Source organism: Mycobacterium lentiflavum (assembly GCF_022374895.2).
GTDB lineage: Bacteria > Actinomycetota > Actinomycetes > Mycobacteriales > Mycobacteriaceae > Mycobacterium > Mycobacterium lentiflavum.
Genome location: NZ_CP092423.2, coordinates 4106572 through 4164242 on the forward strand (window position 1 = coordinate 4106572; position 57671 = coordinate 4164242).

The following is a 57671-nucleotide window of genomic DNA, read 5'->3' on the forward strand; positions in this document are numbered from 1 at the left end:
TTAGTCGACGGTCCAGGTGTCACGCCCGCGCAGGAGAGACTGCAGCGCGGCCGCGTCGTACGGCGTTGCGGCCCGGGCCGCGGCGACCTGAGCGCGGGCCGCGTCGTCGTAGGTGGGCCGGGAGACATCCCGGAAGATGCCCAGCACGGTGTGATCGAGGTTCTGATCCGACAGCCGCGACAGCGCGAATGCATAGGCCGGGTCGTCGGTGTGCGCGTCGTGCTTGACGATCTCCCCGACGGCCACGTCGGCGGTCTTGGCGGCCTCGAGGCTGAAGCCCGACTTCACCACGCAGTATTCGCCGTTGGCGCCGAACACAATTGGCTCACCGTGACGCACGTTGATCACGCGGTCCTCGGCACCCTCTTTGCGCAGCGCGTCGAACGAGCCGTCGTTGAAGATCGGGCAGTCCTGCAGGATCTCGACCACCGAGGCCCCGCGGTGCTCGGCGGCTCCGCGCAACACCTCGGTCAGCCCGGCGCGGTCGGAGTCCAGCGCGCGACCGACGAACGTCGCCTCGGCGCCCAGCGCCAGCGACACCGGGTTGAACGGATGGTCCAGCGAACCCATCGGGGTGGATTTGGTGATCTTGCCGACCTCGGAGGTCGGCGAGTACTGACCCTTGGTCAGCCCGTAGATCCGGTTGTTGAACAGCAGGATCGTGATGTTGACGTTGCGGCGCAGCGCGTGGATCAGGTGGTTGCCGCCGATCGACAGCGCGTCGCCGTCGCCGGTGACCACCCAGACCGACAGGTCCTCGCGAGAAAGCGCCAGGCCGGTCGCGATCGCCGGCGCGCGGCCGTGAATCGAGTGGAACCCGTAGGTCTCGAGGTAGTAGGGGAAGCGACTGGAGCAGCCGATGCCGCTGATGAACACGATGTTCTCGCGGCGCAGGCCGAGGTCCGGCAGGAAGTTGCGGATCGTGTTGAGGATGACGTAGTCACCGCAGCCCGGGCACCAGCGGACCTCCTGGTCACTGGTGAAGTCCTTGCCCTTCTGCGGCTGGTCTTCAACAGACAAAGTGGGCACACCATCGTTCTTTTTCAACCTCGGAGTCAAGCCGAGGTCCGTGCCCGCCAGGTCGCTGCCGATCGCGTTAGTCACGAGCGCCGCTCCTCCTCATCGCTTCGTCCCCCGCAAGCGGGCGGTGCCCCTACTGCATCATCGCCGACGTGCGTCATGCGTTAGCTCCAACCGTTGCCGCCGCCATTCTGGCGACCATCGCTTTGTCTTGCTCGATCTCGGCCAGTGACCCGGCCAGTGCCCCGCGGATGACCCGTACGACCTCGTCGGCGAGGAAGGCAACGCCGTGCACCTTGGTGACCGACTGCACGTCGACCAGGTACTTGGCGCGCAGCAGCATCGCCAGCTGACCCAGATTCATCTCCGGTGCCACCACCCTCGGGTACCGACGCAGCACGTCGCCGAGGTTGGCGGGGAACGGATTGAGATAACGCAGGTGGGCGTGGGCGACCTTGATGCCCTTGCGCCGGGCGCGCCGGCAGGCTTCACCGATCGGGCCATATGAGCTGCCCCAGCCGATCAGCAACAGCTCGGCGTCACCGGTCGGGTCGTCGACCTCCAGGTCGGGCACCGAGATGCCGTCGATCTTGGCCTGGCGCAACCGAACCATCAGGTCGTGGTTGACCGGCTCGTAAGAGATTGCGCCCGAACCGTTTGCGGCCTCCAGGCCACCGATCCGGTGTTCCAGACCAGGCGTGCCCGGAACGGCGAACTGGCGGGCCAGCGTCTCCGGGTCCCGCGCGTACGGCTGGAAGGGCTCGTCGGGCTTGGCGAAGGTGTGCGTGATCGGCGTCAGCGTCGAGACGTCCGGGATCTTCCACGGCTCCGAGCCGTTGGCGATCGCACCGTCGGACAGCAGGATCACCGGCGTGTGGTAGGACACCGCGATGCGTACCGCCTCCAGCGCGGTCTCAAAGCAGTCGGACGGCGACCGCGGCGCCAGCACCGCAACCGGCGACTCGCCATTGCGGCCAAAGAGCGCCTGCAGCAGGTCGGCCTGCTCGGTCTTGGTGGGCAGACCGGTCGACGGTCCGCCTCGCTGCACGTCGATGACCAGCAGCGGCAGTTCGGTCATCACGGCTAAGCCGAGCGCCTCGGACTTCAGCGAGATGCCCGGACCGGAGGTGCTGGTCACTCCCAGCGCGCCGCCATACGAGGCACCGATCGCGGCGCAGATACCGCCGATCTCGTCCTCGGCCTGGAACGTGATGACGTTGAAGTTTTTGTGCTTGGACAGCTCGTGCAGGATGTCCGACGCCGGAGTGATCGGGTAGCTGCCGAGCATGACCTGAATGCCGGACAGCTGGCCCGCCGCCACGATGCCGTAGGCCAGCGCGGTGTTGCCGGAGATCTGGCGGTATTCGCCGGTGGGCAAGGTCGCCCGGGACACCTCATAGGTGGTGCCGAAGGCCTCGGTGGTTTCGCCGTAGTTCCAGCCCGCCTTCAGCGCGAGCACGTTGGCCTCGGCGACGTCGGGCTTACGGACGAACTTCTCCCTGATGAAGTTCTCGCTGGTCTGGATCGGTCGCCCGTACATCCACGACAGCAGGCCGAGGGCGAACATGTTCTTGGCGCGCTGCCCGTCTTTCTTGGACGCGCCGATCGTCTCGACGGCGCCGAGCGTCAGCGTGGTCATCGCGACGGAGTGCACCACGTAGTCGGACAGCTCGTCGGTCTCCAGCGGGTTTGCTACGTAACCGACCTTGGTCAGGTTGCGCTTGGTGAATTCGTCGGAGTTCGCGATCACCATTCCGCCGCGCGGCAGGTCGCCGATGTTTGCCTTCAGCGCGGCCGGGTTCATCGCGACGAGCACGTCAGGCCGGTCGCCGGCGGTCAGGATGTCATAGTCGGCGATTTGAATCTGGAATGACGAGACCCCGGGCAATGTGCCTGCGGGGGCTCGGATCTCGGCGGGATAGTTCGGCTGGGTCGCGAGGTCGTTGCCGAAGAGCGCGGCCTCCGAGGTGAACCGGTCACCGGTCAGCTGCATACCGTCGCCGGAGTCACCGGCGAATCGGATGACGACCTGTTCCAGGCGTTGGCGGTCCGACCCAACAGAAGGGGACCCGCCATGAGAATCTGACCCGGCTCCACTGCCGTTCGGATCCACGTCTCCGCCTTCCATTTGTTAACCGGACAGGCACTCTGCCGAAGTTTCAGGTTACGCGCCGTCAAAGGGAGTCCCGCGCTCACACGAGTGTATGAGACTGCTAGTACCAATTATTGCACTGGTTTTCGGGTCAAAAGGACGTCCTCGGCTACGCGTACTTACCAATATCTTAAGCAAAACACGTAGTCAGCGAGGGCTACCGACGAGTACGACACAAAACTGTGGTCTTGGTCACGTCGCTATCGAACCGTAATCGGACGTTGTCCGCACCGTCGTTCTTTGGACGCCAAACCAGGCACCCGAATAGAACCCGAAGGGGATTGGTCGGAACGACCCGACCGCAACAGACGTGTTGGCTAGGCGCTCTTGTCGCGACGCTCGGTACGCGACGGCTTGCGCGGCACGATGGTCGGCAAGACGTTGTCCTGCACGGTCTCCTTGGTAACCACCACTTTGGCGACGTCGTCGCGGCTCGGGATGTCATACATCACCGGCAGCAGGACTTCCTCCATGATGGCGCGCAGGCCACGGGCACCCGTGCCGCGGTGGATCGCCTGGTCGGCGATCGCCTCGAGCGCATCGTCACTGAACTCGAGCTCCACACCGTCCATCTCGAACAGGCGGGTGTACTGCTTGACCAGCGCGTTCTTGGGCTCGGACAGGATCTTGACCAGCGACTCCATGTCGAGGTTGGTGACCGAGGCGACGACCGGGAGGCGGCCGATGAACTCGGGGATCAGACCGAACTTGATCAGGTCCTCGGGCATCACGTCGGCGAAGTGGTCGGTGGTGTCGATCTCGGCCTTGGAACGAACCTCGGCACCGAAGCCCAGGCCGCGCTTGCCGACGCGCTCGTAGATGATCTTCTCCAGGCCGGCGAACGCACCCGCGACGATGAACAGCACGTTGGTGGTGTCGATCTGGATGAACTCCTGGTGCGGGTGCTTGCGGCCGCCCTGCGGGGGAACCGACGCCTGCGTGCCCTCCAGGATTTTCAGCAGGGCCTGCTGCACACCCTCGCCCGAGACATCACGAGTGATCGACGGGTTCTCGCTCTTGCGGGCGATCTTGTCCACCTCGTCGATGTAGATGATGCCGGTCTCGGCGCGCTTGACGTCGTAGTCGGCGGCCTGGATCAGTTTGAGCAGAATGTTCTCGACGTCCTCACCGACGTAACCGGCTTCGGTCAGCGCGGTGGCGTCCGCAATGGCGAACGGCACGTTGAGCATCTTGGCCAGGGTCTGGGCCAGGTAGGTCTTGCCGCAGCCGGTGGGGCCGAGCATCAAGATGTTGGATTTGGTCAGCTCGACCGGCTCGCACCGGGAGTCACGACCCTTTTCGCCGGCCTGAATCCGCTTGTAGTGGTTGTAGACCGCGACGGCCAGCGTGCGCTTAGCGGTGTCCTGCCCGATCACGTAGCCCTCGAGGAACTCCCGGATCTCCGCGGGCTTGGGGAGCTCGTCGAGCTTGACGTCGTCGGCGTCAGCCAGCTCCTCCTCGATGATCTCGTTACAAAGATCGATGCACTCATCGCAGATGTAGACCCCCGGGCCCGCAATGAGTTTCTTGACCTGCTTCTGACTCTTTCCGCAGAACGAGCACTTCAGCAGATCACCGCCGTCTCCGATGCGCGCCATGGTGCCTCAGTGCCTACTTCCTGTTGCCGTACGTCTTTTAACGTGCCGCATGTATTCCCCCGACGCTACCCGTTGGATCGGGCCCGCCGCGACCATTAGCGCCGAATCGCGTCGGTGGTATTCATGCCTGTCCGAAAACATATAGCCCGACAACCCCCGTCACTGCCGCAGACGCGCTTTCCGTGTCTTTGGCGTGTCGCGGTCGTTACCCCACCGAGGCTGCTAACACCAAGCTGGTTGCCAGGCCACCACCATACAGTGGCGAGGTGGGATTGGCCGGGGGAATTTTCAGGGCTGGCGAATCGATCCTGATCAGCGACGGCGGCCTGGCCACCGAGCTGGAAGCAAGCGGGCACGACCTGTCCGGCCCGCTGTGGTCTGCGCGGCTGCTGGCCGATGCCCCGGCCGAAATCGTCGCGGTGCAGCCGATTGATCGCCTACCCGAACAGCGGCCAACGACGATGTTCGACGAGTGTGCACTCAGCGCGAAAAATCAGCCGAAAATTCGCAGTGAGCGCACGTTCGGCGCAAACTCACGCGGTTTGAGCCGAAAGCTTGCGGTACTCGAGAACGGTGTCGATGATCCCGTAGTCCTTGGCCTCTTCGGCGGTCAGGATCTTGTCCCGGTCGGTGTCCTTGCGGATGACCGAGGGCTCCTTGTTGGTGTGCCGGGCCAGCGTGGTCTCCATCAAGGTGCGCATCCGCTCGATCTCGGCGGCCTGGATCTCCAGGTCGGAGAACTGCCCCTGGATCACACCCTGCAGCGACGGCTGGTGGATCAGCACCCGCGCGTTGGGCAGCGCCATCCGCTTACCCGGCGTACCGGCGGCCAGCAGCACCGCCGCGGCGGAGGCGGCCTGACCCAGGCACACCGTCTGGATGTCGGCGCGCACGTACTGCATGGTGTCGTAAATCGCCATCAGCGAGGTGAATCCGCCACCGGGCGAGTTGATGTACATGGTGATGTCGCGGTCGGGGTCCAGCGACTCCAACACCAGCAGCTGCGCCATGATGTCGTTGGCCGAGGCGTCGTCGACCTGCACACCGAGGAAGATGATGCGTTCCTCGAACAGCTTGTTGTACGGGTTGGACTCCTTGACGCCGAAGCTCGAGTGCTCGATGAACGACGGCAGGATGTAGCGCGCCTGGGGCTGGGTTTCGGGGTGCTGGAAACTCATCGGGCTTCTCCATTGGTGATGTGGGCGGCGCGAGTGATGATGTGGTCGACGAAGCCGTATTCCAGGGCCTCCTGCGCGGTGAACCACCGGTCGCGATCGGAGTCGGCCTCGATGCGTTCGATCGACTGGCCGGTGAACTCGGCGTTGAGCCGGAACATCTCCTTCTTGATGACGTGGAACTGCTCGGCCTGGATGGCGATGTCGGCCGCGCTACCGGTCACCCCACCCAGCGGCTGGTGCATCAGGATGCGGGCGTGCGGCAGCGCGTAGCGCTTGCCCTTGGTCCCCGCCGCCAACAGGAACTCGCCCATCGAGGCGGCCATGCCCATCGCATAAGTAGCGATGTCACAAGGCGCCAGCACCATCGTGTCGTAGATCGCCATCCCCGCGCTGATCGATCCGCCCGGGGAGTTGATGTAGAGGTTGATGTCCTTGTCGCTGTCCTCGGCGGCGAGCAGCAGAATCTGCGCGCACAGCCGGTTGGCGACCTCGTCGTTCACCTCCGAACCCAGGAAGATGATGCGCTCGGAGAGCAAGCGCTCATAGACCGAGTCCGTGAGGTTGAGACCCACCGAATTCGAACGCATATCAGTCACGACTGGGTTACCTGCTTTCTTTGCGATCTGTACTGACGACACTAACCAACCAAGCGCACCGTTTCGCGGCCACGCACCCCCGAAACGGGCGCGTTCGCTCACAGCGTCACGCTCGGGTCATTCCTCGCTGGACTCTTCGGCCGTGTCGTCAGCGTCCGTTGCAGCGTCCGTTGCGTCCTGCGCGTCAGCGTCGTTCTTGGTGCGGTCCGGGAAGAACTCGCTCGTGTCGATGGTGTTGCCGTCGGTGTCGGTGACCGTCGCCTTGGCGACCACCGCGGCGATCGCCAGACCGCGCCGCACATCGGCGAACATGGCCGGCAGCTGGTTGTTTTCCTGAAGGTAGGAGAACAACTGTTGCGGCTCGATGCCGTACTGCCGCGATGTGGCCACCAGTCGCTCGGTCAGGTCATCCTGGCCGACCTGGACTCCCAATTCATCGGCCAGCGCGTCGAACAGCAGCTGGCGCTGGACGTCCTTCTCTACCGCGGTGCGCGTCTCGGTTTCGAACTCCTCGCGCGTTTTGCCCTGTTCGGCAAGCACCTCGGCGAACTTGGCTTCGTCATGGTTGACGCTGTCGATGGCGCCGTGCATGGCGCTGTCGAACTGCTCGGCGACGATGCCCTCGGGCAGTGGCACGTCGACCTGCTCGAGCAGCGCGTCCATCGTGGCTTCCTGGATCTTGCCGGCCTGCTCGGCGCGCTTGAGGTTGGCCACTTGGTCGCGCAGGTTGCTGCGCAGCTCATCGATAGTGTCGAATTCGCTTGCCAATTGCGCAAATTCGTCATCGGGCTCGGGCAGTTCGCGTTGCTTGATCGTCTTGACGGTCACGGTCACCTGCGCGTCCTTGCCGGCGTGTTCGCCGGTGGCCAGCTTGGCGGTGAACTCCTTGGACTCGTCGACGGACAGGCCGACGATCGCGTCGTCGAGGCCTTCGATCAGCCGGCCGGAGCCAACCTCATGCGACAGGCCCTGCGCGGCGGCGCCCGGAATCTCTTCGCCGTCGATCGTCGCCGACAGGTCGATCGAGACAAAGTCGCCCTCGGCGGCCGGACGATCCACTCCGGTCAGGGTGCCGAACCGAGCCCGCAGCGACTGCAGCTCGGCATCGACGTCGTCGTCGCTGATCGCGATCGGATCCACCGACACCTTCAGCCCACTGAGGTCCGGGAGGGTGATCTTGGGGCGGACATCGACCTCGGCGGTGAAGGCGAGGTCCGCGCCGTACTCCTTCTTGGTCACCTCGATTTCGGGCCGGCCGATCGGATGCACCTCGGTCTCGGTGACCGCTTGTCCATACCGGGTGGGCAGCGCCTCGTTGACGACCTGGTCGAGCATCTCCTCGCGGCCGAAACGCGCCTCCAGCAACTTCATCGGCACCTTGCCGGGCCGGAACCCGGGTAGCCGGACCTGCCTGGCCAGCTCCTTGTACGCGCGCTGGAAGTCAGGCTCGAGTTCGGTGAACGGCACCTCAACGTTGATGCGCACCCGGGTGGGGCTCAACTGCTCGACGCTGCTTTTCACGGGTGTGCTCCTCGTTCTTTGTTCTCGGTGGTGCGGCGCGTGGTCGGGGTGACAGGATTTGAACCTGCGGCCTTCCGCTCCCAAAGCGGATGCGCTACCAAGCTGCGCTACACCCCGCGCTGACCTCGCGATCCTACGGCGCGACGGCGTCGGCCCACCAACGGCCTCGCAGACCTAACAAAGCGGTCACAAGGCCGCGTCGATTAGATTTGATGTTCGCCGCCAGATACAGTCACGCTCGACTAATACATGCGGGCGTAGCTCAATGGTAGAGCCCTAGTCTTCCAAACTAGCTACGCGGGTTCGATTCCCGTCGCCCGCTCCGGGTAAGTAGTGCTCCGCAGAAAGACGCCATGAGCGACCTGAAACTGGACGTGGACATCAAGGGCTCATGCGCGCCGGACTTCGCCGGTGTCCGCGATGCGTTCGAGCGCAACTTTGCGGAGCGTCTGGAGCAAGGCGCGGCCGTCGCCGTCTGGGTCGACGGCGACCTCGTCGTCAACCTCTGGGGCGGCTGGGCCGACGCGGCCGGCACCCGGCCCTGGGAGCAAGACACGCTGACCACCGTGCTGTCCGGCACCAAGGGACTGTCGGCCACCTGCATGCACCAGCTCATCGACCGCGGTGAACTGGACCTGTACGCGCCGGTAGCACGGTATTGGCCCGAGTTCGGCCAGGCAGGCAAGCAGGACATCACGCTGGCCATGGTGATGAGCCACCGGTCCGGCGTCATCGGACCGCGGACGCCGATGAGCTGGCAACAGGTCACCGACTGGGACTACGCGTGCGAACAGATCGCCGCCGCCGAACCATGGTGGGAGCCGGGCACCGCGCAGGGCTACCACATGACGACCTTCGGTTTCATCTGTGGCGAGGTCTTCCGCCGCACGACCGGCCGCACGATCGGTCATTACCTGCGCACCGAGATCGCCGAGCCGCTGGGCGCCGACGTCCACATCGGCCTGTCCGACGCCGAGCAACGGCGTTGCGCCGAGCGGGTGAACAAGCCGCATATGCGTGACCTGCTCACCCATATCCCCAGCGACCCGACCAGCCTCGCCGACCACCCCAAGGCGGGGCTCGCGGTCGCCATGGGCTTCGCGCCCGACGATGAGGTCAGCTCCTACGACCTCAACCTGTGGCGCCGGCTCGAATTCCCGGGCACCAACGGCCAGGTGTCGGCCCTGGGATTGGCCACGTTCTACAACGCGCTCGCCCAGGAGAAGCTGCTCAGCCGAGAACACATGGATCTGATCCGGGTGCCGCAGGGCGGCCTGGAGAACGACCTGGTGCTCGGCCCCCGCGTCGCCGACCACGGCTGGGGCCTGGGTTACATGCTCAACCAGCGTTGCGTCAACGGACCCAGCCCGCGCATCTTCGGCCACGGTGGGCTGGGCGGCTCGTTCGGCTTCGTCGACTTGGAGCACGGCATCGGCTACGCGTATGTGGCGAATCGCTTCGACGCGACCAAGGCCAACGCGGACCCACGCAGCCTCGCCCTGTCTAACGAGGTGTACGCCGCGCTGGGTGTCGACGTCTGCTGAGTCACCCGAGATAGCCGCGCCCTGCCGAACTTATGCCGGCAGGGCGCAGTTGTCGGTATGGACGCGATCAGGGGTGCCATCCAGGAGGCGGCGGCGGTCCCCACGGCGGCGGTGGCGGCGGTCCGGGCGGTCCCCACCCCGGCCCACGGTCCCACGGATTTCCAGGCGGCCCCGGCGGGCCTCCACGCCAGTCGTGGCAGTTGTTCCAGTCCCAGTTGTTGCCCCAGCCCGGGTCCCACCACTCCCCCGGGCACCATCGCGGGAACGGACCGGGCTGCGCGGCCGCCTCGGCGGCCACGCCCACAGCCGCCAGAGCCAACGCGGCCCCCGCGAAAATCGTTGCAGCTAAACGCGGTATCGGTTTCACAAGCGCAACTTCTACCCACGATAACGCGATGGAAAACTATAGACGCCAGCGTTTCTTCCTGTCAGTTTCCTGACAAATCCAAAGCATCACTTCTGGCAGTTCGGGCACCAGAACACGTTGCGGCCCTCGAGGACTGCGGTGCTGATCGGCCCGCCGCACACGCGACACGCCTCGCCGGCGCGCCGGTACACATACGTGCGGGGCCGGTCGGGTGCATAGGACGGCGGGCCGTGATCGTGAACGGGGCGCACCACGACGATCTTGCCGCCCCGCAAGCCGACCTTCATCAGCGCGACCAGATCGGTCCATGCGGCGTCGAACTCCGCTTCGCTGACCCCTCGACCGGGCCGGTACGGATCGATGCGATGACGGAACAACAACTCGCTTCGATACACATTGCCCACCCCGGCGATGACGCCCTGGTCCATCAACAACGCACCAATAGGCCTGCGGGACTTCATGATTCGGTTCCACGCCCACGCCGGGTCGGCGTCGCTGCGCAACGGATCGGGACCGAGCTTCGCGACGACGTCGCTGACCTGAGCCTCGTCGATCACCTCGCACACCGTCGGGCCGCGCAGGTCGGTTCCGTACTCGGCGCCAACCATCCGCATTCGGACCTGTCCAACCGGTTCGGGAAGCTCGTCGCCGCGTTTCCACTCGGTGAAGGTGCCGTAGAGACCCAGGTGCACGTGCACGATCGGTCCGCCGGCGTAGTGGTGGAACAGATGCTTGCCCCAGGCGTTGGACTTGCGCAACACGTGGCCGTCGACCGTTGCCGCCGCGTCGGCGAAGCGGCCCTGCGGACTGGACACCGCGACCGGCGCGCCGCCGAAGCGGCGTTGGTGCAACCGCGCCAAGCGGTGCAGCGTATGCCCTTCGGGCACCCTACGCCTGCGCGCCGGGCACCGGCGGGGCCTGGTGAGTGCGCTCGTACTCGTCGAGAATGTCGATACGCCGTTGGTGGCGTTCGGCTTTCGACCACGGCGTGGTGAGGAAGGCGTCGACGAACGTCAGCGCCTCGGTCACGGTGTGCATCCGACCGCCGATGCCGATCAGCTGCGCGTTGTTGTGCTGACGCGCCAGCGAGGCGGTCTCGACGCTCCACGCCAGCGCGCACCTGGCGCCCGGCACCTTATTGGCCGCGATCTGTTCACCGTTGCCCGATCCCCCGATCACGATGCCCAGGCTGTCGGGGTCGGCCACCGCGCGGCTTGCGGCGTCGATGCAAAACGCGGGGTAGTCATCCTCGGCGTCGTAGGTGAAGGCGCCGCAGTCGATCGGCTCGTGTCCGGTCTTCTTGAGGTGGTCGATGATCGCTTGCTTGAGCTCGAATCCAGCATGGTCTGAACCCAGGTAGACGCGCATGACCGTCATTGTGCACGAGGAGGCCCGAGGCAATCCCGCCACCGTCGACCGAGAGTGAACTGCGCGACGCGTATCCGGCGTGTCGCGTCGTGAAATTCACACTCGACACCCGCGGGATTAACCGGTTGTCAGTCGAACTCGGGCTTTTCGTGGCGCGACCGCTTGAGCTCGAAGAAGTGCGGGTAGGCGGCGAAGGTCACCGAGGCGTCCCACAGCTTGCCGGCTTCCTCGCCGCGCGGGATCCGCGACAGCACCGGCCCGAAGAACGCGACGTCGTTGACGTGGATGGTGGGCGTTCCGACGTCGTCGCCGACGGCGTCCATGCCGGCGTGGTGGCTCTTGCGCAGCGCCTCGTCGTAGGAATCGCTCTCGGCGGCGGCGGCGAGTTCGGCCGGCAGGCCGACCTCGTCCAGCGCCAGCTTGATGACGTCGTCGAGTTCCTTGTTGCCCTTGTTGTGAATCTGGGTGCCCATTGCGGTGTAGAGCGGGGCGAGCACCTCGGCGCCGTGAGCCTGCTCGGCGGCGATCGCCACCCGCACCGGGCCCCAGGCCCGCTTCATGTTCTCGCGGTACTGCTCGGGCAGGTCTTCGCGGTTCTCGTTGAGCACTGCCAGGCTCATCACGTGGAAGTTCACCTCGATGTCGCGAACCTTTTCGACTTCGAGGATCCAGCGCGACGTGATCCATGCCCATGGGCACAGCGGGTCGAACCAGAAATCGGCCTTGTTTTTCGCGGGGGCCTTCTCGGACATTGCGCAGTCCTCTCGGAGAGAGATCGGGAAACGGTTAGCACACCGTTGTGCACAACCGTAGTCGCCGCGCGCGTGTTCCCGTTCCGCGCTGGGAGCTCGTGACGCTACTAAGTTGGACGGGTGGCCCTTCCTAACCTCACCCGCGACCAAGCCGTCGAACGCGCGGCTCTGATCACCGTCGACAGCTACCAGATCAGCCTCGACGTCACCGACGGCTCGGGACCTGGAGGCGGGCCCGGCGAACGAACATTCCGCTCCACCACCACCGTCGTGTTCGACGCACTCGCGGGCGCCGACACGGTCATCGACCTGGCGGCCGAGACCGTTCGCAGTGCCACCCTCAACGGACGCGACGTGGACGTCTCCGGATACGACGAGTCGACCGGCATCCCGTTGCGGGGACTGGCCGACCGCAACGTCGTCGTCGTCGACGCCGACTGCCGCTACTCCAACACCGGCGAGGGACTGCATCGCTTCGTTGACCCGGTCGACAACGAGACCTACCTGTATTCGCAGTTCGAAACTGCGGACGCCAAGCGCATGTTCGCCTGCTTCGACCAACCCGACCTCAAGGCCACGTTCGACCTGCGGGTGGCCGCACCCGCGCACTGGAAGGTGATCTCCAACGCCCCCACCACCTCGGTCGAGGGCGGCGTGCACAGTTTCGCGATCACACCGCGGATGAGCACCTATCTGGTGGCGTTGATCGCGGGCCCGTATGCCGAGTGGAAGGACTCCTACCGCGACGAACACGGCGAGATCCCGCTGGGCATCTACTGCCGGACCTCACTGGCGCAGCATATGGACGCCGAGCGGTTGTTCACCGAGACCAAGCAGGGATTTGGCTTCTACCACAAGAACTTTGGCGTGCCATACGCGTTCGGCAAGTACGATCAGCTGTTCGTCCCTGAATTCAACGCCGGCGCAATGGAAAACGCCGGGGCGGTGACCTTCCTCGAGGATTACGTGTTCCGCAGCAAGGTCACCCGCGCGTCTTACGAGCGGCGCGCCGAGACGGTGCTACACGAGATGGCGCACATGTGGTTCGGCGATCTGGTCACCATGACCTGGTGGGATGACTTGTGGCTCAACGAATCCTTCGCCACGTTCGCCTCCGTGCTCTGCCAGGCCGAAGCGACTGAATACACCACGGCGTGGACAACCTTCGCCACCGTTGAGAAATCGTGGGCCTATCGCCAGGACCAGCTGCCCTCGACGCACCCGATCGCCGCCGACATCCCCGACCTGCACGCGGTGGAGGTGAATTTTGACGGCATCACCTACGCCAAGGGCGCCTCGGTGCTCAAGCAGCTGGTCGCCTATGTCGGGCTGGAGCACTTCCTGGCCGGGCTGCGCGACTACTTCCGCACGCACGCATTCGGCAACGCCACCTTCGACGATCTGCTGTCCGCGCTGGAGCAGGCATCAGGTCGTGACCTGTCGAATTGGGGACAGCAGTGGTTGAAAACCACCGGCCTGAACACGCTGCGCCCGGAATTCGACACCGATGGCGACGGGAAGTTCACTCGGTTCGTGCTGACGCAAAGCGGCGCGGCGCCGGGCGCCGGCGAGACCCGGGTGCATCGGCTGGCGGTCGGGGTCTATGACGACGACGGCGCGGGCAAGCTGGTGCGGGTGCACCGAGAGGAACTCGACGTCGACGGTCCGGAGACGGAAGTTCCTGGGCTGGTTGGTGTTTCGTCCGGCAAGCTGATTCTGGTCAACGATGACGACCTGACCTATTGCTCGTTGCGTCTGGATCCGCAGTCGTTGCGGACCGCGCTGGAGCGCATCGCCGACATCGCCGAGGCGCTGCCCCGCTCGCTGGTGTGGTCGGCGGCGTGGGAGATGACCCGCGACGCCGAACTGCGCGCCCGCGACTTCGTCGCCCTCGTCTCCGGTGGTGTGCAGGCAGAGACGGAAGTCGGTGTGGCACAACGGCTGCTGATGCAGGCACAGACGGCGCTGGGCTCCTACGCCGAGCCGGGCTGGGCACGCGAGCACGGCTGGCCGCAGTTCGCCGATCGGGTGCTGGCGCTGGCGCGGGCCGCCGAACCGGGATCGGATCACCAGCTCGCCTTCGTCAACACGCTGTGCTCGTCGGTGCTGTCCGACCGGCACATCGCGGCGCTCGCCGATCTGCTCGATCGGGATCCGTCCGAATTGGGGCTGGCGGGCCTCGAGATCGACACCGACCTACGCTGGCGCATCGTGACCGCGTTGGCCACCGCCGGTGACATCGACGCGGACGGCATCGAGACGCCGTTCATCGATGCCGAGGTGCGGCGCGACCCGACCGCGACCGGCAAGCGTCACGGCGCCCAGGCTGCCGCGGCCCGCCCGCAACTCGAGGTCAAGGAGCAGGCGTTCATCACGGTGGTTGAGGACGACACCGTGCCCAACACGGCGGCGCGCTCGATCGTCGGGGGATTCGGGGCGCCCGGCCAGGGTGAGTTGCTCAAGCCGTTCACCGCGCGCTATTTCCAGGCCATTCCCGGCGTCTGGGCGCGGCGCTCCAGCGAGGTCGCGCAAACCGTGGTGATCGGGCTCTACCCGTCCTGGAACATCAGCGAGGAGGGCATCGCCGCCGCCGACGAGTTCCTGTCCGCGCCCGACTCCGAGGTGCCTCCGGCCCTGCGCCGGCTGGTGCTGGAGGGCCAGGCCGGGGTGAAGCGGGCGTTGCGGGCCCGCACCTTCGACGCGGGTCAGCAATAACCGCGAGCGCCATTGCAGCGCTACTGGACGGTTGCTGAGGTCACCGTCATCTCGTCGGCGCTCCGAGCCGACATGCACTGCGAGATGGGCACCTGTAGGTCGCGGCCCCGTTCGGTGCCGCTGTCATTGAGACGCTCGGCGAGCGCCGGGCGTAGGCCGAGGCCACTGAGCAGGAGCAGCAGAACCAACGTCAGCGCGACGACCGCACGACCCGTGGTCGCAACCCGGACGTGAAGTGGCTCATGCCTCGCTAAGCCGGGGTGATACCGGAGCTGAGCACGCGGATCGCGCTGACCAGACCGTCGACCAAATGCCCCTGCTCGAACGCCGCCGAGGCAGCGGCCACGCCCAGCGGGGCAGCCGACTCGGCGCCGCGTCCGCGGACTTCGGAGCCGTAGACCACCTCGATGACGGCTTGGTCGGGCGAGACCGCCAGCAGCACTGCGTTGTTCGGCGTCGGCACGTCGGCCAGGATCTCGCGCGCCCGGGCCGCGGTGTCACTGCCCAGGTCGCCGATGTAGACGGCGAACCGCGTCATCGACTGGCGCGAGCCGTATTTCAGGGCGTCATCAATGGCGACCAGGTCCGCGATCGGGAACGGGTAGTGCACCGACAGCTCACCGGGCTCGGTGACGCCGGAAACCCGTCCGCTGCTGGTGACCGCGAAGCCGACGGGCAGTTCCGCCGGTGCTTTCGTCGCTACCTCACCATGTGCCACTGGCGCCACCTCCGACCGAGAACTCCGATGCGTGATGACCGTGCGAGTGGCCGACGAATTCGTCGGTGGCAGCCCACAGAATCGGCGGATGCGTCCACGGCTCGGACATCTTGTAGGTCGCCGGGTGCGGCCCCTTGCGCGACCAGATCAGCGCCGCCAGCACGATCACCAGCAACACCGGGATTCCAACCACGTACAGGTGAATCTCCATAGCGCTCACGACGGAAACCGTATCCCACCGAGTGATCCCACGGCGCGCTTGGACACAAGATTGGCGGTCAGGCCGCGCCCTCGCCGAGGTAACGGACCCACGACGGATCCATTTCCTTGACCGTGGAAAGCAGTCGCCAATGCTGCCCGGTGGGCGGCAGCGGAGCCCGGCGCAGTGACCAACCGAGTTCGGCGAGCAGCTTGTCGCCCTTGCGGTGATTGCAGGTCGAGCAGCAGGCGACGCAGTTCTCCCACGAGTGTCCGCCGCCGCGGCTGCGCGGCACGACGTGGTCGACGGTGTCGGCCTTCGCTCCGCAGTAGGCGCAGCAGAAGCGGTCGCGGTGCATCAGCGCGGCGCGGGTCATCGGGACCCGGGCCCGGTAGGGAACCCGGACGTAGGTCCGCAGCTGGATCACCGACGGCACCAGGATCGACTCGCTCGCCGAGTGGATGACCGGGCCGGACGGGTCGTGGTGCACCACATCGGCCTTGCCGCAGATCACCATCACGATCGCGCGCCGCATCGGCAGTGCGGTCAGCGGTTCGTAGGTGGAATTCAGCAGCAGAACCCGGCGGCGACTCCAGATCGAAGCGCTTTCGTGCCGGTTGGACGGATGGGTATCGGCGCCCGGGGCGGGACGGTGGGAAACGCTGTGCAGGGACGACGCGGTTGTGGGTCCGGTTAGCCCTGCCGCGGCCCCTGAACTTCGGTGGCTGCGGCGTCTCTTGCCCTGCGCCATAAATCCTCCGCGGATAGTCCACCATGATTCGTCGCCAATCGCACGCCTAATTGTTGCTGCACGCCGTGTCGAACCGGTGAACAGCAGGGCGACTCCCGCCCGTTTGACTGCGCCAGCATGCCGATGCACCACAATGGAGGGTGATGGATCAGGTACAACAGTCCTTCTACGACGCCGTCGGCGGTGCCGAGACCTTCAAAACGATCGTGGCGCGCTTTTACGCGCAGGTCCCCGAGGACGAAATCCTGCGTGAGCTGTATCCGCTGGACGACCTCAGCGGCGCCGAAGAGCGGCTGCGCATGTTCCTCGAGCAGTACTGGGGCGGTCCGCGCACCTACTCCGACCAGCGCGGACACCCGCGGCTGCGGATGCGTCATGTGCCGTTCCGGATCACCCCGATCGAGCGCGATGCGTGGCTGCGCTGCATGCACACCGCCGTCGCGTCGATCGATGCACAGACTCTCGACGACGAGCATCGCCGAGAGCTGCTCAACTATCTGGAAATGGCTGCACACTCACTCGTCAATTCACCCTTGTAGATACCTCGCAACCGAACGGAGCAATATGAGCCCCGCAGCATGGTGGTCGAACGCGGTCTTTTACCAGGTCTATCCACGGTCCTTCGCCGACAGCAACGGCGACGGCGTCGGCGACATCGACGGCATCGTTGCCCATCTCGATCACCTGGTGCGGCTGGGCATCGACGCGATCTGGCTCAGCCCAGTCACCGTCTCGCCAATGGCCGACCACGGCTACGACGTCGCCGATCCGCGCGACATCGACCCGCTGTTCGGCGGGATGCCCGCGATCGAACGGCTGATCACGGCAGCCCACGAGCGCAACATCAAGATCACCATGGACGTGGTGCCCAACCACACCAGCTCCCAGCACGCGTGGTTCCAGGCCGCGCTGGCCGCCGGTCCCGGCACCGATGCCCGGGAGCGTTACTACTTCCGCGACGGCAAGGGGCCCGACGGTGCGCTGCCCCCGAATAACTGGACGTCGGTCTTCGGCGGCCCGGCCTGGGAGCGGGTGGTCGAGCCCGACGGCAATCCCGGCCAGTACTACCTACACCTGTTCGACACCCACCAGCCGGACCTGAACTGGGACAACCCTGAAGTGTTCGACGACTTCGAGGCTTCGCTGCGGTTCTGGCTGGAGCGTGGCGTGGACGGCTTCCGCATCGACGTAGCGCACGGGATGGCCAAGCCGGCCGGCCTGCCCGACGCGAAGGAAGCCGTCAAGGTGTTGTCGCACAGCGACGACGACCCGCGCTTCAACAACGCGGCCGTGCACGACATCCATCGCAAGATCCGCAAGATCGTCGACGAGTACGACGGTGCGGTGACCATTGGCGAAGTGTGGGTGCTGGACAACATGCTCTGGGCCGAGTACCTCCGGCCCGACGAACTGCATCTCGGCTTCAACTTCCGGCTGACCAAGGTCGCCTTCGTCGCCCACCAAATTCACGACGCCGTCGAGAACTCGCTGAAGGCCACCGCCATCTATGACTCCGTTCCGACCTGGACGCTGTCCAACCACGACATTGACCGGGAGGTCACCCGCTACGGCGGCGGCGAAATCGGGCTGCGCCGGGCGCGAGCGATGGCGATGGTGATGCTGGCCCTGCCCGGCACTGTGTTCATCTACAACGGCGAGGAGCTCGGGCTGCCCGACGTGCTGGACCTGCCCGAAGAGGTGCTGCAGGACCCGACCTGGGAACGCTCCGGGCACACCGAGCGGGGCCGCGACAAGGTCCGGGTTCCGCTGCCGTGGTCGGGCGATACTCCCCCGTTCGGGTTCTCCAGTTCGCCCGACACCTGGTTGCCGATGCCGGCCGACTGGGCGTCGCTGACGGTCGAAAAGCAGGACGCCGATCCCGACTCGACGTTGACGTTTTTCCGCACGGTGCTCAAATTGCGCAGGGAGCGCGCTGAATTCGACGGCGTCGAGCTGGAGTGGCTGACCGCAACCGACGATGCGCTGGTATTCCGGCGACCCGGGGGCCTGGTGTGCGCGCTGAACACCGGAAAGCGTCCGATGGCACTGCCCGCCGGCGAACTCATTTTCGCCAGTGCGCCGTTGGTCGACGGTCAGTTGCCGACCGACGCCGCGGCCTGGTTGGTCTAACCTGCCCCGGGGACCAATTCGCGCCGCGGCCCGCGCTGGCCTATATGTGTTACATGGCAGCGTATGCGTGGGCAGTGATCGGAGCCGGCCCCGCCGGAATTGCTGCGGTGGGAAGGCTTTTAGATCGGGGCATCGCGGCGGAGTCGATCGCCTGGATCGATCCGGCTTTTGCGGCAGGCGATTTCGGCCAGAAGTGGCGGGCGGTATCGAGTAATACCATCGCCGAAACATTCCTGCACTTCCTGAATAGCTCTGCGGCATTTCGGTTCTCGGAAGCACCGCAGCTTCCGTTGCACGATGTCGAGCCGAGCGAGACGTGCGCCCTTGACCTGGTGGCCGATCCGTTGGTGTGGATTACTGCGCACCTGCGTGAGCGGGTACACGTCTTTCAGACCACAGCGACCGCCCTTTTTCTGGGCAATAGGCAATGGAGAATTGAAACCGAACAACAAGAAGTCGTCTCCGAAAATGTGATCCTGGCCGTCGGCGCGGTGCCCAAGAAGCTTGCTTATCCTGGCCTCGAGGAGATTGCCGTGGAGGTCGCGCTGGATCCCGACCGGTTGGCCGAGCAGTCGCTCGACGGCACGACGGTCGCCGTCTTCGGCTCGTCGCACTCCTCGATGATCGTGCTGCCGAATCTGTTGCGCCAACCCGTCAAACGGGTGATCAACTTCTACCAGAGCCCGCTGAAATACGCTGTGTATCTGGATAATTGGATTCTGTTCGACGACACCGGCCTCAAAGGCCGGGCGGCGGCGTGGGCGCGGGAGAACATCGACGGCGTCCATCCGGAGCGACTGGATAGGTGCTGGGTTTCAAGCCCGGAATTCGACGACACACTCGCACAATGCGATCGCGTGGTCTATACCGTCGGCTTCGAGCGCCGAAAGCTGCCCGAGACACCGCAGTGGGGCCCGCTGGATTACAACCGGAGAAACGGAATCCTTGCCCCGGGACTCTTCGGGCTGGGCATCGCGTTTCCGGAATATGCCGAAGATCCATACGGATTCGGGCAATACCGAGTGGGGCTCAAGAAGTTCATGGATTACCTGGATGCCGTCTTGCCGTTGTGGTTGTTATACCCGACCTGAGCCACCGCTCAGCGCAGCACCATCGCCGCTTCACCGCGCCGGCGGTACACCGAGCCGAAGCGGGCGTCCAGACGCAACCAGGCCGGAAGGGTGCGAACCCGGATGATTTCGCTCGCGTCGATTGCATCCCTTGACTGCGGCAGGAAACCCATTGCTGTCAACGCGAACACACAACGCATCGGTAGCCCGACGCTGGCGTCGGCCGAGCTGACCCGGATCACCTCCTGGTCGAGCAGCGAGGCCGGCGGGCCGTGCGAGCTGCTGTGCTCCTTGGCCAGCCGTGCGCCTTCGTGCGCCAGATCCAGCACCACCTGGGCCGGCACGTCGTCGAGGTGGGTGAAGCCGGACTCCGGCGGCAGTGCACTGCGCCACGACGAGTCCATCGCGAAACCCGGGTCGACGTAGCCGGTGTCGTCCATCGCCGACAGCCCGCGGGCCAACCCGTCCGCAGCGACCGTCATGTCGTCCGGGCTCACCCGGCCCAGCACTACCCGGCTGGCGAGCACGTCGAAACCCGTTGCCATCCAGGCTGTTAGCAAACCGGATGAGCGAGTACGCAACCGAATGACCGCGGCATCGTCGAGGTGCAGAGCACGATCGATGAACGCAGCCAGGTCGGCGCGATGGGCCGCCATCGATGCCGGGCCCAGCCACAACCCGCGATCAGCTAACGCAGCCACCGTTGCAAGTACTCCCGATGCTGTGGTCCCAGGCGCACCAGCCGCTGCTCCTGGATGTGAACCGCGGCCAGCTGCGACTCGGCGATGACGGCCGGTTTGGACTGCGGATCGGCGCCGACCGAACGCACCTCGTAACCGAGCGTGAAGTCGACAGTCCGCAGCTGTTTGGTCCAAACGGTCACCTGCAGGGGCGAATCGACCAACTTCAGCTGTGCCTTGTAGGTCACCCGTACGTCGGCGATCAGCAGCCCGATCTCCAAGATGTCGACCTCGAAAGCCGGTTTGAGGAACGGAACCCGCGCCTCTTCCAGCAGCGTGACCATCGTGGCGTGGTTGACGTGCTGGTACATGTCGATGTCCGACCAGCGCACCGGCACCTGGGCGACGAATCCGACGGTCACCCCGAAGTCCCCCGTCCACTGGTGCGGGTCATGCGGCGGATCTGTCGCGCGGCCACCGACAGCGTCGCGAGATCCTTGCCGCCGCTTGCATAGATTTCGGTGAGCGTTCGCCTGGCCCGCTCCACTCGGGACGCACTGATGTGCTCCCACTCCGCGATCTTCTCTTCCCCACTTTCGTCCGGCTCTCCCACCGCCAGCACGTCGAGACACAGCGACCGCAGCGACGCGTAGATATCGTCGCGAATTGCCAAGCGCGCCAAGGAATGCCAGCGGTCGTCTCGGGGCAGCGCGGATATCGCGGTGAGCAGGCCGTCGGTGCCCAGCCGGTCCATCAGCGCGAAATACGTGTCCGCGACGTCGGCGGTTTCGGTCTCGGTGATGTCGGCGATGTCGATGATGTCGAGCAGGCTGAAGCGGTAGAGACCGGCCGCTACCAGGTAGGCCAACTCTTTCGGCGCACCCTCGGCGGCGAACGCTGCGGCTTCCTGTTCGACGATGGCCTTGTCGTCACCGCGCAGCCATTCCGACATCCGGGGGGTTAGCGCTTTGACCTTGGCGGCGAAGCGGTTGATCTCGGCGCCGACGGCCAGCGGCTGCGGACGGTAGTTGAGCAGCCAGCGTCCGGCGCGGTCGATCAAACGTCTGGTGTCCAGGGTCATTTTGTCCGACAGCTCGACCGGGATATCCGCCGCGCGGATACCGCGCCAGATCTCGTCGATCCCGAAGATGGCGTCGGTGGCGACCCAGGTGCGTATCGCGTCGGTGTGCCCGACGCCGACGTCCTGGGTGAGCCGGTAGGCGTAGCTGATGCCGGCAGCGTCCACCATGTCGTTGATCAGCATCGTCGTGACGATTTCGCGGCGCAGCTGATGAGTGCGGATCTCCGGGGTGAACCGCTCCCGCAACGGTGTCGGGAAATAACGGGGCAACCTCGACGCGAAGACGTCCTGCTCCGGCAGTTCAGTGGTCAGCATTTCCGCTTTCAGGAGCAGCTTGACGTGAGCCATCAGCGTGCAGAGCTCGGGTGAGGTCAGCCCGAGACCGGCTTCGGTGCGCCGCGCGATTTCCTTCTCGGACGGCAACGCTTCCAGTTCGCGGTCGACGCCGTTTTCTTCGAGGAACTTGATCTGCAACGCGTGCACCGGCAGCAGGCTGGGGGCGTTGGCGCGGCTGGTGCCCATCAGGTCGTTCTGGTCCTCGTTGTCGGCGAGCACCAGTTTGGCGACCTCGTCGGTCATCGATTCCAGCAGCGCGCTGCGCTCGTCGGCCTTGACCTTGCCGGCGGTGACCAGCGAGTCGATCAGGATCTTGATGTTGACCTCGTGGTCGGAGCAATCCACCCCGGCGGAGTTGTCCATCGCGTCGGTGTTGACCCGCCCACCCGCGAGGTCGAACTCGACGCGGCCCAGCGCCGTCACGCCGAGGTTGCCGCCCTCACCGATCACCTTGGCGCGCAACTGGTTTCCGTTGACACGCACCGGGTCGTTGGCCCGGTCGCCGACGTCGGCGTCGGACTCGGATTCGGCTTTGACGTAGGTGCCGATGCCACCGTTGAACAGTAGGTCCACCGGCGCGAGCAGGATTGCCTTGATCAGGTTGGGCGGGGCCATCTCGGTGACCTCCTCGTCGATGCCGAGGGCCAGACGCACCTGCGGGGTGATCGGGATCGACTTCTGCTCGCGGCTGTACACCCCGCCGCCCTCGCTGATCAGCGACTTGTCGTAATCCTCCCAACTGGACCGTGGCAGGTCGAACATCCGCTGGCGCTCCGGCCATGTCCTCGCCGCGTCGGGGTCGGGGTCTAGGAAGATGTGCCGGTGATCGAACGCGGCAACCAGCCTGATGTGCTTGCTCAGCAGCATGCCGTTGCCGAACACGTCACCGCTCATGTCGCCGACGCCCACCACCGTGAAGTCCTCGGTCTGGGTGTCGACGCCCATCTCGCGGAAGTGTCGTTTGACGGCTTCCCAGGCGCCCTTGGCAGTGATTCCCATGGCCTTGTGGTCGTAGCCGACCGATCCGCCGGAAGCGAAGGCATCGCCCAGCCAGAACCCGTAGGCGTGGGCGACGTCGTTGGCGATGTCCGAGAAGGTCGCGGTACCCTTGTCCGCGGCGACCACCAGGTAGGCGTCGTCACCGTCGCGGCGCGTTACTTGCGTTGGGGGGCTTACCTTTCCGGTTGAATGGTCGACATTGTCGGTGACATCCAGCAACCCGGAGATGAAGAGCTGATAGCAGGCGACGCCCTCGGCGCGGGTCGCGTCGCGGTCGGCCGCGGCGTCGCCGGTGGGCAGTGGCGGACGCTTGAGGACGAAACCGCCCTTGGCCCCGACCGGAACGATGACGGCGTTCTTCACCGCCTGCGCCTTGACCAGGCCCAGGATCTCGGTGCGGAAATCGTCGCGCCGGTCCGACCAGCGCAGCCCGCCGCGGGCCACCGGGCCGAACCGCAGGTGAACGCCCTCGACGCGCGGTGAGTAGATGAAGATCTCGTACTTGGGTCGCGGCAGCGGGAGCTCGTCGACCAGCTGGGCATCCAGCTTGATCGCCAGCACGTTGCGGGCCCGGGCCGAACCCTCGCGTGTCACAAAGTAATTCGTGCGCAGCGTGGCCTGCACCAGTGACGCGAAGGCACGCAGGATGCGGTCGGTGTCCAGGCTGACCAACGCGTCGATGTCCGCGGCGACGGCGGCGGCGGCCGTTTGCGCGTCGCGGCTCGTCGCCGATCCGCTGGGATCGAACAACGCCTCAAACAGGCGCACCAGCGATCGCGCGGTCGAGGGATGCTCGTTGAGCACCGATTCGATATAGGACTGGCTGTAGGGAAAGTTGGCTTGCCGCAAGTACTTTGCGTAGGCGCGCAACAGCACAACCTGCTGCCAGCTCAGCCCGGCGCGCATCACCAGCTCGTTGAACCGGTCGACTTCCACCCGGCCGTGCCAAATCGCGGTGACGGCCTCGGCGAATCGTTCCGCCGTCGCGTCGCGGTCGGCTTGCGCGCGGGCCAGCTGGATGGTCTGGTGCGGCGAGATCCGGAACTGATAGATCCACACCGGCAATCCGTCCGGCCGGATGACCGTGAACGGGCGTTCCTCGAGCACGACGACGCCCATGCTCTGCAGCATCGGCAGCAGCTGGCTCAGCGAGGCGCTGTGCCCGCCCAGGAACCAGGTCAGCTGCGCGGTTTCCTCGCCGCGATCGGTGAACACCAGCTTGACCGAATCGTCGGTCAGCTCGTTAATGATGTTGACATGGCCGATCGCATCGGCCGGGGTCACCGCCGACTTGTACGCCTCGGAGAAGACGTCGGCGTAGTGCTCGGCGTCGGCATGCGAGATCGTTCCGGTGGGTGCGGCGGCGACGAGCCGGTCGGACCAGGTGCGCGCGGCCTCGCTGATCAGCGCCTGGATTCGCATCCGGTTCTTTTCGGAGACATCGACCGGGCCCGCGTCTTCGGGCAGACGCACCCTGAAATGCATTAGCGCCCAAGGAGATTCGCTGACTCGCGCGGTGAATTCCAATCGCGTCCCACCGAATTCGCGGACCAGGATGTCCTCGATCTGCAACCGCACGGCCGTCGTGTAGCGATCGCGGGGCACATAGACCAGGCAGGAGACGAAGTAGCGCAGCCGGTCGTCCCGTACGAACAACAAAGCTCTGCGCTGGGATCCCAGATCCACCACGGCTTTGGCCATCGTGAAAAGTCGCTCGCCGCTGAGGGCGAACAACTCCGAACGCGGGACGGTCTGGATCACGTCGAGGATCAACTGGGCCGGGTGGACGGGGTCGCTGTCGGCCATCGCCAGCGCCTCGCGGACCCGGCGCGAAATCGACGGGATCTCCAGCACATCGGCGTTCATGGCGGCGACGGTGAACAGCCCGACGAAGCGGTGCTCGATCACGCTACCGTCGACGTACTCGCGCACCCCGATGGCATAGGGATAGGCGCCGTAGCGCAGGTAGCTGCCGACGGTGGCCTGGGCCAGCACCAGCAGTTTGTCGTCGTCGGTCAGCCGCGGGCGCGAACCGGGCCGGTTGCGCAGCACGCCGAGCTCGCTGGTCCCGTCGCCGGAGACCAGACCGTCGTGCACCCGGCATCGCTGGTAGCCCAGCAGCAGGAAGTTCCCCTCACCCAGCCACCGCAGCAGCGCCGCGACATCCTCACGGTCGGGCGCCGTGAAGCGCCCGCCGGGGTTGTTTTCGACGTCTGCGGCCAGGTTGCTCAGGGCGGCGATGATCGCTGCGGCGTCGGCGGCCACCTGTTGGACGTCGCTGAGCACCTTGGGCAGCACCGTCTCGACCTCGGCGAGCGCCTTGGTGTCGACGGACGGCACGAACTGGATGTGGATCCACGCCTCGCCGACGTATTGCGGAGTGCCGGGCGCCTTGGGTTCGATGCTGACCAAGTCCCCCGCCGGGTTGCGCTGCACATCGAACACCGGAGTCATCAGCGCGGAGTAGGAGACACCGAGCCGGTGCAGCAGCACCGTGACGGAGTCCATCAGCATGCCGCCGTGGTCGGTGACGACCTGCAGCGCGGGTCCGAAGCCCGCGGGATCGTCGGGCGGGTAGACCGCGACACAGTTCTCGCCGGGCGGCCGGTGCCGGCCCAGCCGGTAGTGCGCGCTCAGCAACGCCGGGGTGAGGATGGCGGCCGGGATGGTCAGGTCGATGACGCCGGTTTCGAGGGTTCCGGGTTCTTTGTCGTGGGGGCCGCGATAAGTCTCGATGTAGGCCTTGGAAATCCAGTCAGGAACGTCCGACATCGTGGAGAACGCGGTCCACGGGGTAGTCGCCTGCTTCGGTCCGGAACCGATCGTCATGCCGCTAGCTCCCTACTCAGGACGGATGGCACTACGCTCAGTCACCCCACTTCTCGGCGACCGACCCGGCCGCGTCGTTGCGGGGCTGCTGGCACAGGTGACACTAGTCCCGCGTCAGCTTGCGGTGCGTCACCCGGTGCGGCCTGGCGGCTTCGGCTCCGAGTCGTTCGACCTTGTTTTCCTCGTATGCGCCGAAGTTGCCTTCGAACCAGAACCATTTGGCCTCGTTGTCATCGTCGCCCTCCCAAGCCAGGATGTGCGTGCAGGTGCGGTCGAGGAACCAGCGGTCGTGCGAAATCACCACCGCGCAGCCGGGAAATTGTTCGAGGGCGTTCTCCAGCGAACCCAACGTTTCGACGTCGAGGTCGTTGGTCGGCTCGTCGAGCAGGATCAGGTTTCCGCCCTGCTTCAGCGTCAGCGCGAGGTTGAGCCGGTTGCGCTCACCACCGGACAGCACACCCGCCGGCTTCTGCTGATCGGGGCCCTTGAATCCGAACGCCGACACGTACGCCCGCGACGGCACTTCGCTCTGGCCGACGACAATGTGGTCCAGCCCGTCGGAGACGACTTCCCAGACGGTTTTCTTCGGATCGATGCCGGCGCGGCTCTGATCGACGTAACTCAGCTTGACGGTCTCGCCGACCTTCACCGTGCCGCTGTCCGGCTCCTCGAGACCGACGATCGTTTTGAACAGCGTGGTCTTACCGACGCCGTTGGGACCGATGACGCCGACGATGCCGTTGCGGGGCAAGGTGAATGACAGATCCTTGATCAGGGTGCGTCCGTCGTAGCCCTTGTCCAGGTGGTCGACCTCGACCACTACATTGCCCAGCCGCGGCCCGACCGGGATCTGGATCTCCTCGAAGTCGAGCTTGCGCGTCTTTTCCGCCTCGGCGGCCATTTCTTCGTAGCGCTGCAGGCGGGCCTTGCTTTTGGCCTGGCGCGCCTTGGCGCCCGAGCGCACCCAGGCCAGTTCCTCTTGCAGCCGCTTCTGCAGCTTGGCGTCCTTGCGACCCTGAACCGCGATCCGCTCGGCCTTCTTCTCCAGGTAGGTCGAGTAGTTGCCCTCGTAGGGATAGGCGCGGCCGCGGTCGAGTTCCAGGATCCATTCGGCGACGTTGTCCAGGAAGTAGCGGTCGTGGGTGACGGCCAGGATCGCGCCGGCATAGCTGGCCAGATGCTGTTCGAGCCACTGCACGCTCTCGGCGTCGAGGTGGTTGGTCGGCTCGTCGAGCAGCAGCAGATCGGGCTTGGACAGCAGCAGTTTGCACAGCGCAACCCGGCGGCGCTCACCACCGGACAGGTTGGTCACCGGCTCGTCGGGCGGCGGGCAGCGCAGGGCGTCCATCGCCTGCTCCAGCTGCGAGTCGAGGTCCCACGCATCGGCATGGTCCAGCTCCTCTTGCAGCCGGCCCATCTCCTCCATCAGCTCGTCGGAGTAGTCGGTGGCCATCAGCTCGGCGACCTCGTTGAAGCGGTCGAGCTTGACCTTGATCTCGCCCAAGCCCTCCTCCACGTTGCCGCGAACGGTCTTCTCCTCGTTCAACGGCGGCTCCTGTTGCAGGATGCCGACCGTGGCATCGTTGGCCAGGAACGCGTCGCCGTTGTTCGGCTTGTCCAGTCCGGCCATGATCCGCAAGACGCTCGACTTGCCGGCGCCGTTAGGCCCGACGACACCGATCTTGGCGCCCGGGAAGAAGCTCAGCGTGACGTCATCCAGGATCACCTTGTCGCCGTGCGCCTTGCGGACCTTTTTCATCGTGTAGATGAACTCAGCCATGCCGCGGTTTTGCCTTTCTGGTCTTCGAGAATGATCTCGCGGACCATCCTAGGCATCACCGGACGGTGCCGACCCGACGCCGTCAGCTATGCCGACAGCGACAGCGGGCCGGGGTCCTCGGCGCGGTCGTCGGATTCGACCTCCTTATCCCCGGTTGCCGGCTCTGCAGCGTGGGCCGGCGCCAGTTCAGCGCCGGGTCCGGCGTAGCCGGGCTTTTCGATGCGCACGATCGCGCGCGAGCAGTCCGGGCCGACCGACGTCGCGCGCATCTCGAGCGACGAACGGCGATTGCCGTCGCGGTCCTCGTACTCGCTGGTGTACACGTGGCCCACCACGATCACCGGCGCGCCCTTGCCCAGCGCAGCCCCGACCCCGGTGACCAGCTTTCCCCAGCAGTTGACGGTGACGAACAGCGAGTTTCCCGGCTCCCAACTCCCCGCGCCGGTGCGCCGGCGGGAATTGCTGGCCACCCGGAACTTGATGAGTTCCTGCCCGCCGACGTTGCGGCGCTGCAGATCGTTGACGATATGACCGACGACGGTCAGCTGGGTTTCGAACATGGGCTCAATTTCCTTTCGCAGATGTCTCAGGTGTTGCTCGTGCTTGCCGCTCATTGAGCGCGCAGACACCGACGAGTCAGCCGCAATCCGATGCGATGGCCGGCAGGGTCTGTGGACAAACTCCTGGCTGTGGATAAGGGCGCGAGGCGCCGGGCGGGGGGCGTGATGGCGCCGAACTTTGTCGTACCTGGCTGCGATGGTGGCGTTATGTCTTCGACCGCATCGCCTGCCGCGGCAGTGAGCCCCGCCGAGCGTGTGGGGGTGTTGTTTGAGGAGCTAGCGGAGTTGGCGGGTCAGCGCAACGCGATCGATGGTCGCATCGTGGAGATCGTTGCCGAGCTCGACCGCGACGAGCTGTGCGGCGCGACGGGCGCGCGGTCGGTGGCGGCGTTGGTGGCCTGGAAGCTTGGCTCGTCGTCGGCAAACGCCCACACGATCGCCACGGTGGCGCGTCGGCGGCAGGAGTTTCCCCGCTGTGTGCAGGCGATGGCCCAGGGTCGGCTGTCGCTGGATCAGCTCGGCGTCATCGCGGGATCCGCCGGCGAGGGATCCGATGAGCACTACGCGGCGCTGGCCGAGGTAGCGACGGTCAGCCAATTGCGCACCGCGGTCAAGCTGGAACCGCGACCCCACCCTGGTCCTCGGCCGAAACCGCAGCCGTCGGTCACCATGACCTCCGACGAGCAGTCCAGCTGTTGGCGGATCAAACTTGCCCACCTGGACGCGGCGAAGTTCGAGGCGGCGCTGGCGTGTCATCGGGACGCGCTGATCGGCCAGTGGAAACGCGACCACGGCGACCGTCAATCAGATCGGCGGCCCCCGTTCCCGAACGCCACCGACGCGTTTATGCGTCTGGTCGAGGCCGGGTGGGATGCCGAGGCGGCCAGCCGCCCGCACGGGCAGCACACCACCGTGGTGGTCCACGTCGACGTTGCGCAACGCGCCGCGGCGCTGCACCTGGGACCGCTGCTCACCGACGCCGAACGGCGATACCTGACGTGTGATGCGGCCTTCGAGGTGTGGTTCGAACGGGACGGCCAAGTCATCGGCGCCGGTCGAACGACCCGCCAGATCAACCGACGGCTTCGCCGCGCACTCGAGCACCGCCACCCCACCTGCGCGGTCCCCGGCTGTGGGGCGACCCGCGGTTTGCACGCGCACCATCTCCGGCACTGGGAAGACGGCGGACCCACCGAGTTGTCCAACCTGGTGCTGGTATGCCCCTACCACCACCGGCTGCACCACCGCGGCCTCATCACCATCACCGGACCCGCAGACCACCTCATCGTCACCGACAGCGCCGGCCGACAGCTCAGCAGCAGATCGCTGGCGCGGCCCCCCAACCGGCCCCCGCCCGCCGTCCCACCGTGCCCCGGGCCCACCGGCGAACGCGCCCACTGGTGGTGGTATCAACCCTTTCACCCACAACAACCACCACATAACTGACGCATCCACGGTGGTAGCAGCACCGGATCAAAGCCCAAACAGGTTGGCGCATAACACGATTCGTTGGCGTCGGCAACACCTGCACTAACCTGAGCCAAGTTCGGTTTGACATGCGTCGGCTCCGGCCGTCGAAACCCGGGGTCCTCGACGGACCCACGGTGATGCGCGAGCGGAACGTCACGGCGAAAAACCGCGCCGGAGATCGCCTTGTCGTTACGCTCGCGGATCGGGCGACGCGGGCCCCTGCGACGCCGGCTTCGGCCCCCGGGCCAGTTCGGCCAACATGGCGTTGTACGCGGTCAGATCGGCGTCGTCGTCGCGGTCGGCGGCTCGGTCCAGACGACGCGCGGTGCGCGCGTCGCTGCGGGCCCACTGCGCCAGCAACGCGAGCATCACGATCACGAGCGGCACTTCGCCTGCCGCCCAAGCGATTCCACCGCCCAAGCGCTGATCCCCCAGCAGATCGGTATGCCAACTCAAGCCCAGCGATCGGTAGTAGGCCTCGCCCAGCACGGTCGGGGTGCCCATCAGTTCCACGCCGAAGAACGCATGCATGGGCAGCGACGCGAACACCACGCCCACCTTGGCCAGCGGTGGGATCGGCCGCGGCGTCGGGTCCACGCCGATCACCACCCAGTAGAAAAGGTAGCCGCTGACCAGGAAATGCACGTTCATCGCCAGGTGCCCGGCATGGCTGCCCACCGCGTCGTTGAAGATGCTGCCGAAGTACAGGCCGTAGAAGCCCGCGACGAACAGCACCGTGGCCACGATCGGATTGGTCAGGACGCGGGACAACCGGCTGTGCAGCGCGGCCAACAGCCATTCGCGCATGGCCGGCGGATCGTCGCGGCCGGCGGCGGGCAGTGCCCGCAGCGCGAGGCTGACCGGCGCCCCCAGCACCAGCAGGATCGGTACCAGCATCGACAGCCCCATGTGCGCGGCCATGTGCATGCTGAACATGGCCGGCATGTAGCGGCCGACCCCGGACGACGTCACGAACAGCAGGGTCAGGCAGCCCAGCAGCCAGGCCAGGATCCGGCCGGAGGGCCAGTGGTCGCCACGCCGGCGCAGCCGCAGCACAGCGGCGACATACAGCGCGGCCAAAATGATTGCCGCCGTGCCGAAGATTAGATCGAAACGCCAATCCAGCAGGATGCGCGCCACCGTCGGCGGGCCATCGAAGTCGTAACCGATTTCGGCCTCGGGAATCGACGGCAGCCGGATCGGCGGTGGTGGCGGGGGGGTGCGGCCCAGCCCGACAGCGATGCCGAACGTCACGCTGAACAGGACCGCCTCGACGAGCGCGAGCCGGATCAGGGCGCTGCGTGAAGTGGGATCACGTTGCAGCGCAACGACTCCAGTGCGGCGCTGGCGCCAGCCCAGCACGCCCAGTGCACACAGCGCGACGAACTTGGCCAGCACCAGCCGCCCGTAAGTGGTGGTCAGCAAGTCCGACGGCAACACCCGCACCAGGGCGTTCATCACTCCGCTGAGCGCCATCGCGACCCAGCACCACAACGCAATCACCGAGAACCGCCGGGCCGCAAGGGCCAGGTGGTCACCGCCGCGCAGCGCGTGCGCCAGCAGGGCCAGCAGCCCACCGGCCCACAGGCTCGCGCCGACGAGGTGGATCAGCAGGCTGTTGGTGGCCAGGTCATGCGAGCCGCCGGCCGACGAGTGGCCGGTCAGCCCCAGCGGGATCAACGTGATCAACGAACCGGCCAGCAACAGCGGCGTCCACGACCAGCGCAGCACCGCCAAGCTGGCCAGCGTGACGCCGGCGGCCAGGAACGCCGTCCAGCGCCACGAGGAGGCGGTGTTGACCAGGCTCGCCAACGACCAGAGCCGCACAGGATCGAGCATCTCGGCCAACCGATGACCGGAGACGTCGGAAATGGTGAGCGGAATCAGCAGCGCGGCGCACACCGCCCACACGCCGGACGCGACCGTCCCGAGCCGCAGCGCCCGGTAACCGCCGGCGTCGAGCACGCCGGAGCTTTGCGGCGGCACCAGAAACGCCGCGCAGAGAAACGACCCCACCGCCAGTACCGCGGCGATCTCGCCCGCCGCCCGGACAAACGGCAGGCCTAGGGTGGTCGCCGGGCCCGGATTCGGCAGTCCGGTGGCCGTCAGCGCATCGGCCAACGACAACGCCCCGATGCCGGCGGCCGTGCAGCCGGCCAGCATCGCGACGCCGGTAAGCAGCGGCCACACCAGCTCCCTGGCCTTGGCTGTGGACTGGCCAACCGTCATACACCCAGGGTATTGGCGGGCATCGGCAAAGCCCGCGCTACCCGGCCGGGCGAGCGATGCGCTCCTCACGTGCCTGGAATTCGCGGGCCACGAATTGGTTGCGGGCGATGTGCTCGACGTAGCCGAAATCCCGCAGGATCGCCCGCAGTTCCCGCCGGAAGGCGATTCGGCGCTCGGCCAGATCCGGGGCGGCCGCGATCAGATCCTGATCGGCGACGACCTGACGCGCGGTGGCAAATAGCAGGGTCGACACCGACTCGCTGCTGCGTACCCGGGTCTGCGCGACGTACTGCTGGCCGACCCCGAGTGCGGACTCGGTGAGTTCCTTTTGGCCGACGTCGGCGGGCGCATCACGCAAGACGTCGGCGACGATCTCGTAGGCCTCGAAGAACACCCGAAGCATCGCGTCGGACATCAACGGCCGCTTGGCGAAGAGCAGCGCATCGATCGCGGCGCCGCCGGTCGCGACGTGAGCCTCCCAATCGTCATGCCATGCCATCTCTTCGGCAATGTTGTCGCGGAAGGCCGTCGAATCGGCGAAGTAGAAGTCGAATTTGAGCAGATCGCGCAGCCGCATCGCCTGAGACCAGAAGGCTTCCATGCGGTCGCCTTCGGTGTGCCGGGCATGCGCCAAAGCGAGTTCGACGATTGAGGTCTCCAGGAAGGCGTGGATGACCGAATTCCGGTAGAACGCCGCGGCGTGCTCCTTGTCGGGCGCGATCAGCCACACCGGTTCGCGGCCACTGTCGACGCGAGTGATCGGGTGCCCGTTGGACAATGCGTCGACCGCCGCGCGCACACCGTCGCGGGTGCGCAGCCGCAACGCACTGTTGGACACCGGGGTGTTCTTGCGCTCCAGGTAATCCAATGAGTCCTGCAAGGTGTGGTGAAGTTGGTCGAGCGTCAGCGCCGCGCCGCGGGTGGTGAGCAGCAGTGCGCACACCAGACCCGTCGCCGTCACCGGTGTCGCGCGCAGGATCCGCCATGCAACTTCGAACGACATCTTCTGCAGCGCAAGACGTTTGGCGTCGTCATCTTGGGCCAGCGGGCCATGCGGCGGACCGAGGTACTGGCGCATCGAGACCGCCTCGGGGAAGCGGACGTAAATCTTGCCGTAGTTGCGCTCGCCCTGTGCCTTGATGAAGTTGTACAGCCACAGCACGCCCTCGGGCGTCTTCTCTCCGCCGCGGGCGTAGGCCGCGTATTCGGCGGTCTCGTGCAGCTGGTCGAAGCCGATCGAAACCGGTTGCAGCAGAATATCTTCGCTGCGGCCGTCCAGATACGCGTTGGCCACATAGGACATCAGGCCGAGCTTGGGCGGCAGCATCTTGCCGGTGCGCGAGCGAGTGCCCTCGATGGACCAGCTGAGGTTGAACCGCTTCTCGACGATGTAGCCGACGTACTCGCGCAGAACGTATTTGTAGAGCGGATTGTCGGCGATATCGCGCCGGATGAAGATGACGCCGGAGCGGCGCAGCAGCGGGCCCATCAATCCGAACGACAGGTTGATACCGGCGAACACGTGCACCGGCGGCAACCGGTTCTCCTGCATCGCGACCGGCACCACCGCGCCGTCGATGTAGGACCGGTGTGAGAACAGCAGCACCGCCGGATGGAGTTCCAGCCCGGTGCGCATCGCGGCGATCTGAAACGCGTCGTAGTCGATCTCGGGTTCGAATCCGCGGCAAATCGCCCTGGCGAGAACGGAAACCAGGTCGACCGACACCCGGCTCCATCCGGTGGCCAACTCGTCGAGCATCTTGCCGGCTTCCTCGACGGTGGCACCTGGAATCTTCTTCAGCCCCGCCCGAAACCGAGTGGACGCCAAAATCTCCGGCTTCATCAGCCGCGGAGACTTGTACTGCGGCCCGAGGATTCGGTATTCGGCCCGCTCCAACGCCAAAATTGCTCGGCGCATTACGAATTGGGCGAAATCTCGCTCATCCCCGCCGACCGTGGTATCGCGCCACTGCTGTCGGAGTTCGGACACCGTGGCCGCTTCGCCGGTCACCACCCGGGCACGGTGGCGATCCTTGTGCAGGATCTGGCGCTGCCGACGTTGGTTGGGGTGGTAGGGATCCCAGCCGGGAAGCAACCCGGCCAGCTTCGCGGCCCTACCGCGGTCGGGAGCCGGGAGCCAAAACACCCGCACCGGCACGATCGAGCGGTCTTCGCCGGACTCGAGTTGGTCGACAAGCAGATTCAGCGCCGTCGGCGGCGCGTCGCCGGGAGGCAATTTGAGCACATCGAATGTCACATCCGGATTGCCGGCTCGCTGCCGGCTCAGCCATTCCAACACCAACTGCGTCTCGATGCCGGACTCCATCGACGCCAACACCAGCGAATCTTGCGCGGTCAGGACTGCGCTGGTGTTTGCGGCCGGTTGGGTCACGTGCGCCCTTGGGGCCGAGACGTCGACTCGGCGCCACCGGGCTGGTCCGCACCGGGCTGTGCCGTCTCAGCGTCGTTGAGCGCGACCTCAGATTCATTCGGATTCGGCTGCGCTGGTTGTGAATTGGCTGCGGGCTTAGCCGTCTTACCCGCAGATTTCCGGGCTGCGGCCTTCTTCGCGGGCGCTTTCTTAGCCGGCACCTTGGTTGCTTTGGTCGCGGTGGCTTTGGCGGCCGGCTTGGCCGGCGCCTTTTTGGCCGCCTTCTTCGCAGCGTCCGGCAGTTCGTCGTCGGGCAGTTCGGCGTCGGGCAGTTCGGCGTCGGGCAGTTCGGCGTCGGGCCAGTTGGCCAAGGTGTCCAGATAAAGCTGACGCACCTCGGCGATGTGGTCGGGCAGCGTCTCAACGGTCCAGTCCGTCACCGAGATCGGCGGGAACACCGCGACGTCGACCGTGCCCGGATTGATCGTGGTGGAGTTGCGGGCGGCGACGATCTCCGCGTTGCGAATCACGATGGGTACGATCGGAATTCCCGCGGCCATCGCGATGCGGAACGGCCCCTTCTTGAACGGCCCGACCTCGGTGGTGTCGATGCGGGTACCTTCCGGCGCGATCAGGATCGACAGGCCCTTCTTGGCGCGCTCCTCAACCTCGGCCATCGTCTCCATCGCGGCGATCGGGTCATCGCGGTCGATGAACACACCATCGGTGAGCTTGCCGAGGGTGCCCACCAGCGGGTCCTTCTGCAGCTCCTTTTTGGCGACGGCGACCCAGTTGTCGCGCACCAATGCGCCGGCGATGACGGGGTCAACCTGGTTGCGGTGGTTGAAGATAAACACCGCGGGACGCTGTGCGGTCAGATGCTCTTTGCCGATGACGTTCAGGTTGACTCCGCTCGCAGCCAACAATGTCTGGGGGAACATCGAGGTGAAGAAGTTCACCCCCCGCCGCCGGCTCAGCGTCAGCAAGCCGACACCCAGTGCGCCGGCCGCGACCGGGAGCATCGAGCTGATGCCGGCCAGCGTGCGCACTTGCGGCCGGATGCCCACGGTGCCCCTGCTGTTGAATTCCAGGACCGGCCACCCCCGACGCTTGGCGACGGCGGCCATCTTGCCCTCGGGGTTGGTGGGCCGTGGGTTGCCGACCAGGTACATCAACGCGACGTCCTCGTCGCCGTCGGCGTAGAAGTAGCTGTCCTTCAGGTCGATGCCGTGCTCGGCCGCAAACCGTTGTACCGCATCGGCTTTGCCCGGCCCCCACAGAATCGGCTCGACAACCTCGCCGGTCAGCATCCCGTCGTCGTTGACCGCGAACTTATTGGTGAGTGTGTTGGCGATCCCGAGGAAACGGGCTACCGGATTGACCTGGATGGTCAGCGCCGACGAGCTAAGCACCACCGTGTGGCCGCGAGCGACGTGGGCGCGCACCAGCTCGCGCATCTCCGGGTAAATCCGCGACTCGATCCGTTGGGCGAAGAGCCGCTCGCCGATCTCTTCCAGGTCGCTCAGCATCCGGCCGCGTAGCGCCTCGGATGCCTTATTGATCAGATCTTCGAACTCGAGACGCCCGAGCCGGTGGTTCAGGCCGGCCTGAACCATGCTGAGCAGCTCCCCCACCCCCATGTCGCGTTTGCGCAGGCGCTCCTGGGTGAGGATGACCGCGGTGAACCCGGCGACCAGCGTTCCGTCCATGTCGAAGAATGCACCGACTTTGGGGCCGGGGGCGCTGGCGCGAATTTCGGCGACCGAGCCGGGCAGTCGTAAATCCTTTGGGGGCGTTGGTATCCCGCGGTCTTTGGCAACGCTCATGAGCCCGACACCGATTGAGCCAGCACATCGGGCTGCGCAGAAAACGATGCCGGCACCGCGTGCGGCGCCGGGTCACCGGCCAGCGCGAGAATCTCGTCGAAGCCCTCCAACAGGCACTGAGCGAACAAGGCTTCCTTTCGTACCGATGCTCTGTCGTAGCGCACCGTGATGGTGCACCACCCGCCACGCGAAATTAGCACCACCATCATCGCCACACCGGGAAGTGGACCGATACCGTACTGCCGCAATACCTTTGCACCCGCGATGTAGGTGTCACCCGGGTAAACGGGGACATTGCTGGCCTGCACGTCGGCGCCGACTACCGAGCCGGTAATCCCCTCCAGCACCGCCGTCGGGAGCACGCTGAGCACCGGCGCCATCGAGCCGATGATGTTCATCGCGGGTTCGTCTCGCCGCTGCGTCATCTGGGCGCGAATCTTGCGCATCCGGGCGATCGGGTCTCCGGCACCCACCGGCGCCGACAGATTGACGCCAATGAACCGGTTGCCACCGGCCGTGTCGGCATCGGCCCGCAGGCTGACCGGCACCGCCATCGGCAGCGATCCGATCGGGACACCGAGCGCTTGGTGGTAGCGCTGCAAGGCGCCGCACAGTCCGGCCAGATAGGCGTCGTTGATCGATCCGCCGCCGGCTTTCGCGGCCTTGTGCAGATCGGCGAGCGGGATGTCGATCGCTTCGGACCGGGTGGCCAGACTGCGCCGGCGCAGCAGCGGCGAGGGCTCGGCGGCCCGATTGACGACCCGGATGCCGGAGATGGCGTAGTTGACGATCCCCGACACCGTCGATACCGGTTCCATCAGCACGCGCCCGGCCGCCGACACCGCTCCGGAGACCGCGCCCACGACGCCGCCGATCAGCGCGAACGGCAAGTGGTTGAAGCCCTCTCGCATCAGATCGTTGGGCGACAGATCCTGCGGGACCGGCAGCGGCGGCGTCGGCCGGGCCGGTGGATCACGCTCGAGGTCGTAGATCTCGGCGAACATCTCGACACCGCCGACACCGTCGGTGACGGCGTGACTGACGTGCAGCAACGTTGCGGCCTTGCCGTCCGGCAGCCCCTCGACCAGGGTCGCGGTCCACAGCGGCCGCGAGATGTCCAGCGGTGACTGCAGGATCAGCTCTGCGAGATCGAATACTTCGCGCAGCGTGCCCGGTTCGGACACCCGTACCCGCCGGACGTGGAAGTCCAGGTTGAAGTCGGGGTCCACCACCCAGCGCGGATTGGCCGTCGGCAACGTCGGCACGACGACTTTCTGTCGCAGCCGCAACACCTTTCGCGACGCATTCTCGAATCGGGTGCGGAACCGCTCCCAGTCCGGCGTGGTGTCGAGAAGTTCGAGCGCCATGATGCCCGACCGGGTCCGCGGGTTCGCTTCGCCTCGATGCAGCAGATAGTCGACCGGCCCGAGTTCGTCGGACAATCCGAGGCCCTCGGGCTCAGCCATGATCGCCGGATCGACGCGCCAACCTTGTCACCGCCGTCAAGCCTCCTGCCTCAGCTCCGCCAACCGGATAGCTCCACCAACGCTAGTCGCGTTGACCCGCTGGTGAAAGGCACGATTCAGTAGCTGCGGTGCGCGCAGCGAACCGGCGGATGAAACGTTGTGGCAGGCAGTTGATCTGCGCGACTCAGCTGGCCGACGTCGCCGACAACGGCCACGAATCGAGCAGTGCGATGGCCCGGCGCCCGTAGACGATGCCCAAGAAGTCCGCGACGGCCTTGGCGGCCAGCCGCGAGCGGGCCGTGGACAAGATGTCGAATGCGTGGTGGGCGTTGGCGAGCTCGGCGTACGCCACGAGCGGGGCTCCGGCGTCGCGCATCGCAGCGCAGAAGGTGCGGGCTTGCGTGCAGGGAACCAGCTCGTCCCTCTCGCCGTGCAGCACGAAGAACGGGGGCGCCTCGTCGTGCACATAGTTGATCGGCGAAGCCGCGGCGAATCGCTCAGGCGTCTCCGCGTAGCGAGCGCGCATGACGAACTGCTCGAGGAACGGCAGCATCAGTTCGTGCATGACCTCGGCGTTGGTGAAGTCGTAGACGCCGTAGTAGGGCACCGCCGCCTGGACCGTGGTGTCGGCGTGTTCGAACCCGGGCTGAAACCGTGGGTCGTTGGGAGTCAGCGCGGCCAGCGAGGCCAGGTGGCCGCCGGCGGAGCCGCCGGTGATCGCGATGAAGCCGGGGTCGCCGCCGTAGTCGGCGATGTTCTCGCGGACCCAGGCGATCGCCCGCTTCACGTCGATCAGGTGCGCCGGAAACGTCGAACGCGGGCTCTTGCTGTAGTCGATCGACACGCAGATCCAGCCGAGTTCGACCATCCGGCTCATCAGCGTGTAGGCCTGGCCGCGTTTGCCGTTCACGGCCCACGCCCCGCCCGGAACCTGGATCAGCACCGGCGCGCGACGGCCCGGCGCCAGGTCGTGTCGGCGCCAGATGTCCAGCAGGTTGTCACGACCGCCCGGGCCATACGAAATGTCGGATGTCTGAGCCGCATAGCGCGCGTGCGGCCCCGGCCGGTGCAACAGCCCGCCGCGCGGCGCGCACTCGGATTCTTCGCAGGCCGGGTGGCTGACCAGGTCGGCGTAGTCCGGCCCGAAGGATGCTTCGAGGGCGGCGGTCAGCGTCTGCTCGGCGCGCTGCCCGGCCCAGGACGCGCCGATGCGACCGATGGAGGGCGCCGATACCCGGGACAACGCGTGCCCGGTCACCACATGCGGAGGAAACTCCGTGGTCAACCAACCGGCGAACCAGCCCAGCGCAAACGGCGATCCACGCAGCAGCAGACCTGCGGCCTTTGAGGCACCTCTGGCATCAGCTACCAGGCGAAACGCTTGGGAACCCGCCCTCGCGTAACGCGCAGTCATACTCATGGCCACGCCCATTGCAATGGTCTCCTCGACCTTGTGCACACGCCTCGTTGCGGTTAACAGCTGCTTACCAGCTGATGTTGTACGTGTGTCGAGGTTCTATACACTAACTGATTTCATTAGCGGTGCAAGGCTTTTCGCGCGTGTCGCGTCGGCGAGTCGGGGTGTTGTCGTTTGTTGGATAGACTGACCTGCGCATTGCCTCCGTAGCTCAGGTGGATAGAGCAAGGGCCTTCTAATCCCTAGGTCGCACGTTCGAGTCGTGCCGGGGGCACTCAATATCGACACTTCACCACCGGCACCCTTCCTGACCAGGAAAAGCGTGCTGCGAACACCTTGCACCCAGCAATCGGTCCCGATTCGCACCCGTCCGACAGGCACCTGGCATCGAATCTCTGGTATGCGCCGTTCGGGCGGCGCACCTGTTTTGCGACCGTTACCTACCCCGACTTCTGCCCGTTCGCGCTGGTCAAGAAGTCGACAAGGACTCAGTCGATGACTCCCAATGCTTTCGTCCACGAGGTCGAACTCCTCGGCGACATCTACGTAATACATGAAGTCGGCACCAGGCGGATTCACCTCATCGGCTCTGCTGACGAAATTGAACAGGCCTTGAGCCTCCCGCCGACCCGGGGCGCGGTACGCAGCAGACTTCTCGAGGTGTTCGAAACCGCTGACCAGCTGAGGGACGCCGCAACAGATCTGGAAAATCAAGCACCCCTGCCGGAAGGACCGGCAATCGCGAACCTGCTCCGCAGAGTTGCGGATAGCCTGGTCGGGTGACGCCCGATCGTTTGCTGCCGGTCGACGGCCGCGCGGCCGGGGTCGTTAAGAATCGGGCCAGGGCGCATAAAGTCTGGCCTTTCGGCCCGCCGTGCGCCGAGGATCGGTGATGGACCGGCGCACACGGTGACGCGCACGTGAAGTCGGCGCCGACCGCCGAGCGGCGCAGCCCCGAAAGATCCAGCGGCCGAATTATTTTCAGTGTCAACACGATGGTTACCACGGAATTTAATCGTTAATCGTGCCGTTACGTGGGGTTTCTCTGAGCCGTTTCAAATCGCATCATTCCCGAGTACGCTCCTGCTGACAAATCAGCGCGCTTGACCCCTCAAAGCGAAATGACATGCCCGATTTTGCTCTTTTGCCGCCGGAGATCAACTCCGGCCTCATGTACACGGGCCCCGGTTCGGGGCCGCTGCTCGCTGCCGCCGCGAGCTGGGACGTGGTGGCCGGGCAATTGGAGTCCACCGCCGGCGGCTGGTCTTCGGCGGTCTCGGGTCTAACCCTGACCTGGTTTGGCCCGTCGTCGATGCGGATGGCCGCGGCAGCCGCCCCTTACGTGGCTTGGCTATACGCCACAGCCGCCCAGGCCGCGGAGACCTCTGCGCAGGCGTATGCGGCGGTGGCTTCCTATGAAGCCGCGTACGCGATGACGGTGCCCCCGCCGGTGATCGCGGCCAACCGTACGCTGCTGATGGCGTTGATCGCGACCAACTTTTTCGGCCAGAACACCCCGGCGATCGCGGCCTGCGAAGCCCAGTACATGGCGATGTGGGCTCAGGACGCCGCCGCGATGTACGGCTACGCAGCCGGCTCGGAGGCCGCCAGCGCCCTGACCGCATTCGACGAGCCGCCACAGACCACTAAGTCCGACGGTCCGCTAGACCAGGCCCGCGCGCAGGCCCAAGACGCCGGCAAGACCGCCACCAATCGCACCCAATCCCTGATGCGGTCGATGCAGCCGACGAGAGAAAAACCCACCACCACCATCGACCCTGGCTCGGCCTACGCCGGCGGTGAAAACGGCGCCACGGTCGGCGTCAACGGCGGCACCCTCACCGTCGGCCCGGGCTCCACCGGCTACCTTCCCCCGGGCTCGATCGTCACTGTCGGCCCTAACACCACCGGCACCGTCAGCTACGGGGACTTACCCCCCTTCTTCGTCAGCGTCCCCGAGGGCACCTACGCGCTGCCCGAGAATTTCGGCACCGTGAACTTCAGCGTCGCGACCGGCTCCGTCACCGTCGGCCCGGGCTCCACGGTGACAGTCGGACCCGGGGGCACCCTCACCGGCGGCGTTCAGGGTGCCACCGTCAGCGTTTTCGAAGGCTCCATCACCCCGGTCGCGCCGGTCACACCGGCAACCACAGCGACGCCGGCAGCAGCGGCGCCGGCGGCGACGACAACTTCAACGGCCCCAGCGACGTCGGCGACGACGTCCTCGTCGACGGCGGGGACATCTACGTCCGGATCGACATCTGGAACGACGTCGGGCACGACGTCGGGGACCACGTCGGTGCCCGCGGAGCAGGTTCCGGGCGTCCAGCCGCAGTCGACTCCGGGGATTCAGGCACAACCGGCTTCGGTGGCGCAGGCTGCGCCCGGGCTGGCAGCGCCGCAAGCCGTACCGGGAATAACTTCGCCGCTGGCGCCTCTTGGGGGTGCCGGCGGCGTGGTGCCGGCGGTGCCGGCGGCCCCCGTGGGGGATCCGATGCAGTTCGTGACGGAGGTACACCAGCCCGCCGGGGCCGCGCCCAACGTGGCGCTCGGGGACCAGGTGGGCTGGCAGCCGTTCGTGCACACAGATCGGGTTGCACTGACTTCGGGTGCGACGCTATTGGGCGCCGGTGGTGGCGGTGGCCTCACCGCATTCGTCAACACCAAACCCACATTTTATCGCGGCGAAACTGTTGTAACAAAAATACAGCATGAAGCATTAGTGCGCGATGCGTCGCTGCGATTCGCGAAAAGCCTGGATGTGGTACAGGCCGGGATTGGTTCGTTGTCGGCTTTAGAACTATCTGCGGGACTTGATAAATTAGTGTCGTCCAACGAGGCTGCCAGAAGTCTCTTCGGGCAGGTACAAGCCGGCGCGACCGCGTCCACCGCCCATCAGGCGCTCGAGCTCCTCACCGGCACAGGGCAATCGACTGCGGCCACGCTTGACCAGATCGCCGCGGCCGCGTTCCGCGCGGCACCTCAAATGGCTGAACTGAACAGCCTGATGACCGAAATGAAGTTCATTATGCCTCGCGATGTATTGCTAAAAGCTCAATACGCAGCGATCGCGACGCTTTTTGCGGCCCATGTTTCCGAAGCCGACACGCCGACCAGCAACTGGAGCCAGGCCTCGAGTGCGGCCGTCGCGGACTTTGTCGAGGCGGTACGAAGCAACTTCGGTTTGGACCCAATGGCGCCTAGTTAAAATTCTCAGGGATAGGATTCACACATGCACATGGATCAGGCTGTTCTCACTTCGCTTGCGACGTTGCTAGGTGCCGGCGTTGGTGGTTTGACGACGTTCATGTCTTCGAAAGCCGCATTTCACCGAGGCGAAACCCTTGAGACCAAAAGGCAGCACGACTCGTTGATGCGCGATGTATCGGTTCGCTTCGTGAAAAATCTGGATATCGTGCAGGGCGAGGTTAGTTCTTCGAAGTTCAAGGGATTATCTGCGGAATTCGATGAGCTGGTGTCGTCCAATCAAGAGGTCAGGCACCTCGTCGAGCAGGGGACCGGCGGTGCGGCCACGACCACAGCTTCCCCCGCGCTCGAGCTGCTCTCGCACGCAACGGAACCGACTCTTGCCATGGCCGAGCAAATTGCAGCCCCGACGTTCCGCGCGGCACTCGTCGCGACGCCTTCAATGGTTGACTTGAACAGCGTTATGGCGGAAATGAAGTTGATAATGCCCAACGACATTCTGCAAAAAGCTAAGTACGCCGCGGTTCTCACCCTTTTCGCCGCCCTTATCTCCGAGGTCGGCGCACCGTCGAATAACTGGAACCAGGCCGCGAGTGCGGCCGTCAGTGACTTTGTCGAGGCGGTACGAACCGATTTCGGCTTGGACCCCATCGCGTTGGCCTAAGGCCCCCGCCTGGACCCGGGCAAGGGCGCCGCTGCGGCTCTTCCGCGATGTGTCAGCATGAGGACGTGAACGCACGCCGGTTCGCTACTGCGCTGGGTGCCGCAGCGGTGACGACCTGGGCCACGCTGCTGAACGCACCCCTGGTCATCGCCCCCGCGTCCGCTGCCCCCTGCCCCGACATCGAAGTGACCTTCGCGCGCGCCACCAATGAGGCACCCGGCGTCGGCGTGGTCGGCCAGCAGTTCGTCGATGCACTGCGCCCGCAGATAGGCGGCCGGTCCCTTGGGGTGTATGCCGTCAACTACCCCGCGAGCGAGGATTTCGCTCCGTCCGCATCCGCCGGCGGCAGCGATGTACACGCTCACGTTCAATCGATGGTCGCGACCTGTCCCAGCACCAAGCTCGTGCTTGGCGGATATTCCCTGGGCGCCATGGCCATCGATGAGGCCACCATCGCCCGGGCACCGATCGCCGGCTTGATCCCCGACATACTCACCGCCGACCAAGCCGACCACGTTGCGGCGCTCGCTCTGTTCGGTAATCCGTCGGATCGGTACCTCGGGGCACCCGTCAGCGAGGTCAGCCCGTGGTACGGCGCCAAGGCCATTGACCTGTGCGCTGCCGGCGATCCGGTGTGCACGCCGGGCGGGGCGCTGGCGCTGCCCTCACACGACGAGCTCTTCTCGCCGGTTCACCTGTCGTACGCGCAGTCCGGAATGCCCAGTCAGGCCGCGACTTTCGTGGCAAGCCATCTCTGACACCGCGCCTTTCCCTTCGCGCCGCCGATGAGGCACAATCGCGCTGGTGACGACTCCGCGAGGACCCTCGGGCGGCGAACCGCCGGAACGGGCTCGTCCGCCCATGCCGGGCGGGCCCGCCAATCGACCGGCACCCCAACGGCCTCAGGTTCCCGGCCCGCCCTCGGAATCAGAAACTCGCCGCATCCCGCTGCGCGACGTTCCGCAAGAGCCACCCACCGTTCACGGCTCGCGGCGCCTGCGGCCCCCTCAGGGTCAGCCCCCACCGGGTCTGCCGCCGCAGCCACCGGGCCGGCCGCCGCAGGGGCAGCCACCGGGTCGGCCGCCGCAGGGGCGGCCGCCGCAACCGCCGGGGCTGCCGCCGAATATCCGGGCGCAGCAACCCGGGCCACCGCCACCTCAGCCCGCCGCGCCGCCCCAGCAGGAAGCGGCCACCACCCGGCTGCCCACGTTCTCGCAGCCAGAAGACACACCGCCGGCCAAGAAGCGGGGGTTGCTGCGCAGGCGGAAGTGGTCCATCGCCGTGATCCTCGGCGTCGTGGTCGCCGTCGTGGTGGCCGCCCTGGTCGGCGGCGAGTTGTATGCCCGACACGAGGCAAGCAGCAGGGTGGCAAACGCGGTGCAATGCGAGGTCCAGGACAGCGCGGCCGTCTCCTTTGCCACGGCGCCGCCGGTCCTGTGGCAGTTCCTGACCAAGCACTACCCCGACATCGCCGTCCAGACCGCCGGTAACCAGGTCCGCAGCGTCAAGGGCATGAAGGTCAGCATCGACATCCGCAACATTCGGCTGAACCAGGCCAACAACTCCGCGGGCACGATCGAGTCGTTGAAGGGCACCATCACCTGGTCAACAGATGGCATCAAGCAGTCGATCCAGGACGCCATCCCGACAATTGGCAGTCTTGTCACCGGCGAAGTGACCACCAACCCCGGCGAAAGCACCGTATCGCTGAAAGGCCTGCTGGACAGCGCCACGGTCAAGCCGCAGATCGTCAACAACGGGCTCTCGCTCCAGGTGGTCAGCCTGACCGCGCTGGGCTCCACGATGTCCACGGATAGCGTGCAGAAGAGCCTGGATGAGCTCACTTCGAAGGCCAACAATTATCCGTTGGGCATCCACGCCGACAGCGTCAAGGTGACCGATAGCGGTGTCGAGGCGAGCTTCTCGACCAATAACGCCACCATTCCGGCCGGGGGCGGCAGCCAGGACAGCTGTTTTGCCAACTTCTGACGACGACAGGCAAAGCCGTTGGCGGACAGCCAGTTTCAGTATTACGGCCGGCCGGTACGTTCGCGGTGCTTGCATCCTGGCCAGCAACAGGGCCGGCGTTGGCCTTCTTCCAGCTCCTCCTGGGTCCGGCGGATGCGGCGCTCTCGGGTCGCCTGTTGCTTGGCGTCCTCGACCCAGCAGATGAACTCGTTGCGCGCCAGGGGCGTGATGTCCTTCCACGCCGCTAGCGCAGCTGAGTTACCGGTCAATGCCTCGCGCAAATCCGCGGGCAGCTCGTGCACCACCCCACCGGGCACCTGGTTGCCGCTCACCCGGCCAGATTAGCCACGATCACGACCCCGGGGCGTACTGCCACACCAGTCCGTGATTCCCGTTCGTCATCCGCTCGCACTGCATCATGTGTCCGTCCGCGTCGCGCATCGTCGCGTACCGCAGGGAACACTGTTGGTCGTGCAGCGGCGGGTTGGCCTGTGCGACACCGAGACCGAGCGCGAGCAGACCCAGCACTACCGCCGAGAAGATCACCCAGCGGATCGCCTGCGATTTGGTGCCGATGATCGTCGTAATGCTCATGGATACCCCCTCGTCGTGGTGCCGCTCGCTAGTGTCTTCAGGCTCGGCGGCCAGGCTTGCGGGATCCTTGGCGAATTCTTGACGCGGTGGCCCCAAGTACCCTTAGCTCGCCAATGACGTCGTCGACCGCGGAGGTGCCCCGATGGCCCAGTCCGACCCCGTCCTGTTCGGCGTGGACAATCGCGTCGCACTGATCACCATCAACGACCCCGCCCGACGCAACGCGCTGACTGGCGAGAGCTCGGCCCAGCTGCGCGCCGCGGTCGAGCGAGCCGAAGCCGATCCGGAGGTGCACGCGGTCGTGGTCACCGGGGCCGGCCGGGCGTTTTGCGCCGGCGCGGACCTGAGCGCCCTGGCGGCCGCAGGCGCCGGAGCGGCGGAATCGGGTCTGCAGCAGCTCTATGACGGCTTCATGGCCCTGGGTCGTTGCACGCTGCCGACCGTCGCCGCGGTGAACGGCCCCGCGGTCGGTGCGGGCCTGAATCTGGCCCTGGCCGCCGACGTGCGCATCGCGGGGCCCGGCGCATTGTTCGATCCCCGATTCCAGAAGCTGGGGTTGCACCCCGGCGGCGGTGCGACGTGGATGCTGCAGCGGGCGGTGGGTCCGCAAGTCGCTCGCGCGGCCCTGCTGTTCGGCATGCGCTTCGACGCCGAATCCGCCGTGCGGCACGGGTTGGCACTCAGCGTTGCCGACGATCCCGTCGCCGCGGCATTGAAGCTTGCCGCCGGCCCGGCGTCCGCTCCGCGCCAGGTGGTGTTGGCGACCAAGGCCAGCATGCGGGCCACCGCGAGTCCGGGATCGCTGGACAACGACGACCACGAGTTCGCGATGCGCACCGAACTGGGGCCCCAGGTGTCGTCGATCCAGTCACCGGAGTTCGCCGAGCGGCTGGCCGCGGCCCAGCGCAGGTGAGGCTTAAGCGGCGGGTTCGCTCGCGACGGTCTCGGGCTGCGCCTTCACGCGAAACGCGGGGTCCAGCAGGCGTACCGCCCCGATGAACGTCAGGGCCATCAGCGGTGAGAGAGCGCCGTAAATCGCTACCGGAGTTGCCATTTCGACACTGTTGAGCAGTTGCGGGCTGAGCGCCACGCCGAGGGCCACCACGGTGTTGTGCAGACCGATCTCCAGGCTGATGGCAATTGCCTGCGGTGGACCCAGACGCATCAACCGCGGTACCAGATAGCCGACGGTCAGGCTGACCGCGCAGAAGGACACGACCGCCCCGCTCACCACGCCGAAGTTGTGCAACAAAGTCGTCTCGCCTTGGGCGATCGCCCCGCCGATGGCGGCAATCAGCAGCAGTACCGCGACGACCTTGACGGGCGTTTTCAATCGCCGGGCCAGCTCGGGGAAGCGGTGGCGTATCGCAATACCGATCGCGGTGGGGATAAGCACCAGCGCGAACACCGTGACGAACTTGTCCAGCTGTAGCGGGATGAAGCGGCCCTCGCCGAGGAACCAGGTCATGGACGCGGCCAGGATGGCCGGCAGGGCCACGATCGACAGCGCGGCGTTGATCGCGGCCAGGGTCAGGTTGAGCGCCAGATCTCCGTTGAACAGGTGACTGACGATGTTCGCCATCGTCCCGCCCGGCGTGGCAGCCATCAGCATCAGGCCGACCGCCAGATGCGGCTCCAGATGGAAGGCTTCGGCGATCAGCAGGCACAGACTCGGCAACACAAGGGACTGGCAGATCAGCGCCACCGCCAGCGGCCGCCGCATCGTGGCGGCCCGCTTGAAGTCGTCCACGGTCAGGGTCAGCCCGAGGGCGAGCATGACCACCGCGATGACAAACGGAAAGTACTGGTTGCCCATGACGCTCCACGGTGTCGTCGCGCCGCTTGATCGGCACAATTAGTTAGCTTGCCTTATGCAGCAGTCATGTGCGCGGCGGGCATCCACCTGGCCGACGTCAAGCAGCCGTCGCGATACCTCAAAACCCCTGAAATCCCAAGGGATTCAGGGGTTTTGAGAGCAAGAATGCGTCAGGACGCCGACTTGATCGAAATCTGGTCGACCTGGGTGTACCCGGGCGGGTTGCCGCAGGCTCCCGTGATGTAGGTGTGTGCGGCCGTGCCGGTCAGCGTGTTGGGATCCCACACCGTGTGAGTGGTCGTGCCGTAGAGGGTGTAACCACCGCCCACGCAACTGACGTTGCTCATCGTGTCCATGACCCATTGACCATCGACCAACGTTGCCTGGCTAGCCCCCAGCCCGGCCTTGATCCAGAGGCATCCATTCCCGCAGGAGTTGATCGTCCAGCTGTTGTCTATGCTGTGGCCGCCCGGCGTCGTCACGGTCTCGGTGTAGCTGCCACTCATCGTCGGTGTGTCAGCCCACGCTGTGCCGGCTGAGCCGACAGCTAATCCGGCGCAGACAACCGTTGCGGCGAAGCCCCGGGCGATGGTCATGATTTGGTTCCTTCCGTGGAGCTAGTCAGTGCAGCGAGCAACTGTTCTGGTGGATCAAAGATTACGACAGATTTGCGGCCTGGGCGTTCGCGAATGTTTCCGCTTTTTTGCGATCTCGTTAAGACGCGAAACACCGGGTACGCAATGCCGCAACGACCGTTATTTCACCGTGTAGCCCGCGTCGACGGGAAGGGAGATATCGGTGCAGTAGCGACCGGACTGCACCCGAGCATCCGCCGACCTACCCGCCGCCACCGCCGTTTCGCCAGCCGGATTTCAACTGCGGACTGTTTTGGTGTCCCGTACCGCCGCACCCGTGATGGCCGGCTAGGCGGGATCTCCGGCTCGCCGGACCAGGGCCGCCGCGTGTTTGAGCACCGGCGAGTCGACCATCTGTCCTTCGAAAGCGAACACCCCGCGCTCGCCGCGCGCCGCCGCCAGAACCCGGCGCGCCCAGTCCAGCTTCTCCTCAGTGGGCCGAAAGGCGTTGCGCACCACGGGAATCTGGGTCGGGTGAATGCAGACCGTTCCGGCGAAGCCCAGCGCCACGGCGTCTTCGGCTTCGGCGCGTAGGCCGTCGAGGTCGCCGATGTCCAGGTGCACCGCGTCGAGCACGGCCAAACCGAACGCCGACGCCGTGAGCAACGCCGTCGACCGCACGTGACGGGCGACATCGCGATAGGTGCCGTCGGGCATGCGGCTGGAGCTGCCACCCAGCGCGGCGACCAGATCCTCGGCGCCCCACATCAGCGCCACCGTGCCCGGTGCCGCGGCGATTTCGGTCGCGAACACCGCGCCGCGTGGGGTCTCTAGCAGCGCGATCACCTCGAGCGGGGCCAGCGCCGTCACCTGCGCCGCCGATTCGGTCTTGGACAGCATCACCGTCGTGTAGGGCGTCGCTTTCAGGGCCTCGAGATCGCGCGAGTATTCCTCGGTGTCGGCCGCGTTGATCCGCACCACGGTGCGCTCGGGGTCCAGCGGAGTGTCCTGCAGGGCCTTCCGGGCGGCGGGCTTGTCCGCCTCCGCCACGCCGTCCTCGAGGTCGAGGATCACGACGTCGGCCGCGGCGGCGGCCTTCGCGAACCGCTCGGGTCGGTCGGCGGGGCAGAACAGCCAACCGGGGCCGGCGGTGCCTAGGTTCATCGGGGCTCCTTGTCGGACGGTTGCTTTTGCACCAGGGTCTTACGAACCGCGCGCGCGACGACGTCGCCGTGCTGATTGCGCCCGGTGTGTTGGAGGCTCACGATGCCATCTCCCGGGCGGCTCTTCGACTCGCGCTTATCGGTGCACACGGTCTCTGCATACAGTGTGTCGCCGTGGAAGAGCGGCTTGGGGAACGACACCTCCGAGAAACCGAGGTTGGCCACGATGGTGCCCAGCGTCAGCTGCGTGACGGACAGGCCGACCAACGTCGACAGGGTGAACATCGAGTTCACCAGCCGCTCACCGCGAAAGCCCGGTTGTTCGGCGGCCCACGCCGCGTCGAGGTGCAGCGGCTGGGTGTTCATGGTCAGCGTGGTGAACAGCACGTTGTCGGCCTCGGTGACGGTGCGGCCGGGGCGGTGCAAGTAGGTGGTACCGATCTCGAATTCCTCAAACCACAAGCCGCGCTGGACAACCGACTTGCCCACCTGGTCCGGCACACTCATGACAGCCCCAGCGATCGCGCAATCAGCATCAGTTGCACCTCGGTGGTGCCCTCACCGATCTCGAGGATCTTACTGTCGCGGTAGTGACGCGCCACGGGGTACTCGTTCATGAAGCCGTATCCGCCGTGAATCTGGGTGGCGTCGCGGGCATTGTCCATCGCCGCCTCCGACGCGATCATCTTCGCGATCGCCGCCTCCTTCTTGAATGGCTTGCCCGCCAACATCTTTGCAGCCGCATCGTAGTAAGCCGTGCGCGCGACGTGTGCACGCGCCTCCATCCGGGCGATTTTGAAGCTGATCGCCTGATAGGAGCCGATCGGCTGGCCGAACGACTGACGCTGCTTGGAGTACTTGACGCTCTCGTCGACGCAGCCCTGCGCCGCACCGGTGGCCAGTGCGGCGATCGCGATTCTGCCTTCGTCGAGGATCGACAGGAAGCCGGCGTATCCCCGGCCGCGGGCGCCCAGCAGATTCTCTTCCGGAACGCGGGCGTCCTCGAAAGTCAACGGGTGGGTGTCCGACGCGTTCCAGCCGACCTTGCTGTAGGCCTGCCCGACGGTGAACCCGGGTGTGCCGTTAGGCACGATGATCGTCGAGATCTCCTTCTTGTCGCCGGCAAGCGTGCCGGTAACCGCGGTGACGGTAACCAGGGAGGTGATGTCGGTGCCTGAATTCGTGATGAACTGCTTGGAGCCGTTGATCACCCACTCACCGTCGTCGAGTTTGGCTGTGGTGCGGGTGCCGCCGGCGTCCGAACCCGCGCCGGGCTCGGTCAGCCCGAAACCGGCCAACGCGCGACCGGCCACCAGGTCCGGTAGCCACTTCTGCTTCTGTTCGTCGGTGCCGAATCGGAAGATCGGCATGGCCCCGAGACCCACCCCGGCCTCCAGGGTGATCGCCACGGACTGGTCGACCTTGCCGAGCTCCTCGAGGGCCAGCGACAACGCGAAGTAGTCGCCGCCCATGCCGCCGTACTCTTCGGGGAACGGCAGCCCGAACAGCCCCATCTCCCCCATCTTGGCGACGACCTGGTACGGAAAGCTGTGCTCCTCATCGTGTTTGGCCGAAACGGGAGCGACCACGGTCCGCGCGAAATCGGCGACGGTGGCGCGAAGGTCTTCGTACTCTTTGGGTAACGTCCCCGCGGTAATCGTTGTCGTCATGATGCGCTAATCCTTCTTCTCTTCGGAGTCTGGGACCAGGCGGGCCAGCACCTGGTCAACCGTCACCTGATCGCCGACCGACACCAGCAGCTCGACGCGTCCCGAAACCGGTGCGGCCAAAGAGTGTTCCATCTTCATTGCCTCGACGACCACGACCACGTCGCCCTCGGACACCTCGGCGCCGGAGTCGACCTGCACGGCGATCACACTGCCGGGCATCGGACTGAGAATCTCGGCCTGCCTGGCGTCGGACGCGCGGTGAATCTTGGTTTCCTCGGCCTCGCGCAGGTGCCAGGTACCGCGCTCGTCGGCGATCCACAGATGGCGATCCGCTTCAGCCCACCGGTACGCGCGGCGCAGCCCGTCCAGCGTCACGCTCATGCTGCGACGTTCGACTTCCACACTTGCCGAACAGGTTTCACCGTCACCTACCTGTACGGTGGCGGCACTCGGCAAACCGGACACCGAGACCGTCTCGGTGCGCAGCGGCGTGCGCATCGCGGTTCGCACCGGCGCGGCGTCGGCGCCGACGCGCCAACCCGAGGGCTGCGCCCACACGTTGTCCCGGGCGCGGCGGGTCAACACCCACTGGCGGTACAGCCCCCCGGCCGCGAGCACGTCGTCGGGCGCCGGCAGCGGCGCGAAGTCCGGCAGCCGCTCCTCGAGCAGTGCGGTGTCCAGGTCGCCGGCTCGCACGCGCTCGTCGGCGAGCAGGAAACGGAGGAACTCGATGTTGGTCTGCACGCCCAGAATCGTCGTCTGCGCCAGCGCCCGATCGAGTTCGGCGAGCGCCTCGTCGCGATCGGCGCCGTGGGCGATCACCTTGCTCAGCATCGGGTCGTAGTCGCTACCCACCACCGTGCCCGCCAGCAACGAAGAGTCCACTCGCACACCGGAACCCGAGGGTTCGAAGACGTCGAGCACCCGGCCGCCGGTGGGCAGAAAACCCCGCCCCGGATCCTCGGCGTACACCCGCGCCTCGATCGCGTGCCCGCTCAGCTCGATGTCGTCCTGGGCGAAGGTGAGCTTCTCGCCGGCGCCCACCCGCAGCTGCCACTCGACGAGGTCGAGGCCGGTGACCGCCTCGGTGACGGGGTGCTCCACCTGCAAGCGGGTGTTCATCTCCATGAAGAAAAACTCGTCGGGTTGCTCGGCGGAGACGATGAACTCCACCGTGCCGGCGCCGATGTAGTCGACGCTGCGGGCGGTGTTGCAGGCTGCGGTCCCGATCCGCGCGCGGGTCTGCGGGTCGAGCAACGGCGACGGCGCCTCTTCGATGACTTTCTGGTGACGCCGCTGCAGGCTGCATTCACGCTCGCCGAGATGCACCACGTTGCCGTGGCCGTCGGCAAGGACCTGTACCTCGATATGCCTGGGCCGCAATACGAATCGCTCCAGGAAGAGCGTGTCGTCGCCGAACGACGACGCGGCCTCCCGGCGCGCGCCGACCAGCGCCTCGGGCAGCCGGGCCGGGTCTTCGACCAGCCGCATGCCCTTACCTCCGCCGCCGGCCGACGGCTTGATCAACACCGGGTAACCGACCTCGGCAGCCGCGGCGACGAGCTCGTCGTCGGTCAGTCCCGATTTCGCCACCCCGGGCACCACCGGAACGTCGAAAGCGGCGACCGCGTTCTTGGCGGTGATCTTGTCGCCCATCACCTCGATCGCACGGGCCGGCGGGCCCAGGAACACCACTTCAGCGCGCTCGCACGCGGCCGCGAATTGAGCGTTCTCGGAAAGGAATCCGTAGCCCGGGTGGATCGCCGCAGCGCCGGTGCGGGCCGCCGCATCGAGCACCTTTTCGATATCGAGGTAGCTCGCGCGCGCCGGCGCCGGCCCCAGCCGCACCGCCGTGTCGGCTTCTTGCACATGCCGCGCCTCGGCATCGGGATCGCTGTAGACGGCCACCGACCGGATACCGAGCCGGCGCAAGGTACGGATCACCCGCACGGCGATCTCGCCGCGGTTGGCCACTAAGACGGTGTCGAACAATGCACTCACATCCGGAAGACGCCGTAGGAGACCGGTTCCAGCGGCGCCTGGGCGCACACCGAAAGGGCAAGCCCGACAAAAGTTCTCGTATCAGCCGGGTCGATGATGCCATCGTCCCAGAGCCGGGCCGTGGAGTAGTACGGGTTGCCCTGGTCCTCGTACTGGGCGCGGATCGGCGCCTTGAATGTTTCTTCTTCGTCGGGAGTCCACGGTTTGCCCGAGGCGCCGAGCTGTTCGCCGCGCACCGTGGCCAGTACGGAGGCCGCCTGCTCGCCACCCATCACCGAGATCCGGGCATTGGGCCACATCCATAGAAAACGGGGCGAGTACGCCCGCCCGCACATCGAATAGTTGCCCGCGCCGTAGGATCCGCCGATCACGACGGTCAGTTTGGGCACCCGGGCGCACGCCACCGCGGTGACCATCTTGGCGCCGTGCTTGGCGATGCCGCCGGCCTCGTAGTCGCGGCCCACCATGAAGCCCGCGATGTTCTGCAGGAACACCAGCGGAATCTTGCGCTTGTCGCACAGCTCGATGAAATGCGCTCCCTTGAGCGCGGATTCGCTGAACAGCACGCCATTGTTGGCGATGATCCCGACCGGGTGACCATGGATGCGCGCGAATCCGGTCACCAGCGTCTTGCCGTATTTCGCCTTGAACTCGCTGAATTCGCTGCCGTCGACCAGCCGCACGATGACCTCGTGCACGTCGTAAGGCACCCGCGGATCCGGCGGGACGACGTCGTAGAGCTCGGTCTGCGCATGGTTGGGCTCGACCGTGGGCAGCACCTCCCACGGGCTGGGCTCGCGCGGACCGAACGTGGCCGCGATCGCCCGCACGATGCGTAACGCATGCTCGTCGTCGTCGGCGAGATGGTCGGTGACGCCGGAGACGCGCGAGTGCAGGTCGCCGCCGCCGAGGTCTTCAGCCGAAACGATCTCTCCGGTAGCGGCTTTCACCAGTGGTGGGCCGCCGAGGAAGATCGTGCCCTGCTCGCGGACGATCACCGCCTCGTCGCTCATCGCCGGCACATAGGCGCCGCCTGCCGTGCACGAGCCGAGCACCGCGGCGACCTGAGGGATTTCCTTGGCGCTCATCGTCGCCTGGTTGTAGAAGATTCGCCCGAAATGCTCGCGGTCGGGGAACACCTCGTCTTGGCGGGGCAAGAAGGCGCCACCGGAGTCGACCAGGTAGATGCACGGCAGTCGATTCTGCAACGCGACTTCTTGAGCGCGCAGGTGCTTCTTGACCGTGATCGGGTAGTAGGTGCCGCCCTTGACCGTCGCGTCGTTCGCGACGATCACACACTCGCGCTCCGATACCCGCCCGATGCCGGTGATGATCCCAGCCCCGGGGGATTCGTCGTCGTACATCCCGTTCGCGGCGAGCGGGGTCAGCTCCAGAAACGGGCTGCCGGGATCGAGCAGCCGGTCCACCCGTTCGCGCGGCAGCAGCTTGCCGCGGCTGACGTGACGCTCCCGTGCACGCTCATTACCGCCCAACGCCGCGGTCGCCAGCTTGGCGTTCAACTCATCGACGAGCCGGCGGTGCTCATCGGCGAACGACGGTGCGACCTTTGCGGTCACAGTCACGACAGGCCTCCTCGCCGTCACGCGACTTCAGTTAATGATCATTAACTCGGCGAGGATACCATCGGGTGTGCTTGCTCGTCCAGGGACGACCACCACTCGTGCTACGTTAGTGACGATTAACCGAAATCCCGGAGTTAGGCCGTCATGACAGCGACCACCCCGGACACCCCGCCCGGGCAATCCGAACCGCCAAACCGCCGCAGCCAGTTGAAATCCGACCGGCGACTGCAACTCCTGGCAGCCGCCGAACGGCTCTTCGCCGAGCGTGGATTTCTCGCGGTACGGCTCGAAGACATCGGCGCCGCCACCGGGGTGAGCGGCCCGGCCATCTACCGCCACTTCCCCAACAAGGAGTCGATGCTGGTCGAGTTGCTGGTCGGCATCAGTGCCCGGCTGCTCGCCGGGGCCCGCGAAGTGACCGCCCGCAGCACCGACGCGGCCGACGCGCTGGAAGGGCTGATCGATTTTCACCTCGACTTCGCATTCGGCGAGCCCGATCTGATCCGCATCCAGGACCGCGACCTGGCGCACCTGCCCACCGCCGCCGAGCGCCAGGTGCGCAAAGCGCAACGCCAGTATGTAGAGGTATGGGTCGGCGTGCTGCGCGAGCTGGACCCCGCGCTGGCCGAAGCCGATGCCCGGCTGGCGGCGCACGCGGTGTTCGGCTTGCTGAACTCGACGCAGCACAGCATCAAGGCAGCGGAGAAGCCGGCCCGTGGGGCCCGGTCGCGCGCCGTCATGCGGGCCATGACGATCGCCGCGCTGGGGGCCGGCGGCCAAGCCGGCTGAATTGGGCGCCGTCCGGAGATTCCACGCCCAGCCGCTCGGCTTAGGTACCCTGCAATCTGTGAGGTGGACATGAACGATCCACGTCGACCCGACCGGTTTGGTCCCCCTCAAGCGGGGTCCGAACCGACCGGGCCGATTGGCCCGCGGAATGCGCCGCTCGCTGATCCGGCCTACGCCGACCAAGCGCCGTATGCGCCTGCCTACGGCGGGTACGTGCCGCAGTGGGCGCCGAGCGTGAACGAGACCAACACGACCCGACGCCTGCCGGCGTACTGGCAGCAAGACCAGGACCAGCCGCCGCCGGGCGGGGTGCCGCCTGGGGGCATGCCTCCCCCGCCGCCGGAAGGTCCGAGATCGCCGCGCTGGTTGTTGATCGGCGCCGGCGCGGCGGTGCTGTTGGTGGTTGCGCTGTTGATCGCGCTGATCCTCACCAACGGCGCGCTGAAGACCCAGACCGCCGTGCCGCCGTTGCCGGCCATGCCCACATCGAGTGCGCAAAGCCCGACACCTCGCACGTCGGCCCGGGCATCACCGCCGCCGCAGACGCTGCTGCCGGTGCCGCCGCCCAGCGGATCGGCCGGTCCCGCGCCCACGCCGGGCGCGATGCAAAACGTCGTCTACACCGTCAGCGGCGAGGGCCGGGCGATCAGCATCACCTACTGGGACACCGGCGACGTGATCCAGACTGAGTTCAATGTCTCGTTGCCGTGGACCAAGCAGGTCAGCCTGTCACAGTCGGCTGCGCATCCGGCCAGCGTCACCATCATCAACATCGGCCACAACGTCACCTGCTCGGTGACGGTGGACGGCGTTCAGGTGCGCCAGCACCTCGGGGCCGGCATCACCGTCTGCGACGCCGCCGGACGCTAAGTCTGTTCGATCGGTAGGGCCACAGCGGTGTGACGCGGCGGGACCCGGACCGCGATCATCGCGACCAGCCCGGCGATCAGCACCAGCGATATCCCGCCCAGCCCGGCGCGCACCGCGCCGAAGACGTCGACAAACACTGAGAACAGCCAGGGCGCCACGAACGCGACGGCCCGGCCCGTCATCGTGTACAGGCCGAACGCCACGCCTTCCCTGCCGTTGTGGGCCATCTGCAGCAACAGGGCACGCGCCGAGGACTGCGACGGCCCGATGAACAGGCACAGCGTCAGCCCGCACACCCAGAAGGCCACCGGACCGGAGAGCACCATCATGGTCAGCGCCGAGGCGACGATCGCCACCAGCGACCCGACGATGACCGGCTTGGACCCGATCCGGTGATCGACAAAACCCCCCGCGACGGCGCCGACGGCGGCGACGATGCTGGCCGCCACCCCGAAGATCAGCACGTTGGCCTGCGAGATGCCGTACACGTTGACCCCCAGCACGGCGCCGAAGGCGAAGATCGCCGCGAGCCCGTCACGGAACAGCGCGCTGGCGCCCAGGAAGTAGACCAGGTTGCGGTCCCGGCGCCATTCCGCGGAGATCTCGGTCCACAGCTTGCGGTAGCCGCCGAGCATGGTCGTCGGCTGGTGCACCTCCCCGCTGTCGGGCATCCGGTGCGCGACAAGGAGCAGCGGCAGCCCCAATACCGCCAGCCAGGCCGCGGCGGCCAGCATGGCCTCCCGGACGTAGAGCCCGTCGGCCACGGGCACGCGCAGCAGCCCCCGCACCGCGTCGGGTCCGGAGCCGGAGCCGGCGATGAAGCCGGTGTAGATCAGCAACAGCAGCAGCACGCTGCCGAGATAGCCCGACGCCCAGCCCAAACCGGAGATCCGGCCGGCCGTCTGCGGGGTCGAGAGCTGACGCAGCATCGCGTTGTACGGGACGCTCGCCAGGTCACCGCAGGCCGCCGTCGCGCCCAGCAGCACCAGCCCGGCCCACAGGTAGGCGGGCCGGTCGTGGATCAGGAACATCGAGCAGGTCAGCGTCACCGCCAGGCCGGTCAACACGCTCAGGGCCACGCGCCGGCGATGCGGCGACTCCACCCACACGCCGACCAGCGGCGCCAGCAGTGCGACCGTCAATCCGGCGAGCGCCCCCGCGCGGCCCAGCCAACTCTCCGGTGTGGTCCTGCCGGGCAGCCCCGCTCCCACGCTGCTGGTCAGGTAGACGGAGAAGACGAAGGTCGCCACGATCGCGTTCAGACCCGTCGACCCGCAGTCCCACAGCGCCCACGCCACCACCCGAGATCGCGCGACCCCGCCCGCCCCCGGTTCCGGCTGACCCATGCCCGGCACTCTATTTGTTAAGCCGACAAGCCGCCGCGCCCGGTTGCGCCGTTGCCGGACAGATTTGGCCGCTGTCTACGATTGGCGCATGCCAGTACCCGCCCCCAGCCCCGATGCGCGCGCTGTTGTCACTGGAGCTTCGCAAAACATCGGCGAAGCGCTGGCCACCGAATTGGCAGCGCGCGGGCACCACCTGATCGTCACCGCGCGACGCGAGGACAAACTCAACGACCTCGCCGCTCGGCTAGCCGAGAAGTACGGCGTCACCGCGGAAGTGCGGCCCGCCGACCTCGCCGACCCGGCCGAACGGGCCAAACTGTGCGACGAATTGGCGACCCGCAACATCTCCATCCTGTGCGCCAACGCGGGCACCGGAACGTTCGGTCCGCTCGCCGGCCTCGACCCCGCGGGCGAAAAGGCTCAGGTGCAACTGAATGCCGTAGCGGTGCATGACCTTACGTTGGCCGTGCTGCCCGGGATGGTCGAGCGCGGCGCGGGCGGCATCTTGATTTCCGGTTCAGCGGCCGGCAATTCGCCGATTCCCTACAACGCGACCTATGCCGCCTCAAAGGCGTTCGTCAACACCTTCAGCGAGTCGTTGCGCGGTGAACTTCGCCGTTCGGGTGTGCACGTTACGCTGCTGGCGCCGGGCCCGGTGCGCACCGATCTGCCCGAGGACGCCGAGCGGTCATTGGTCGAACG

General features: G+C 66.2%; 47 protein-coding genes, 3 tRNA genes and 2 pseudogenes (1 of these 52 running past the window's edge). 18 read left to right on the top strand and 34 right to left on the bottom strand.

Annotated elements, in window-relative coordinates; all coding sequences use genetic code 11:
- The 3 genes from MJO58_RS19090 to clpX form a co-directional block, all read right to left on the bottom strand.
- Window positions 1-1104, bottom strand: coding sequence for a 2-oxoacid:ferredoxin oxidoreductase subunit beta (locus MJO58_RS19090; RefSeq protein WP_090604639.1), 1104 nt, complete (start codon window positions 1102-1104; stop codon window positions 1-3).
- Between the two features lie 73 nt (window positions 1105-1177).
- Complete coding sequence (locus tag MJO58_RS19095) at window positions 1178-3133, bottom strand: 2-oxoacid:acceptor oxidoreductase subunit alpha (RefSeq protein ID WP_239723349.1); 1956 nt, start codon at window positions 3131-3133, stop codon at window positions 1178-1180.
- A 356-nt stretch (window positions 3134-3489) separates the two neighbouring features.
- Window positions 3490-4770, bottom strand: coding sequence for an ATP-dependent Clp protease ATP-binding subunit ClpX (gene clpX / locus MJO58_RS19100; protein WP_085220749.1), 1281 nt, complete (start codon window positions 4768-4770; stop codon window positions 3490-3492).
- A 284-nt stretch (window positions 4771-5054) separates the two neighbouring features.
- On the opposite strand from clpX, the pseudogene MJO58_RS19105 reads away from it, so the two are divergent.
- Window positions 5055-5192, top strand: a pseudogene (locus MJO58_RS19105) (homocysteine S-methyltransferase family protein); the annotation flags it as partial.
- A gap of 111 nt (window positions 5193-5303) precedes the next feature.
- Here MJO58_RS19105 and clpP2 read toward each other — a convergent pair.
- The 4 genes from clpP2 to MJO58_RS19125 all read right to left on the bottom strand — a co-directional run bounded on the left by clpP2 (window position 5304) and on the right by MJO58_RS19125 (window position 8182).
- Window positions 5304-5948: an ATP-dependent CLP protease proteolytic subunit ClpP2 gene (gene clpP2, locus MJO58_RS19110; protein WP_090604641.1), complete on the bottom strand. Its 645-nt coding sequence runs from the start codon at window positions 5946-5948 to the stop codon at window positions 5304-5306.
- On the bottom strand, window positions 5945-6535 hold the full coding sequence (locus tag MJO58_RS19115) for an ATP-dependent Clp protease proteolytic subunit (protein WP_090604644.1): 591 nt from the start codon (window positions 6533-6535) through the stop codon (window positions 5945-5947). The genes clpP2 and MJO58_RS19115 overlap by 4 nt, the downstream gene beginning before the upstream one ends.
- 126 nt (window positions 6536-6661) lie before the next feature.
- Window positions 6662-8065: a trigger factor gene (tig, locus tag MJO58_RS19120; RefSeq protein ID WP_175364500.1), complete on the bottom strand. Its 1404-nt coding sequence runs from the start codon at window positions 8063-8065 to the stop codon at window positions 6662-6664.
- A 40-nt stretch (window positions 8066-8105) separates the two neighbouring features.
- Window positions 8106-8182 (bottom strand) — tRNA-Pro (locus tag MJO58_RS19125).
- 134 nt (window positions 8183-8316) lie between these two features.
- On the opposite strand from MJO58_RS19125, the gene MJO58_RS19130 reads away from it, so the two are divergent.
- Both MJO58_RS19130 and MJO58_RS19135 read left to right on the top strand, forming a co-directional pair.
- Window positions 8317-8387, top strand: a tRNA-Gly gene (locus tag MJO58_RS19130).
- Window positions 8388-8418: 31 nt separating this feature from the next.
- Window positions 8419-9609 carry a serine hydrolase domain-containing protein gene (locus MJO58_RS19135; RefSeq protein ID WP_239720542.1) on the top strand — a complete coding sequence of 397 codons (1191 nt, stop codon included), beginning with the start codon at window positions 8419-8421 and terminating at the stop codon, window positions 9607-9609.
- A 67-nt stretch (window positions 9610-9676) separates the two neighbouring features.
- On the opposite strand, the gene MJO58_RS19140 is transcribed toward MJO58_RS19135, so the two are convergent.
- The 4 genes from MJO58_RS19140 to MJO58_RS19155 all read right to left on the bottom strand — a co-directional run bounded on the left by MJO58_RS19140 (window position 9677) and on the right by MJO58_RS19155 (window position 12096).
- Complete coding sequence (locus MJO58_RS19140) at window positions 9677-9976, bottom strand: Mtp family mycobacterial-type pilin (RefSeq protein ID WP_259608712.1); 300 nt, start codon at window positions 9974-9976, stop codon at window positions 9677-9679.
- Window positions 9977-10062: 86 nt separating this feature from the next.
- Complete coding sequence (locus MJO58_RS19145; protein ID WP_239720545.1) at window positions 10063-10863, bottom strand: Fpg/Nei family DNA glycosylase; 801 nt, start codon at window positions 10861-10863, stop codon at window positions 10063-10065.
- 1 nt (window position 10864) lies between these two features.
- A complete protein-coding gene (locus MJO58_RS19150; RefSeq protein ID WP_217493139.1) occupies window positions 10865-11344 on the bottom strand; it encodes a ribose-5-phosphate isomerase in 480 nt (159 codons plus the stop codon).
- Between the two features lie 128 nt (window positions 11345-11472).
- Complete coding sequence (locus MJO58_RS19155; RefSeq protein WP_239720547.1) at window positions 11473-12096, bottom strand: mycothiol-dependent nitroreductase Rv2466c family protein; 624 nt, start codon at window positions 12094-12096, stop codon at window positions 11473-11475.
- Window positions 12097-12216: 120 nt separating this feature from the next.
- On the opposite strand from MJO58_RS19155, the gene pepN reads away from it, so the two are divergent.
- On the top strand, window positions 12217-14811 hold the full coding sequence (gene pepN, locus MJO58_RS19160) for an aminopeptidase N (protein WP_239720549.1): 2595 nt from the start codon (window positions 12217-12219) through the stop codon (window positions 14809-14811).
- 250 nt (window positions 14812-15061) lie between these two features.
- Here pepN and MJO58_RS19165 read toward each other — a convergent pair whose 3' ends face one another.
- The 3 genes from MJO58_RS19165 to MJO58_RS19175 all read right to left on the bottom strand — a co-directional run bounded on the left by MJO58_RS19165 (window position 15062) and on the right by MJO58_RS19175 (window position 16479).
- Complete coding sequence (locus MJO58_RS19165; RefSeq protein WP_217493140.1) at window positions 15062-15529, bottom strand: DUF5130 domain-containing protein; 468 nt, start codon at window positions 15527-15529, stop codon at window positions 15062-15064.
- Window positions 15516-15740 carry an aa3-type cytochrome oxidase subunit CtaJ gene (ctaJ, locus tag MJO58_RS19170; protein ID WP_090604663.1) on the bottom strand — a complete coding sequence of 75 codons (225 nt, stop codon included), beginning with the start codon at window positions 15738-15740 and terminating at the stop codon, window positions 15516-15518. Before ctaJ ends, MJO58_RS19165 begins: the two co-directional genes overlap by 14 nt.
- A gap of 67 nt (window positions 15741-15807) precedes the next feature.
- Window positions 15808-16479, bottom strand: a complete 672-nt coding sequence (locus MJO58_RS19175; protein WP_090604665.1) for an HNH endonuclease — start codon at window positions 16477-16479, stop codon at window positions 15808-15810.
- Window positions 16480-16622: 143 nt separating this feature from the next.
- Here MJO58_RS19175 and MJO58_RS19180 point away from each other — a divergent pair, with 143 nt between their 5' ends.
- The 3 genes from MJO58_RS19180 (at window position 16623) to MJO58_RS19190 (ending at window position 19700) form a co-directional block, all read left to right on the top strand.
- Window positions 16623-17018 (top strand): globin, encoded by a 396-nt coding sequence (locus MJO58_RS19180; RefSeq protein WP_090604667.1) that lies wholly within the window; start codon window positions 16623-16625, stop codon window positions 17016-17018.
- Window positions 17019-17043: 25 nt separating this feature from the next.
- Complete coding sequence (locus MJO58_RS19185; RefSeq protein ID WP_239720550.1) at window positions 17044-18609, top strand: glycoside hydrolase family 13 protein; 1566 nt, start codon at window positions 17044-17046, stop codon at window positions 18607-18609.
- Between the two features lie 74 nt (window positions 18610-18683).
- Window positions 18684-19700: an FAD/NAD(P)-binding protein gene (locus MJO58_RS19190; RefSeq protein WP_239723350.1), complete on the top strand. Its 1017-nt coding sequence runs from the start codon at window positions 18684-18686 to the stop codon at window positions 19698-19700.
- A gap of 8 nt (window positions 19701-19708) precedes the next feature.
- Here the strand turns inward: MJO58_RS19190 and MJO58_RS19195 are convergent, their stop codons facing one another.
- The 5 genes from MJO58_RS19195 to MJO58_RS19215 form a co-directional block, all read right to left on the bottom strand.
- Complete coding sequence (locus MJO58_RS19195) at window positions 19709-20335, bottom strand: DUF8185 domain-containing protein (RefSeq protein ID WP_239723351.1); 627 nt, start codon at window positions 20333-20335, stop codon at window positions 19709-19711.
- 32 nt (window positions 20336-20367) lie between these two features.
- The gene (locus MJO58_RS19200; RefSeq protein ID WP_090604673.1) at window positions 20368-20781 is read right to left on the bottom strand and encodes an acyl-CoA thioesterase; all 414 of its coding nucleotides are present in this window, start codon (window positions 20779-20781) and stop codon (window positions 20368-20370) included.
- The gene (locus MJO58_RS19205; protein ID WP_239720552.1) at window positions 20778-25604 is read right to left on the bottom strand and encodes an NAD-glutamate dehydrogenase; all 4827 of its coding nucleotides are present in this window, start codon (window positions 25602-25604) and stop codon (window positions 20778-20780) included. Before MJO58_RS19205 ends, MJO58_RS19200 begins: the two co-directional genes overlap by 4 nt.
- Window positions 25605-25707: 103 nt before the next feature.
- Window positions 25708-27384: an energy-dependent translational throttle protein EttA gene (gene ettA / locus MJO58_RS19210; protein ID WP_090604677.1), complete on the bottom strand. Its 1677-nt coding sequence runs from the start codon at window positions 27382-27384 to the stop codon at window positions 25708-25710.
- Between the two features lie 86 nt (window positions 27385-27470).
- Window positions 27471-27944 carry a single-stranded DNA-binding protein gene (locus tag MJO58_RS19215; protein WP_239720555.1) on the bottom strand — a complete coding sequence of 158 codons (474 nt, stop codon included), beginning with the start codon at window positions 27942-27944 and terminating at the stop codon, window positions 27471-27473.
- Between the two features lie 207 nt (window positions 27945-28151).
- On the opposite strand from MJO58_RS19215, the gene MJO58_RS19220 reads away from it, so the two are divergent.
- Window positions 28152-29390: an HNH endonuclease signature motif containing protein gene (locus tag MJO58_RS19220; protein WP_239720557.1), complete on the top strand. Its 1239-nt coding sequence runs from the start codon at window positions 28152-28154 to the stop codon at window positions 29388-29390.
- Between the two features lie 213 nt (window positions 29391-29603).
- On the opposite strand, the gene MJO58_RS19225 is transcribed toward MJO58_RS19220, so the two are convergent.
- The 5 genes from MJO58_RS19225 to lipQ form a co-directional block, all read right to left on the bottom strand.
- Entirely contained in the window at window positions 29604-31643 is a 2040-nt protein-coding gene (locus tag MJO58_RS19225; protein WP_239720559.1) for a bifunctional copper resistance protein CopD/cytochrome c oxidase assembly protein, read from the bottom strand.
- A 37-nt stretch (window positions 31644-31680) separates the two neighbouring features.
- A complete protein-coding gene (locus MJO58_RS19230) occupies window positions 31681-34035 on the bottom strand; it encodes a glycerol-3-phosphate 1-O-acyltransferase (protein ID WP_239720560.1) in 2355 nt (784 codons plus the stop codon).
- Complete coding sequence (locus MJO58_RS19235; RefSeq protein WP_239720562.1) at window positions 34032-35840, bottom strand: HAD-IB family hydrolase/lysophospholipid acyltransferase family protein; 1809 nt, start codon at window positions 35838-35840, stop codon at window positions 34032-34034. Before MJO58_RS19235 ends, MJO58_RS19230 begins: the two co-directional genes overlap by 4 nt.
- Window positions 35837-37306, bottom strand: coding sequence for a WS/DGAT/MGAT family O-acyltransferase (locus MJO58_RS19240; protein WP_239720564.1), 1470 nt, complete (start codon window positions 37304-37306; stop codon window positions 35837-35839). Before MJO58_RS19240 ends, MJO58_RS19235 begins: the two co-directional genes overlap by 4 nt.
- Window positions 37307-37490: 184 nt before the next feature.
- Window positions 37491-38738: an esterase LipQ gene (gene lipQ / locus MJO58_RS19245; RefSeq protein WP_239720566.1), complete on the bottom strand. Its 1248-nt coding sequence runs from the start codon at window positions 38736-38738 to the stop codon at window positions 37491-37493.
- Window positions 38739-38923: 185 nt separating this feature from the next.
- Here lipQ and MJO58_RS19250 point away from each other — a divergent pair.
- From MJO58_RS19250 to MJO58_RS19275, 6 genes and pseudogenes are all read left to right on the top strand, one after another.
- Window positions 38924-38997: transfer RNA gene (locus MJO58_RS19250), tRNA-Arg, on the top strand.
- 221 nt (window positions 38998-39218) lie between these two features.
- Complete coding sequence (locus MJO58_RS19255) at window positions 39219-39506, top strand: hypothetical protein (RefSeq protein ID WP_259608713.1); 288 nt, start codon at window positions 39219-39221, stop codon at window positions 39504-39506.
- A 343-nt stretch (window positions 39507-39849) separates the two neighbouring features.
- A pseudogene (locus MJO58_RS28835) lies at window positions 39850-40449 on the top strand (PPE family protein); the annotation flags it as partial.
- Window positions 40450-41955: 1506 nt separating this feature from the next.
- Window positions 41956-42594 (top strand): hypothetical protein, encoded by a 639-nt coding sequence (locus tag MJO58_RS19265; RefSeq protein ID WP_090604692.1) that lies wholly within the window; start codon window positions 41956-41958, stop codon window positions 42592-42594.
- A gap of 65 nt (window positions 42595-42659) precedes the next feature.
- On the top strand, window positions 42660-43352 hold the full coding sequence (locus MJO58_RS19270) for a cutinase family protein (protein ID WP_239720569.1): 693 nt from the start codon (window positions 42660-42662) through the stop codon (window positions 43350-43352).
- Window positions 43353-43398: 46 nt separating this feature from the next.
- Entirely contained in the window at window positions 43399-44583 is a 1185-nt protein-coding gene (locus tag MJO58_RS19275; protein ID WP_239720570.1) for an LmeA family phospholipid-binding protein, read from the top strand.
- Between the two features lie 41 nt (window positions 44584-44624).
- Here the strand turns inward: MJO58_RS19275 and MJO58_RS19280 are convergent, their stop codons facing one another.
- Window positions 44625-44894 (bottom strand): YdeI/OmpD-associated family protein, encoded by a 270-nt coding sequence (locus MJO58_RS19280; RefSeq protein WP_090604700.1) that lies wholly within the window; start codon window positions 44892-44894, stop codon window positions 44625-44627.
- 19 nt (window positions 44895-44913) lie between these two features.
- Complete coding sequence (locus MJO58_RS19285; RefSeq protein WP_239720572.1) at window positions 44914-45156, bottom strand: hypothetical protein; 243 nt, start codon at window positions 45154-45156, stop codon at window positions 44914-44916.
- Window positions 45157-45298: 142 nt separating this feature from the next.
- Here MJO58_RS19285 and MJO58_RS19290 point away from each other — a divergent pair, with 142 nt between their 5' ends.
- Window positions 45299-46069, top strand: a complete 771-nt coding sequence (locus tag MJO58_RS19290; protein WP_239720573.1) for an enoyl-CoA hydratase — start codon at window positions 45299-45301, stop codon at window positions 46067-46069.
- Between the two features lie 3 nt (window positions 46070-46072).
- Here the strand turns inward: MJO58_RS19290 and MJO58_RS19295 are convergent, their stop codons facing one another.
- From MJO58_RS19295 to MJO58_RS19325, 7 genes are all read right to left on the bottom strand, one after another.
- The gene (locus MJO58_RS19295; RefSeq protein WP_239720575.1) at window positions 46073-46972 is read right to left on the bottom strand and encodes a bile acid:sodium symporter family protein; all 900 of its coding nucleotides are present in this window, start codon (window positions 46970-46972) and stop codon (window positions 46073-46075) included.
- Between the two features lie 170 nt (window positions 46973-47142).
- Window positions 47143-47568 carry a hypothetical protein gene (locus tag MJO58_RS19300; RefSeq protein WP_139043318.1) on the bottom strand — a complete coding sequence of 142 codons (426 nt, stop codon included), beginning with the start codon at window positions 47566-47568 and terminating at the stop codon, window positions 47143-47145.
- Window positions 47569-47895: 327 nt separating this feature from the next.
- Complete coding sequence (locus MJO58_RS19305) at window positions 47896-48711, bottom strand: HpcH/HpaI aldolase/citrate lyase family protein (RefSeq protein ID WP_090604710.1); 816 nt, start codon at window positions 48709-48711, stop codon at window positions 47896-47898.
- Window positions 48708-49217 (bottom strand): MaoC family dehydratase, encoded by a 510-nt coding sequence (locus MJO58_RS19310; protein WP_239720577.1) that lies wholly within the window; start codon window positions 49215-49217, stop codon window positions 48708-48710. The genes MJO58_RS19305 and MJO58_RS19310 overlap by 4 nt, the downstream gene beginning before the upstream one ends.
- Complete coding sequence (locus tag MJO58_RS19315; RefSeq protein ID WP_239720580.1) at window positions 49214-50380, bottom strand: acyl-CoA dehydrogenase family protein; 1167 nt, start codon at window positions 50378-50380, stop codon at window positions 49214-49216. The genes MJO58_RS19310 and MJO58_RS19315 overlap by 4 nt, the downstream gene beginning before the upstream one ends.
- A gap of 6 nt (window positions 50381-50386) precedes the next feature.
- Window positions 50387-52372, bottom strand: coding sequence for an acetyl/propionyl/methylcrotonyl-CoA carboxylase subunit alpha (locus tag MJO58_RS19320; RefSeq protein WP_239723352.1), 1986 nt, complete (start codon window positions 52370-52372; stop codon window positions 50387-50389).
- A gap of 5 nt (window positions 52373-52377) precedes the next feature.
- The gene (locus tag MJO58_RS19325; RefSeq protein ID WP_434086382.1) at window positions 52378-53958 is read right to left on the bottom strand and encodes a carboxyl transferase domain-containing protein; all 1581 of its coding nucleotides are present in this window, start codon (window positions 53956-53958) and stop codon (window positions 52378-52380) included.
- A 150-nt stretch (window positions 53959-54108) separates the two neighbouring features.
- Here MJO58_RS19325 and MJO58_RS19330 point away from each other — a divergent pair, with 150 nt between their 5' ends.
- Both MJO58_RS19330 and MJO58_RS19335 read left to right on the top strand, forming a co-directional pair.
- Complete coding sequence (locus MJO58_RS19330) at window positions 54109-54753, top strand: SACE_7040 family transcriptional regulator (protein ID WP_090604718.1); 645 nt, start codon at window positions 54109-54111, stop codon at window positions 54751-54753.
- A 69-nt stretch (window positions 54754-54822) separates the two neighbouring features.
- A complete protein-coding gene (locus tag MJO58_RS19335) occupies window positions 54823-55623 on the top strand; it encodes an MmpS family transport accessory protein (RefSeq protein WP_090604720.1) in 801 nt (266 codons plus the stop codon).
- Here the strand turns inward: MJO58_RS19335 and MJO58_RS19340 are convergent.
- The gene (locus MJO58_RS19340) at window positions 55620-56969 is read right to left on the bottom strand and encodes an MFS transporter (protein ID WP_090604722.1); all 1350 of its coding nucleotides are present in this window, start codon (window positions 56967-56969) and stop codon (window positions 55620-55622) included. The genes MJO58_RS19335 and MJO58_RS19340 overlap by 4 nt on opposite strands.
- Before the next feature lie 88 nt (window positions 56970-57057).
- Here MJO58_RS19340 and cmrA point away from each other — a divergent pair, with 88 nt between their 5' ends.
- Window positions 57058-57671 carry the 5' portion of a mycolate reductase gene (gene cmrA / locus MJO58_RS19345; RefSeq protein ID WP_090604724.1) on the top strand. The gene runs 193 nt beyond the window's last position, so only the first 614 of its 807 coding nucleotides appear in the window; the start codon lies at window positions 57058-57060; its stop codon lies off the right edge, out of view.

Bases quoted from the DNA above. Each gene is read 5' to 3' on its own strand.
- ettA (WP_090604677.1), bottom strand. From the start codon at position 27,384: ATGGCTGAGTTCATCTACACGATGAAAAAGGTCCGCAAGGCGCACGGC.
- MJO58_RS19330 (WP_090604718.1), top strand. From the start codon at position 54,109: ATGACAGCGACCACCCCGGACACCCCGCCCGGGCAATCCGAACCGCCA.
- MJO58_RS19285 (WP_239720572.1), bottom strand. From the start codon at position 45,156: ATGAGCATTACGACGATCATCGGCACCAAATCGCAGGCGATCCGCTGG.
- MJO58_RS19225 (WP_239720559.1), bottom strand. From the start codon at position 31,643: ATGACGGTTGGCCAGTCCACAGCCAAGGCCAGGGAGCTGGTGTGGCCG.
- MJO58_RS19185 (WP_239720550.1), top strand. From the start codon at position 17,044: ATGAGCCCCGCAGCATGGTGGTCGAACGCGGTCTTTTACCAGGTCTAT.
- MJO58_RS19235 (WP_239720562.1), bottom strand. From the start codon at position 35,840: ATGAGCGTTGCCAAAGACCGCGGGATACCAACGCCCCCAAAGGATTTA.
- MJO58_RS19305 (WP_090604710.1), bottom strand. From the start codon at position 48,711: ATGAACCTAGGCACCGCCGGCCCCGGTTGGCTGTTCTGCCCCGCCGAC.
- MJO58_RS19205 (WP_239720552.1), bottom strand. From the start codon at position 25,604: ATGACGATCGGTTCCGGACCGAAGCAGGCGACTACCCCGTGGACCGCG.
- lipQ (WP_239720566.1), bottom strand. From the start codon at position 38,738: ATGGGCGTGGCCATGAGTATGACTGCGCGTTACGCGAGGGCGGGTTCC.
- MJO58_RS19240 (WP_239720564.1), bottom strand. From the start codon at position 37,306: ATGGCTGAGCCCGAGGGCCTCGGATTGTCCGACGAACTCGGGCCGGTC.
- ctaJ (WP_090604663.1), bottom strand. From the start codon at position 15,740: ATGGAGATTCACCTGTACGTGGTTGGAATCCCGGTGTTGCTGGTGATC.
- MJO58_RS19300 (WP_139043318.1), bottom strand. From the start codon at position 47,568: ATGACCATCGCCCGGGGCTTCGCCGCAACGGTTGTCTGCGCCGGATTA.
- MJO58_RS19215 (WP_239720555.1), bottom strand. From the start codon at position 27,944: ATGTTCGAAACCCAGCTGACCGTCGTCGGTCATATCGTCAACGATCTG.
- MJO58_RS19335 (WP_090604720.1), top strand. From the start codon at position 54,823: ATGAACGATCCACGTCGACCCGACCGGTTTGGTCCCCCTCAAGCGGGG.
- MJO58_RS19340 (WP_090604722.1), bottom strand. From the start codon at position 56,969: ATGGGTCAGCCGGAACCGGGGGCGGGCGGGGTCGCGCGATCTCGGGTG.
- MJO58_RS19155 (WP_239720547.1), bottom strand. From the start codon at position 12,096: ATGTCCGAGAAGGCCCCCGCGAAAAACAAGGCCGATTTCTGGTTCGAC.
- MJO58_RS19150 (WP_217493139.1), bottom strand. From the start codon at position 11,344: ATGCGCGTCTACCTGGGTTCAGACCATGCTGGATTCGAGCTCAAGCAA.
- clpP2 (WP_090604641.1), bottom strand. From the start codon at position 5,948: ATGAGTTTCCAGCACCCCGAAACCCAGCCCCAGGCGCGCTACATCCTG.
- MJO58_RS19265 (WP_090604692.1), top strand. From the start codon at position 41,956: ATGCACATGGATCAGGCTGTTCTCACTTCGCTTGCGACGTTGCTAGGT.
- MJO58_RS19175 (WP_090604665.1), bottom strand. From the start codon at position 16,479: ATGGCGCAGGGCAAGAGACGCCGCAGCCACCGAAGTTCAGGGGCCGCG.
- MJO58_RS19290 (WP_239720573.1), top strand. From the start codon at position 45,299: ATGGCCCAGTCCGACCCCGTCCTGTTCGGCGTGGACAATCGCGTCGCA.
- MJO58_RS19195 (WP_239723351.1), bottom strand. From the start codon at position 20,335: ATGGCGGCCCATCGCGCCGACCTGGCTGCGTTCATCGATCGTGCTCTG.
- MJO58_RS19310 (WP_239720577.1), bottom strand. From the start codon at position 49,217: ATGAGTGTGCCGGACCAGGTGGGCAAGTCGGTTGTCCAGCGCGGCTTG.
- MJO58_RS19115 (WP_090604644.1), bottom strand. From the start codon at position 6,535: ATGCGTTCGAATTCGGTGGGTCTCAACCTCACGGACTCGGTCTATGAG.
- MJO58_RS19295 (WP_239720575.1), bottom strand. From the start codon at position 46,972: ATGGGCAACCAGTACTTTCCGTTTGTCATCGCGGTGGTCATGCTCGCC.
- MJO58_RS19315 (WP_239720580.1), bottom strand. From the start codon at position 50,380: ATGACGACAACGATTACCGCGGGGACGTTACCCAAAGAGTACGAAGAC.
- MJO58_RS19135 (WP_239720542.1), top strand. From the start codon at position 8,419: ATGAGCGACCTGAAACTGGACGTGGACATCAAGGGCTCATGCGCGCCG.
- MJO58_RS19255 (WP_259608713.1), top strand. From the start codon at position 39,219: ATGACTCCCAATGCTTTCGTCCACGAGGTCGAACTCCTCGGCGACATC.
- clpX (WP_085220749.1), bottom strand. From the start codon at position 4,770: ATGGCGCGCATCGGAGACGGCGGTGATCTGCTGAAGTGCTCGTTCTGC.
- MJO58_RS19220 (WP_239720557.1), top strand. From the start codon at position 28,152: ATGTCTTCGACCGCATCGCCTGCCGCGGCAGTGAGCCCCGCCGAGCGT.
- MJO58_RS19180 (WP_090604667.1), top strand. From the start codon at position 16,623: ATGGATCAGGTACAACAGTCCTTCTACGACGCCGTCGGCGGTGCCGAG.